General features: G+C 48.6%; 50 protein-coding genes (2 of these 50 cut by a window edge). 17 read left to right on the top strand and 33 right to left on the bottom strand.

What is annotated here, in order from left to right:
- The 16 genes from AC3WQT_RS12765 to rpsB form a co-directional block, all read right to left on the bottom strand.
- Window positions 1-215 carry the 5' portion of an ankyrin repeat domain-containing protein gene (locus AC3WQT_RS12765; RefSeq protein WP_492704332.1) on the bottom strand. The gene continues 460 nt to the left of window position 1, outside the view, so 215 of the gene's 675 nt are visible here — the first part of the coding sequence; its start codon is at window positions 213-215; its stop codon lies off the left edge, out of view.
- Window positions 216-235: 20 nt separating this feature from the next.
- A complete protein-coding gene (locus AC3WQT_RS12760) occupies window positions 236-1,015 on the bottom strand; it encodes a TatD family hydrolase (RefSeq protein WP_492704331.1) in 780 nt (259 codons plus the stop codon).
- Window positions 1,016-1,073: 58 nt separating this feature from the next.
- The gene (lpxB, locus tag AC3WQT_RS12755; RefSeq protein WP_492704330.1) at window positions 1,074-2,234 is read right to left on the bottom strand and encodes a lipid-A-disaccharide synthase; all 1,161 of its coding nucleotides are present in this window, start codon (window positions 2,232-2,234) and stop codon (window positions 1,074-1,076) included.
- 6 nt (window positions 2,235-2,240) lie between these two features.
- Entirely contained in the window at window positions 2,241-3,029 is a 789-nt protein-coding gene (gene lpxA / locus AC3WQT_RS12750; RefSeq protein WP_492704329.1) for an acyl-ACP--UDP-N-acetylglucosamine O-acyltransferase, read from the bottom strand.
- 3 nt (window positions 3,030-3,032) lie between these two features.
- A complete protein-coding gene (gene fabZ / locus AC3WQT_RS12745) occupies window positions 3,033-3,494 on the bottom strand; it encodes a 3-hydroxyacyl-ACP dehydratase FabZ (RefSeq protein ID WP_422949882.1) in 462 nt (153 codons plus the stop codon).
- Window positions 3,487-4,548, bottom strand: a complete 1,062-nt coding sequence (lpxD, locus tag AC3WQT_RS12740) for a UDP-3-O-(3-hydroxymyristoyl)glucosamine N-acyltransferase (RefSeq protein WP_492704328.1) — start codon at window positions 4,546-4,548, stop codon at window positions 3,487-3,489. Before lpxD ends, fabZ begins: the two co-directional genes overlap by 8 nt.
- A gap of 5 nt (window positions 4,549-4,553) precedes the next feature.
- Window positions 4,554-5,072, bottom strand: coding sequence for an OmpH/Skp family outer membrane protein (locus tag AC3WQT_RS12735; RefSeq protein ID WP_492704327.1), 519 nt, complete (start codon window positions 5,070-5,072; stop codon window positions 4,554-4,556).
- A gap of 50 nt (window positions 5,073-5,122) precedes the next feature.
- Window positions 5,123-7,471: an outer membrane protein assembly factor BamA gene (gene bamA, locus AC3WQT_RS12730; RefSeq protein WP_492704326.1), complete on the bottom strand. Its 2,349-nt coding sequence runs from the start codon at window positions 7,469-7,471 to the stop codon at window positions 5,123-5,125.
- Between the two features lie 69 nt (window positions 7,472-7,540).
- Complete coding sequence (gene rseP / locus AC3WQT_RS12725) at window positions 7,541-8,914, bottom strand: RIP metalloprotease RseP (RefSeq protein ID WP_492704325.1); 1,374 nt, start codon at window positions 8,912-8,914, stop codon at window positions 7,541-7,543.
- Window positions 8,911-10,095, bottom strand: coding sequence for a 1-deoxy-D-xylulose-5-phosphate reductoisomerase (gene ispC, locus AC3WQT_RS12720; protein ID WP_492704324.1), 1,185 nt, complete (start codon window positions 10,093-10,095; stop codon window positions 8,911-8,913). Before ispC ends, rseP begins: the two co-directional genes overlap by 4 nt.
- Before the next feature lie 5 nt (window positions 10,096-10,100).
- Window positions 10,101-10,919, bottom strand: a complete 819-nt coding sequence (locus tag AC3WQT_RS12715) for a phosphatidate cytidylyltransferase (RefSeq protein WP_492704323.1) — start codon at window positions 10,917-10,919, stop codon at window positions 10,101-10,103.
- Window positions 10,919-11,698 carry an undecaprenyl pyrophosphate synthase gene (gene uppS, locus AC3WQT_RS12710; RefSeq protein ID WP_492704322.1) on the bottom strand — a complete coding sequence of 260 codons (780 nt, stop codon included), beginning with the start codon at window positions 11,696-11,698 and terminating at the stop codon, window positions 10,919-10,921. The genes AC3WQT_RS12715 and uppS overlap by 1 nt, the downstream gene beginning before the upstream one ends.
- 35 nt (window positions 11,699-11,733) lie before the next feature.
- Window positions 11,734-12,294: a ribosome recycling factor gene (gene frr, locus AC3WQT_RS12705; RefSeq protein ID WP_110253515.1), complete on the bottom strand. Its 561-nt coding sequence runs from the start codon at window positions 12,292-12,294 to the stop codon at window positions 11,734-11,736.
- Window positions 12,295-12,379: 85 nt separating this feature from the next.
- Entirely contained in the window at window positions 12,380-13,096 is a 717-nt protein-coding gene (gene pyrH / locus AC3WQT_RS12700) for a UMP kinase (protein ID WP_162041352.1), read from the bottom strand.
- 245 nt (window positions 13,097-13,341) lie between these two features.
- Complete coding sequence (gene tsf / locus AC3WQT_RS12695; protein WP_492704321.1) at window positions 13,342-14,223, bottom strand: translation elongation factor Ts; 882 nt, start codon at window positions 14,221-14,223, stop codon at window positions 13,342-13,344.
- A gap of 136 nt (window positions 14,224-14,359) precedes the next feature.
- Window positions 14,360-15,106 (bottom strand): 30S ribosomal protein S2, encoded by a 747-nt coding sequence (gene rpsB, locus AC3WQT_RS12690; protein WP_110253518.1) that lies wholly within the window; start codon window positions 15,104-15,106, stop codon window positions 14,360-14,362.
- 414 nt (window positions 15,107-15,520) lie between these two features.
- On the opposite strand from rpsB, the gene map reads away from it, so the two are divergent.
- The 3 genes from map to AC3WQT_RS12675 all read left to right on the top strand — a co-directional run bounded on the left by map (window position 15,521) and on the right by AC3WQT_RS12675 (window position 19,730).
- Complete coding sequence (gene map / locus AC3WQT_RS12685; protein WP_492704320.1) at window positions 15,521-16,330, top strand: type I methionyl aminopeptidase; 810 nt, start codon at window positions 15,521-15,523, stop codon at window positions 16,328-16,330.
- A 12-nt stretch (window positions 16,331-16,342) separates the two neighbouring features.
- A complete protein-coding gene (locus tag AC3WQT_RS12680) occupies window positions 16,343-18,895 on the top strand; it encodes a [protein-PII] uridylyltransferase (protein WP_492704319.1) in 2,553 nt (850 codons plus the stop codon).
- Window positions 18,896-18,983: 88 nt separating this feature from the next.
- Window positions 18,984-19,730 (top strand): pseudouridine synthase, encoded by a 747-nt coding sequence (locus tag AC3WQT_RS12675; protein ID WP_492704318.1) that lies wholly within the window; start codon window positions 18,984-18,986, stop codon window positions 19,728-19,730.
- A 69-nt stretch (window positions 19,731-19,799) separates the two neighbouring features.
- Here AC3WQT_RS12675 and def read toward each other — a convergent pair whose 3' ends face one another.
- From def to smc, 5 genes are all read right to left on the bottom strand, one after another.
- Window positions 19,800-20,333 (bottom strand): peptide deformylase, encoded by a 534-nt coding sequence (gene def / locus AC3WQT_RS12670; protein ID WP_423017501.1) that lies wholly within the window; start codon window positions 20,331-20,333, stop codon window positions 19,800-19,802.
- A gap of 83 nt (window positions 20,334-20,416) precedes the next feature.
- Window positions 20,417-21,292, bottom strand: coding sequence for a UTP--glucose-1-phosphate uridylyltransferase GalU (gene galU, locus AC3WQT_RS12665; protein WP_492704317.1), 876 nt, complete (start codon window positions 21,290-21,292; stop codon window positions 20,417-20,419).
- A gap of 1 nt (window position 21,293) precedes the next feature.
- Window positions 21,294-23,351, bottom strand: coding sequence for an NAD-dependent DNA ligase LigA (ligA, locus tag AC3WQT_RS12660; RefSeq protein WP_492704316.1), 2,058 nt, complete (start codon window positions 23,349-23,351; stop codon window positions 21,294-21,296).
- An 11-nt stretch (window positions 23,352-23,362) separates the two neighbouring features.
- Window positions 23,363-24,445, bottom strand: a complete 1,083-nt coding sequence (locus AC3WQT_RS12655; protein ID WP_492704315.1) for a cell division protein ZipA C-terminal FtsZ-binding domain-containing protein — start codon at window positions 24,443-24,445, stop codon at window positions 23,363-23,365.
- A complete protein-coding gene (gene smc, locus AC3WQT_RS12650) occupies window positions 24,442-27,966 on the bottom strand; it encodes a chromosome segregation protein SMC (protein ID WP_492704314.1) in 3,525 nt (1,174 codons plus the stop codon). Before smc ends, AC3WQT_RS12655 begins: the two co-directional genes overlap by 4 nt.
- A 334-nt stretch (window positions 27,967-28,300) precedes the next feature.
- Between smc and dapC the strand changes: the two genes are divergently transcribed.
- From dapC to AC3WQT_RS12615, 7 genes are all read left to right on the top strand, one after another.
- Window positions 28,301-29,533 (top strand): succinyldiaminopimelate transaminase, encoded by a 1,233-nt coding sequence (gene dapC, locus AC3WQT_RS12645; protein WP_492704313.1) that lies wholly within the window; start codon window positions 28,301-28,303, stop codon window positions 29,531-29,533.
- Window positions 29,534-29,606: 73 nt separating this feature from the next.
- Window positions 29,607-30,434: a 2,3,4,5-tetrahydropyridine-2,6-dicarboxylate N-succinyltransferase gene (gene dapD, locus AC3WQT_RS12640; RefSeq protein ID WP_492704312.1), complete on the top strand. Its 828-nt coding sequence runs from the start codon at window positions 29,607-29,609 to the stop codon at window positions 30,432-30,434.
- A 65-nt stretch (window positions 30,435-30,499) separates the two neighbouring features.
- The gene (locus tag AC3WQT_RS12635) at window positions 30,500-31,642 is read left to right on the top strand and encodes a PilT/PilU family type 4a pilus ATPase (protein WP_492704311.1); all 1,143 of its coding nucleotides are present in this window, start codon (window positions 30,500-30,502) and stop codon (window positions 31,640-31,642) included.
- 4 nt (window positions 31,643-31,646) lie between these two features.
- Entirely contained in the window at window positions 31,647-32,018 is a 372-nt protein-coding gene (locus tag AC3WQT_RS12630) for an ArsC family reductase (RefSeq protein ID WP_492704310.1), read from the top strand.
- 2 nt (window positions 32,019-32,020) lie between these two features.
- Window positions 32,021-33,148, top strand: a complete 1,128-nt coding sequence (gene dapE / locus AC3WQT_RS12625; RefSeq protein WP_492704309.1) for a succinyl-diaminopimelate desuccinylase — start codon at window positions 32,021-32,023, stop codon at window positions 33,146-33,148.
- A 31-nt stretch (window positions 33,149-33,179) separates the two neighbouring features.
- A complete protein-coding gene (gene prmB, locus AC3WQT_RS12620; protein WP_492704308.1) occupies window positions 33,180-34,082 on the top strand; it encodes a 50S ribosomal protein L3 N(5)-glutamine methyltransferase in 903 nt (300 codons plus the stop codon).
- Between the two features lie 117 nt (window positions 34,083-34,199).
- On the top strand, window positions 34,200-36,185 hold the full coding sequence (locus AC3WQT_RS12615) for an ATP-binding cassette domain-containing protein (protein WP_492704307.1): 1,986 nt from the start codon (window positions 34,200-34,202) through the stop codon (window positions 36,183-36,185).
- 44 nt (window positions 36,186-36,229) lie between these two features.
- Here the strand turns inward: AC3WQT_RS12615 and AC3WQT_RS12610 are convergent, their stop codons facing one another.
- On the bottom strand, window positions 36,230-37,036 hold the full coding sequence (locus AC3WQT_RS12610; RefSeq protein ID WP_492704306.1) for a M90 family metallopeptidase: 807 nt from the start codon (window positions 37,034-37,036) through the stop codon (window positions 36,230-36,232).
- Between the two features lie 171 nt (window positions 37,037-37,207).
- Here AC3WQT_RS12610 and AC3WQT_RS12605 point away from each other — a divergent pair, with 171 nt between their 5' ends.
- The 3 genes from AC3WQT_RS12605 to AC3WQT_RS12595 all read left to right on the top strand — a co-directional run bounded on the left by AC3WQT_RS12605 (window position 37,208) and on the right by AC3WQT_RS12595 (window position 39,238).
- Window positions 37,208-37,810 (top strand): NUDIX hydrolase, encoded by a 603-nt coding sequence (locus tag AC3WQT_RS12605; protein ID WP_492704305.1) that lies wholly within the window; start codon window positions 37,208-37,210, stop codon window positions 37,808-37,810.
- Window positions 37,807-38,034 carry a DUF6500 family protein gene (locus tag AC3WQT_RS12600; RefSeq protein WP_492704304.1) on the top strand — a complete coding sequence of 76 codons (228 nt, stop codon included), beginning with the start codon at window positions 37,807-37,809 and terminating at the stop codon, window positions 38,032-38,034. The genes AC3WQT_RS12605 and AC3WQT_RS12600 overlap by 4 nt, the downstream gene beginning before the upstream one ends.
- Window positions 38,035-38,122: 88 nt before the next feature.
- The gene (locus tag AC3WQT_RS12595) at window positions 38,123-39,238 is read left to right on the top strand and encodes an NADH:flavin oxidoreductase/NADH oxidase (protein WP_492704303.1); all 1,116 of its coding nucleotides are present in this window, start codon (window positions 38,123-38,125) and stop codon (window positions 39,236-39,238) included.
- A gap of 53 nt (window positions 39,239-39,291) precedes the next feature.
- On the opposite strand, the gene AC3WQT_RS12590 is transcribed toward AC3WQT_RS12595, so the two are convergent.
- From AC3WQT_RS12590 to AC3WQT_RS12580, 3 genes are all read right to left on the bottom strand, one after another.
- Window positions 39,292-39,762 carry an Aca2/YdiL-like domain-containing protein gene (locus AC3WQT_RS12590; protein WP_492704302.1) on the bottom strand — a complete coding sequence of 157 codons (471 nt, stop codon included), beginning with the start codon at window positions 39,760-39,762 and terminating at the stop codon, window positions 39,292-39,294.
- A gap of 49 nt (window positions 39,763-39,811) precedes the next feature.
- Window positions 39,812-42,481, bottom strand: a complete 2,670-nt coding sequence (locus AC3WQT_RS12585) for a polysaccharide deacetylase family protein (RefSeq protein ID WP_492704301.1) — start codon at window positions 42,479-42,481, stop codon at window positions 39,812-39,814.
- Between the two features lie 111 nt (window positions 42,482-42,592).
- A complete protein-coding gene (locus AC3WQT_RS12580) occupies window positions 42,593-43,285 on the bottom strand; it encodes a DNA alkylation repair protein (protein ID WP_492704300.1) in 693 nt (230 codons plus the stop codon).
- Between the two features lie 184 nt (window positions 43,286-43,469).
- Here AC3WQT_RS12580 and AC3WQT_RS12575 point away from each other — a divergent pair, with 184 nt between their 5' ends.
- From AC3WQT_RS12575 to AC3WQT_RS12565, 3 genes are read left to right on the top strand one after another with little or no spacing between them, the layout of a single operon-like run.
- Window positions 43,470-45,536 (top strand): ferritin-like domain-containing protein, encoded by a 2,067-nt coding sequence (locus tag AC3WQT_RS12575; RefSeq protein WP_492704299.1) that lies wholly within the window; start codon window positions 43,470-43,472, stop codon window positions 45,534-45,536.
- Window positions 45,537-45,563: 27 nt separating this feature from the next.
- Window positions 45,564-46,484, top strand: a complete 921-nt coding sequence (gene bufB / locus AC3WQT_RS12570; RefSeq protein WP_492704298.1) for an MNIO family bufferin maturase — start codon at window positions 45,564-45,566, stop codon at window positions 46,482-46,484.
- Complete coding sequence (locus AC3WQT_RS12565) at window positions 46,481-47,371, top strand: HvfC/BufC family peptide modification chaperone (protein WP_492704297.1); 891 nt, start codon at window positions 46,481-46,483, stop codon at window positions 47,369-47,371. Before bufB ends, AC3WQT_RS12565 begins: the two co-directional genes overlap by 4 nt.
- Before the next feature lie 25 nt (window positions 47,372-47,396).
- Here AC3WQT_RS12565 and AC3WQT_RS12560 read toward each other — a convergent pair whose 3' ends face one another.
- The 4 genes from AC3WQT_RS12560 to ppsA all read right to left on the bottom strand — a co-directional run bounded on the left by AC3WQT_RS12560 (window position 47,397) and on the right by ppsA (window position 53,675).
- Window positions 47,397-49,340 (bottom strand): SPFH domain-containing protein, encoded by a 1,944-nt coding sequence (locus AC3WQT_RS12560; RefSeq protein WP_492704296.1) that lies wholly within the window; start codon window positions 49,338-49,340, stop codon window positions 47,397-47,399.
- A gap of 150 nt (window positions 49,341-49,490) precedes the next feature.
- Entirely contained in the window at window positions 49,491-50,441 is a 951-nt protein-coding gene (locus AC3WQT_RS12555; protein ID WP_492704295.1) for an SPFH domain-containing protein, read from the bottom strand.
- A 59-nt stretch (window positions 50,442-50,500) separates the two neighbouring features.
- A complete protein-coding gene (locus tag AC3WQT_RS12550; protein ID WP_492704294.1) occupies window positions 50,501-51,028 on the bottom strand; it encodes an NfeD family protein in 528 nt (175 codons plus the stop codon).
- Between the two features lie 229 nt (window positions 51,029-51,257).
- Window positions 51,258-53,675, bottom strand: a complete 2,418-nt coding sequence (gene ppsA, locus AC3WQT_RS12545; RefSeq protein WP_492704293.1) for a phosphoenolpyruvate synthase — start codon at window positions 53,673-53,675, stop codon at window positions 51,258-51,260.
- Between the two features lie 232 nt (window positions 53,676-53,907).
- On the opposite strand from ppsA, the gene ppsR reads away from it, so the two are divergent.
- Window positions 53,908-54,756 (top strand): posphoenolpyruvate synthetase regulatory kinase/phosphorylase PpsR, encoded by an 849-nt coding sequence (ppsR, locus tag AC3WQT_RS12540; RefSeq protein ID WP_492704292.1) that lies wholly within the window; start codon window positions 53,908-53,910, stop codon window positions 54,754-54,756.
- Between the two features lie 107 nt (window positions 54,757-54,863).
- On the opposite strand, the gene AC3WQT_RS12535 is transcribed toward ppsR, so the two are convergent.
- From AC3WQT_RS12535 to AC3WQT_RS12520, 4 genes are all read right to left on the bottom strand, one after another.
- Complete coding sequence (locus AC3WQT_RS12535; protein WP_492704291.1) at window positions 54,864-55,676, bottom strand: TrmH family RNA methyltransferase; 813 nt, start codon at window positions 55,674-55,676, stop codon at window positions 54,864-54,866.
- Entirely contained in the window at window positions 55,677-56,282 is a 606-nt protein-coding gene (gene rnhB / locus AC3WQT_RS12530; RefSeq protein WP_492704290.1) for a ribonuclease HII, read from the bottom strand.
- Entirely contained in the window at window positions 56,275-56,526 is a 252-nt protein-coding gene (locus tag AC3WQT_RS12525; protein WP_162041320.1) for a glutaredoxin family protein, read from the bottom strand. Before AC3WQT_RS12525 ends, rnhB begins: the two co-directional genes overlap by 8 nt.
- A 136-nt stretch (window positions 56,527-56,662) precedes the next feature.
- Window positions 56,663-57,671: the 3' portion of a DegQ family serine endoprotease gene (locus AC3WQT_RS12520; RefSeq protein ID WP_492704289.1), read on the bottom strand. 473 nt of this gene lie beyond the right edge of the window; the window shows 1,009 of its 1,482 coding nt (coding positions 474-1,482); the start codon falls outside the window, past its right edge; its stop codon occupies window positions 56,663-56,665.

Here is a 57,671-nt window from a genome sequence, read left to right as displayed (position 1 = left end):
ATCATCAACAAGGTTTCGCCACGAATTGCTTCAGTGATATTCACGCTCACACCACGTTGCAATAACTCTTTGACCTTATCGACCTGATCAAAGCGTACAGCAAAAATCAAATCTTCCCGGTCGTCAGCAAATGCACAGGCAGAAGATAGCCACAATAATAAACAAGCCAGGCAACGCAGATGAAATTTTCTTGATGAGAAGAATGCAGATGACAAGGCTGTTTGCATATCAGACCTTAATGGGCAAATTGAAACAATTGGAAGAAATTTCTGGTCGTAGTCTCTTGCACTTCTTTGACAGAGATACCTTTTAAATCTGCCAAAAATTCACCCACATGTCGCACAAAACCAGGTTCGTTCATCTTGCCACGATGTGGCGCTGGTGCCAGATAAGGTGAATCAGTTTCTATCAAAATACGGTCCAGCGGCAAGGCTTTTGCCACTGCCTGCAAATCTTTGGCACTTTTGAAGGTGAGGATGCCAGAGAAGGAAATATAAAACCCCAGATCCACTGCCGCTTGCGCAACTTCCAGCGACTCGGTAAAGCAATGCATGACACCGGCCACACCACCCTGCGCTGTACCTGCGCCCTCTTCTTTCATGATGCGTATGGTATCTTCCGCTGCTGCCCGGGTATGTATGATCAATGGTTTGCGGCAAATGCGAGATGCACGGATATGCTGCCTGAAACGCTCACGCTGCCACTCCAGATCGCCCTTCAATCTGAAATAATCGAGACCGGTTTCACCGATGGCAATGATTTTGTCGTGATCCGACAGCTTGACCAATTGCTCTGCTGTCGGTTCTTCTGTTTCTTCATAGTCAGGATGTACGCCTACGGATGCATAGATGTGCGGATACTGTTCCGCCAATGCCAGTACTTGTGGAAAATCGGGCAAATCAACCGAGACGCATAGCGCATGGGTCACCCCATTTTCCTGCATCTTGCTCAATATCTCAGGTAAACGCTCAGCCAGTTCGGGGAAATTGATATGACAATGGGAGTCAACGTACATGCTTGCTACTCTTAAGGAAATTTGATGCCATGATCAGTCAGCAAACTGAGGTCAAACCTCATTTTGCTGAAATCAATTGTAATACGGCTTGCGCCGAGACGTTGGCAGTGTCGCGCAAGAGGGAGTGATGCATATCGATGAAACGCTGTTTAAGGCGTTCCTGCAAGGCTTCGTCACTTAACTGCTGCCACAGGGCATCTGCCATCACATCTGGCCTGGCGGCAGATTGCAAAAATTCTGGCACCAGGAATTCACGCGCCAGTATATTCGGCAAACCTATCCAGGGCTGGTAACCCATATGGCGCAATATTTGCCATGAGGCTTCCATCATCTTGTAGGCAATCACCATAGGCTTTTTGAATAAAGCCACTTCCAGTGACGCAGTCCCTGATGCGACCAGTACTGCATCTGCGGCTGCAATGGCAGTATGCGAACGGCCATCAATCAGTAGCACAGGCACATTATCGAGTTTAGCCTCGACCACCAGCTTGATGTAATAACTGCGCTGTTTTTCGCCAGCCATAGGCACAACGATTTGCAAATGTGGGTCACGCTGGCACAGTATTTTGGCCGTCTGGATAAAGGCTTCCGTATTGTATTTGATCTCGGACATACGGCTGCCCGGCAAGATCGTGACAACTCTGGCATTCTTGTCGAGGCCCAGTTCGTCCCTGGCTGCAGCCATGTCCGTTTCCATGGGAATGACTTGTGCCAGCGGATGACCCACATAAGTCACAGGTATACCAGCATTGCGGTATATCTCTTCTTCAAAGGGAAACACCACCAACATATGGGATACAGCTTCAGCTATCTTTTTGATGCGGCCACCACGCCAGGCCCAGATCGATGGACTGATATAGTGCATGGTGGGAATGCCGGCACGCTTCAACTGGATTTCCAGATCCAGATTAAAGTCTGGTGCATCGACACCGATGAAAACATCCGGTTTTTCCAGCAATAACTGTTCGCGCAATTGCTTGCGTATGCCGCTGATTTCACGATAATGCGCCAGCACTTCAAACAAACCGCGCACGGACAGTTTTTCCATGGGCCAGTCGTTAATAAAGCCATGTTCAGCCATGCGTGGGCCACCTATGCCGTGCATATGGGCATCAGGCAAGGCCGGGCGCAAGCCGGACAAGAGACGGTTGGCCAGCATGTCGCCTGAGGTTTCTCCGGCAACCATGGCAATGATGGGGCGATTAGCTTGAGTTGTCACAGCAGCTTAACGGACAATGCCGCGTGTTGCAGCATCCAGGAAATGACGCATGGATTGCACGTGAAGTGCCGCATCTGCTTCCAGTTCAGCAATCTGTTCATCTATCGCTGCTTTGGCTTCTTCCAGGGTCAAACCGGATTTATAGATCAGCTTATAAGTTTGACGTATGGCTGAGATTTGTTCGCGGCTAAAGCCTCGACGCTTCAAACCTTCAACATTAATGCCATGCGCTGCTGCCGGATTGCCATTCAACATGACGAACGGCGGCACGTCCTGCAGCAAGGAGGTACCCATGCCGCACATCGCGTGTGCACCTATCTTGCAAAACTGGTGCACATTGGTAAAACCACCCAGTATCACCCAGTCACCTACGTGTACATGACCCGCCAAAGCGGCATTATTGGCGAATATGACGTTATTACCAACCTGGCAGTCATGTGCCAGATGCACATAAGCCATAATCCAGTTGTCGTTACCCAGGCGGGTTACGCCATTATCCTGAACCGTACCCAGATTGAAGGTGCAAAATTCACGAATGACGTTATTGTCACCAATTTCAAGGCGCGTAGGTTCACCCGCATATTTTTTGTCTTGCGGTGCGGCGCCTATGGATGAGAACTGGTAAAAAGTATTATTACGACCTATCGTCGTATGTCCTTCAATGACGACATGCGGGCCTATCCTGGTACCTGCCGCTATCGTCACATTGGGGCCGATAATGGAATATGCACCCACTTCAACCGTGCTATCCAGCTTGGCTTTGGGGTCAATCAGCGCGCTTGGGTGGATATGCATTATCTAGCCCTCCTTGGCTTCATCTTTCGTACGCATGGTGCACATCAATTCGCCTTCTACCGCCAATTGACCATCGACTGTTGCCCTGGCCTTGTATTTCCAGATACCGCGTGCGACCTTGATGATTTCAACTTCCATCTTCAACTGGTCACCAGGCTCAACTGGACGCTTGAAACGTGCGCCATCAATGCCGAGGAAATACACGATGGTGTTTTCATCAGGTTTTTGGCCCATGGTCAGGAATGAGAGGATGGCAGCAGTCTGCGCCATCGCTTCTATCATCAATACGCCAGGCATGACAGGTTTGTTCGGGAAGTGTCCATTAAAGAACTCTTCGTTTGCCGTGACATTCTTGATGGCGGTAATGGTTTTCCCATTTTCCCAGCTCAGTACGCGATCTACCAGCAACATAGGATAACGGTGGGGCAGGTATTCTTTGATTTGATTAATGTCCAGGCTATTCATGATCTTTTTCAGTCAGTGTTTTCATTGTTTTTTCGAGATAACGCATTTTTTCACGCATACCCGACAAATTGCGTACGATGGCAGCAGTTTTTTCCCAGTCGGCATTCTTTGCCAAGGGATAGAAGCCAGTATATTGGCCTGGTTCCAGGATGGAGCGCGATACCATGCTGGCAGAAGAAATATGCACATTGTCGACGATGGTGAGGTGTCCCAGCACCATGGCCGCACCACCAAATGTGCAATATTTACCTATCCTGGCACTACCTGCCACGCCCACGCAGCCAGCCATGGCAGTATGCGCGCCTATGTGGCAGTTATGGCCTATCTGTATCTGGTTATCCAGCTTTACGCCTTCTTCTATGATGGTGTCGGCCAAGGCGCCACGGTCTATGCTGGTGTTTGCGCCGATTTCTACATCGTCACCAATCAGCACCCTGCCCGTTTGCGGGATTTTTATCCATTGGCCTTTTTCATTGGCAAAGCCAAAACCGTCTGCACCTATCACTGCGCCAGAATGGATGATGCAACGCTGCCCCAGAACACAATAGTCATAAATACTGACATTCGCATGGATCAGACTGTTGTCACCTATCACCACACCACGACCTATGACAGCACCCGGCTTGATGACGACATGCTCGCCAATTACGGCTTCAGCATCGATACTGACATTGGCACCTATGCTGGCAGTTGCTGCCACGATTGCCAGCGGACTGACCCAGGCAGCGGGATGCACACCTACTGTTGCAGGTATCGCATTAAGCGAAGCAAAATATTGCGCCGCACGGGCAAAGTACACATAGGGCTGCGGGACTATCAGGCAAATGCCGGCATAGTCTTTGCCAATTTGCTCAAAATCAGCCTGCGTCAATATCAATGCTGCGGCTTGTGTAGCGGCGGCTTGATGACGTAATTTGGGATTGGATAAAAAGGTAATATGCTGTTCACTGGCTTCACTCAGAGGAGCAATGCCAGTAACAGTAATATCAGGTGAACCAGTCAATTGACCACCGAAGCGATCGACCAATTCACCCAGCCGAATGCTTGCGGTCATAGGAATTATTTGGAGAGTGCTTTGAGAACTTTGTCAGTGATGTCGATACGGGCGCTGTGATAGACAGAATCTTGCAAGACCAGATCAATTTTTTCAACTTCTGCAATTTGCTTGATCACTTTTTGCGCACGTTCTACCAAAGACGCGATCTCTTCGTTCTGACGCTGATTCACATCTTCATTGTAAGAACGCTGCTTGCGTTTGAAAGTCTGGTCCAGTTCGGTAATTTCACGCTGGCGAACCACACGGTCAGCCTCTGACAATAAAGGCGCATCTTTTTCATACTTTTCAGCAGTCGCCTTCAATTTTTTTGCCAGGCTTTCCAGTTCCTCGCCACGTTTTTGAAATTCGACTTTCAGCTTGGCTTCTGCCGCTTTTGCAGGCACGGATTCACGCATCACCCTTTGAGAATCAAAGATGGCTATTTTGGTGTCCTGCGCCTGAGCTTGAGCAACGCTGAAAACGCAAGCCGCACAAACCATCAAGCGTTGCAACAATTTGGTCGGGGTAGTATGTTGACTCAAAATAATCTCCGTAACACGTACTAAAACAAAACACAGCCAAACATAAGAAATTAGAACCCTGTTCCCATCTGGAACTGGAAGGTTTGTTTCTTATCGTCTGCCTTGGCATTCAAGGCTTTACCAAAGCTGAGCTTCAATGGGCCAACTGGTGATATCCAGCTTATACCGATACCGGCAGAAAAGCGTAAGTCTTTCGCCCGGATTTTTTGACCTTCATCAAATACATTGCCGCCATCCACAAAAGTGAACCAGCGCAAAGACTTATCAGCCCCTGGGAAAGGAATCTGCAATTCTACATTAGCCAGCAAGCGGGTTGCACCACCCAAAGCATCGCCATTTGGATCTTTGGTTCCCAAAGAAGATGGCTCATAGCCACGTACCGAGCCTATACCGCCAGCATAAAAGTTCTTAAACAGTGGATAAGGCTTGCCACCAAGGCCATGACCGTAGTCAATTTCACCGTTCAAAGCCAGAACGATGGAGCGATAAACGGGCTGGAATAATTGTGCATTATAAATCGCACGATAATATTTAAAGCTGCCTACAGCCGCCAATTCGAGGTTGGCACGTTGATAACGACCTATCGTCGGCGTCAATACGCTATCACGGCTATCCCTTTGCCAGGCCGCGGTCAATGGGAAAGAATTGGTTACTGCCTCACCAATACCATAGTCTATCGCCGTCGTATCTTTGGAGCCAGTGCCATAATCAGCAACATATTTCAGGTAACGATATGGACTGCCGTAGTAAGTTTCAACCTTGGTGCGCTCAAAGCCAAGACCAAAGAACACGGTATCAACTTCAGAGAATGGCACACCAAAACGCAATGCACCACCAGTAGTCTGGATTTTATAGTCACCAATACTACCAATAATCGGACGCGTGGTACGAATATACGCTTCCACATTGCGGCTCACGCCATCATCCGTGAAGTATGGATCAGTATGGGAAAGCGCAATCGTACGATTCTGGCGACTAGTGTTGATATCCAAACCTATCGTGTCACCACTGCCAAAGGCATTGGCTTGCTGGATCGAACCGGTAAGTGTTAATCTTTCTGCACTGGAATAGCCAGCACCAAACATCAGGTTACCGGTAGGTTTTTCAGTCACAGTCAGGTTGACGTCAACTTGATCAACACTGGTAGGTACTTCAGGCGTTTCTATCGTGACATCTTTAAAGTAGCCAAGACGCTCCACACGGTCACGTGAGGTTTTGATTTTTTCACCGTCATACCAGGAACTTTCAAACTGACGGAATTCACGGCGGATAACTTCATCACGGGTGCGGGTATTACCGGCCAGGTTGATACGGCGCACATAAACACGTTTACCTGGGTCAACAAAGATGGTGAATGCAACTTCTTTCTTTTCTTTATTCAGGGTAGGATTTGCATTCACGTTAGCAAAGGCATAACCGAAATTACCCATGCGCTCAGAAATGCGCTTGGTGCTTTCCGTCAGACGGGCTGCATTATAGACATTGCCTTTTTTGAGCAACAGCAAAGAGGCTAGCTCCTCTTCCCTGCCCATGGTGTCACCTTCAAGCTTGATATCGGAGACAGTATATTTATCGCCCTCATCAATATTGATGGTGATGTAGATATCCTTTTTATCTGGTGTAATGGAAATCTGGGTGGACAAAATCTGCATTTCCAGATAACCACGGTTTTGATAGAACGAACGCAAAGTCTCGATATCGCCAGACAGTTTTTGCTTGGAATATTGATCCGCCTTGGTGTACCAGGTAAACCAGCCAGGTGTCGTCAAGGTCAGCAAATCACGGATTTCACCGTCAGAAAAATCTTTATTGCCAATAATATTGATTTGAGCAATCTTTGCCACATCACCTTCATCGACGGCAAAAGTGACGTTCACACGATTACGTTCAATCGGCGTGATGGTGGTTGTGATTTGCATGCCATACAAGCCCTTGGACAGGTATTGGCGTTTGAGTTCTTGTTCGGCGCGGTCAACTGTTGCCTTATCGAAAATACGTGATTCACCGACGCCTATGTCTTTCAAGGCTTTGACGAGTGCATCTTTTTCAAATTCTTTAGTACCGGTGAATTCTACACCGGCAATAGTAGGACGTTCTTCCAGCAAGACGATCAAGACACCGTCTTGTACTTCTATCTGAACATCCTTGAAGAAACCCGTTGCATACAGGGATTTGATCGCAGTGGTACTTTTTGCGTCATCAAATTGTTCGCCGACTTTTACTGGCAAATAACTAAATACAGTACCAGCTTCTGTCCGTTGCAAGCCTTCTACACGTATATCCTTGACGGTGAAGGGCTCAATCGCGAGTGCGTTTCCGGTGCAAAGTGCCAGTGCAGCCAAAGATAAAGCATGACGACGAAAATGGGCTAAAGTGAACTGCTCTATATGTAATTTCATTGGGTATAAATTTCTTTCAATACTCTCAATATTGCTATCTGAAATGAGTTTCTGCCATCAAGCCAGCTATTATGGCACTAGTCGGGCAATGTCATTAAAAAAAGCTATTGCCATCATCGTCAATAGCAAAAAAACTCCGGCGCGCTGCCCCATTTCGACGTAACGGTCTTGCAAAGGTTTCCCCGTTAAAACTTCCAGCGAATAATACAACAAATGCCCCCCATCTAAAACCGGTATTGGTAGTAAATTCATCACGCCAAGACTAATACTGATTACCGCAATGAAACTGAGGTAGGTAATCAAGCCAGTTCTGGATGTTTGCCCGGCATAGTCAGCGATAGTCAAAGGTCCGGTTATATGCTTCAAAGAAACACTGCCCGTTAACATTTTCCCCATCATTTTCAGGCTGAAGATGCTGGTGTCCCAGGTTTTTTCAACTGACTTAATGAGTGCTTGCAGCGGGTTTGCCTGCACTATCGTCATTTCATATGTGACAGGCTGCAGTTTTACTTTCATCAGCCCTACTGTTTGCCCATTAGTTTCCTGGCTTACAGGGGTGACTTCCACCTCAAATTTCTTCCCCTTCCGTTGAGCCAATAGCTTCAACGGTTTATCGGGATTGGCGTTGACGATTTGCCGGAAATCTATGACATCAAGCAAAGGTTTTTGTCCAATTTCCAGGATGCGGTCACCAACCTGCAAGCCTGCCCGCATTGCAGGGCTATCCGGCAAAAAATCCTCCAGCACAACCTCAGCACTACCAGCAAGATTCAAGCCAAGATGCAGCAAAATATCTGCATCGGCTTCTCTGGAGGATAGTTGCTGAAGAGGAATTTCTATGGAAAGTGGCGTATTGTCACTGCCTTGCCCGGAATGAGCACGCTGCACTTCCAATACCGGATTACGATTATTGACACCAGCCTGCATCATTTTCCAGCGAAATTCAGACCAGCTTTGTATCTGCTCACCATTAAAGGCCGTAATCAAGTCGCCGTGACGCAGACCCGCCTTGTAGGCAATAGAAGACTCGGAGCCAACACGCGCTTTGGCAACAGGCTCAGGCACGCCATGTACAAACAAAACCGTATAAAGAAAGATGGCCAATAAAAAATTGGCTATCGGGCCCGCAGCAACGATGGCGATACGCTTCCAGACCGATTGATGACAAAATTCACGGGACAACTCGGCAGGATCAATATTGTCAGCGCCCATTTCACGGGCATCCAGCATTTTGACATAACCACCCAGCGGCAATATGGAGATTGCCCATTCCGTTTGATCTTTACCCAGGCGTTTTGAGTAAATGATTTTCCCCATACCCAGAGAAAAGCGCAAAACCTTGACGCCACACCAGCGTGCGACGATATAGTGCCCAAATTCATGGATAGTGACCAGTATGCCCAAGGTCACAAGGAAGGCCAGTGCGTTTTGCAGCCAGGTCATAAGGCGATCATAGCCTCAGCAACACGACGCGCCTCTGCATCACAGGCAAGTATACTTTCCAGGTCTGGCGCCTCTGTTGCCACCACCTTGCTCAGTGTATGCTCTATGACCTGATTGATCATGCGGAAGCCTATTTTCTTATCCAAAAACGCTTGGACAGCGATTTCATTACTTGCGTTCAATATAGTTGCAGCAGACTTGCCTTCTTTCAAGGCATCATAAGCTAATTGCAGACAAGGGAAGCGCTGGAAATCTGGTTTGATGAAATTCAGACTGGCGACTTTCAGCAGGTCTAGCGGTGCAACTCCAGAAGCTATGCGTTCTGGATAAGCCATGCCATAGGCGATAGGTATGCGCATGTCCGGGTTACCCATTTGTGCGATCACAGAGCCATCAGTATAAGACACCATGGAATGAATCACGCTTTGCGGATGGATGACTACTTCTATCTGCTCTGCTGGCGTTGCAAACAACCAGTGTGCCTCGATGACCTCCAAGCCCTTATTCATCATCGTTGCTGAATCGACAGAGATTTTCCGCCCCATGACCCAGTTAGGGTGCGCTACGGCTTGTTCAGGCGTCACATCGTCCAGGGTATTCACGTCTCTGTTCAAGAATGGCCCACCAGAGGCGGTCAGCAATATCTTGTGTATGCCATGCTGCCCTGGCTGACGATTGTAATTGCCAGGCAGACACTGGAAAATGGCATTGTGTTCACTATCAATGGGCAACAGGGCAGCACCGCTGTCTTTAATGGCATCGATGAATAACTGGCCAGACATGACGAGTGCTTCTTTATTCGCCAGCAATACCTTCTTGCCCGCTTTTGCTGCAGCCAGAGAAGCGGGCAAGCCAGCCGCACCTACAATAGCGGCCATCACGCTGTCACACTCGCTGGCGCTGGCAACGGCACACAAGGCTTCAGGGCCAAACAGTATCTGGATTTGAGGTAAATGTTTTTCTTTTAATAGAATCGCCAGTTCGTCAGCAGCCTGCGCTGTACCAACTACTGCAACCTGAGGCAAAAACTGTGCACATTGCTCAGCCAGTTTTGCTACCTGGGTATGTGCAGTCAGTGCAAAAACACTGTAGCGATCAGGATGACGCGCGACGACATCCAGTGTCGATACGCCTACTGAGCCCGTAGACCCCAATATGCATAATTGCTGTTTTTTTTGCATTTATTTTATCGCCACAAGTCCACTAAGGCTGCCAGAGGAAGCACAGGTATCAATGCATCTATCCTGTCAAGTACACCGCCATGGCCAGGCAACAAATTGCTACTGTCTTTCATGCCAACGCGACGCTTTAATGAAGATTCAAACAAATCACCCACTACGCTGGCGGCAGTAATCAAAGTCATGGCACAGACAAAGATGAGCCAGCCTTTTCTGGCAAGCAATTGCGCAGTAAAAGTATTTTCCAGTGCGGGAATAAAGCTGGTCGCCGCGGCCAGTATCAATACGCATATCCAGCCACCGATAGCGCCCTCCCACGATTTACCGGGAGAAATTGTCGGGGCCAGTTTGCGCTTGCCAAAAGCTTTACCAGAAAAATAGGCGCCGATATCGGCAATCCAGACGATTGCCATGACAGAGAACAAATACATCGGTGAACGCTGGAAGAAAACAGCAATCGCGACGAAGCAGGCAAAAATACTGATACCATATAAAGTGCTCAGCATGCCGCTGGAAAAATTATGAGTCTCTGGCAAACCTCTGGCCAGCGTGGGAACCAGTCTGAAAGCCCAGAATGCCGTACTTAACGCAAACAGTAAAGGATGCGAGAAATCTGCCAGATGGAATAAGCAATACACCAGCAAGCCTACCCACAACGCAGCCATGATGATGGGACCGGGTTTTTTGAATAATCGCTGACATTCCCACATCGCAGCAGCAAAAAAAGCGACAGCCATTACAGAAAATGCATAGAAATTGGCCGAATACAGTACTGGTAGCAAAATGGCCAACAGAACCAGAGCAGTCAGAACACGGGTTTTAAGCATTACTTGCTTTCTTGCTGTGCAGATTGTTCGGTTACTTGCGCACTGGTCCGTCCAAAGCGACGTTCGCGGTTTTGATAAGATGAAATGGACAAGTCCAGAGCAGCCGCGTCAAAATCAGGCCAGAACGTATCTGTAAAATACAACTCACTATACGCCAGTTGCCAGAGCAGGAAATTGGAAATGCGTGTCTCGCCGCCGGTACGGATAAACAAATCCGGTTCAGGTGCATAGGCCATAGACAGATAAGCGGCAAGCTGGTCTTCTGTTATTTCCTGATCAGCCTGCCCTGCTGCCACACGCTCTTTTTGCAAACGGTTCATGGCCTGCATGATGTCCCAGCGCCCGCCGTAATTGGCGCAAATGGTCACGGTCAAGCCTTGATTACTGGCAGTTTTTTGCTCTGCAGCAGCTATCATGCTTTGCAGTTGCGGGTCAAAGCGCGTGAGGTCGCCAACCACTTTCAGACGTATATTATTAGCGTGCATTTTCGCCACTTCTTTTTCAAGAGCGGTCACAAACAAACGCATTAATAATGACACCTCTTCGGCAGGGCGACGCCAGTTTTCTGAGCTGAATGCGAAAAAGGTCAGGTAAGAAACACCGCGGCGGGCACAGGCTTCAACGATGCCCCTGACCGCCTCAACGCCCTTTACATGCCCGGCGACACGCGGCAAAAAACGCTTAGTTGCCCAGCGCCCGTTGCCGTCCATGATAATTGCGATATGTTTAGGAATTGCGCCAACTGCCGGAATTTCCTTGGTGGAACTTGTATGGGTCATGTAAATCCAGAATGTGTTGATACGCGGGCGACGACTTATACTGTCAACACTTCTTTTTCTTTGTCAGCCAGGAGCTTGTCCACTTCGGCAACAAACTTGTCTGTCAATTTCTGGATGTCATCTTGGGCACGACGCTCATCATCTTCCGAGCATTCTTTTTCTTTCAGTAACTTTTTCAGCGACTCATTAGAATCACGACGGATGTTGCGTATCGCGATCTTGGCGCTCTCGCCTTCAGTCTTGACCAGTTTGACCATTTCCTTGCGGCGCTCTTCTGTCAGCGGCGGAGTTGGCACACGAATCAACTCACCCTGAGATGACGGGTTCAAACCCAGATCAGCATCACGGATGGCTTTTTCAATAGCGTTCAACATCTTCTTTTCCCAAGGCTGCACGCCAATCGTGCGGGCATCGATCAAAGTAACGTTGGCAACCTGGGTGATGTGGGTAGGTGTACCGTAATAATCAACCTGGACATGATCCAGAATGCCGGTGTGGGCACGGCCAGTACGTACTTTAGACAAATCTGCCTTTAAAGTCTCGATAGACTTTTGCATACGCTGGTCAGAACTTTTTTTAATATCTGCTACGCTCATAGCGCTCTCCTGTACATCTGGGCACAAGCGACGGGTCTTGCCGCGCTCCTTGCCGAATTAATATGAAACAATCCAAAGTGCAGGATTATACGTGCACTAAGGTGCCTTCGTCTGCCCCCAGGATGACATTCTTCAATGCACCTGGTTTAATTATGGAAAATACCTTGATAGGCAGTTTCTGGTCGCGGCAAAGAGCAAAGGCAGTTGCATCCATGACTTGCAGGTGACGAGCAATGGCTTCATCAAAAGAAATCGTTGTATAACGTGTCGCTGTGGCATCTTTTTTAGGATCAGCAGTATAAACGCCATCAACCTTGGTCGCTTTCAGGACGATTTCAGCGCCAATTTCAGAACCGCGCAAAGCAGCGGCTGTGTCGGTAGTAAAGAAGGGATTACCGGTACCTGCAGCAAACACAATGACTTTACCCTCTTCCAGATATTGCAAGGCTTTAGGGCGCACATAAGGCTCAACGACCTGGTCAATGGCGATTGCTGACATGACGCGCGAAGTCAAACCGACCTGACGCATCGCATCCGATAATGCCAAAGCATTCATGACCGTGGCCAGCATACCCATATAGTCAGCAGTAGCCCTGTCCATACCTTGCGCTCCAGGTGCCACGCCACGGAAGATGTTACCGCCACCGATAACGATGGCCAGCTCTACACCCATTCTTGATACTTCGGCCACATCGGCCACCATGCGCTCTATCGTCGCACGGTTAATGCCAAACGGATCATCGCCCATCAGGGCTTCGCCAGAGAGCTTCAAGAGCACACGCTTGTAAGCAGGTTTTGTCATGATAGGACTCCTTCTGGTAGTTTAAATAGTTTTAAAAAATGCATACTGGATGAAGCAGCCTGGATAAGGCACCTCAATGACCATTTGATTTGTAAACTAGCCCGGTCAGGCAATACACAAAGCAAATGGAGCACCATCCGCTCATATTTACACCTGAATACACAAATTTGATGCTCAGACACAAATACTTACAATCGCTGGATTTAAAAAAACGGGCCTTTCGGCCCGTTTTTTTATTTCGCCAATTACGCTTGTTTTGCTGCGGCCACTTGCGCGGCCACTTCTGCGGCGAAGTCATCTTGCTTCTTCTCAATGCCTTCACCAACGACGAACATGGTGAATGCCTTGACAGTTGTATTAACAGATTTCAACATCTGCTCAACTGTTTGCTTGTCGTTCTTAACGAATGTTTGATTCAGCAAGGAAACTTCTTTCAGGAATTTCTGTACGGAACCTTCAACCATTTTTTCAGCGATATCTGCTGGCTTGCCAGATTCTGCTGCTTTCAAAGCTGCTACAGAGCGCTCTTTTTCGATCAACTCAGCAGGAACCTGATCAGAAGACAGGGATACTGGTTTCATCGCAGCGATATGCATCGCTACGTCTTTACCAACTTGCTCATCCGCACCGTCAAATTCAACAACCACACCGATACGTGTACCGTGCAGGTAAGAAACCAGTTTAGCCGTTGTATCAAAACGGACAAAGCGACGGAAAGACATGTTTTCGCCGATTTTACCAACCAGTGCTGCGCGCACTTCTTCAACTGTTTTGCCGTCCAGTGGCAACGCACCCAAAGCTGCGATGTCAGCAGGGTTATGCTCAGCGATCAATTTTGCACAAGTATTTGCCAGCGCCAGGAAATCATCATTCTTGGTCACGAAGTCTGTTTCGCAGTTAACTTCAATCAGGGAACCAACATTGCCAGCGATGTGAGATGCGACAACACCTTCTGCAGTAATACGGGAAGATGCTTTGGAAGCTTTGCTACCCAGTTTTACACGCAGAATTTCTTCCGCACGGTCCATATCGCCTTCTGCTTCTGTCAGCGCTTTTTTGCATTCCATCATTGGCGCATCTGTTTTTGCGCGCAGTGCACCTACCAAAGCTGCTGTAATCGCCGCCATGTCATTCTCCTAGTTCAATGGTGTTTAAAGAAACACCGATATCAAATTTTGTTTAAAAAAAAGGGCGAACGACTGTTGCCCCATTTTTTGTTTCAAGCCGCCACAGCAGCTTGAAACCATGTGCCAGAACAGGCTATTAAGCTTGCTCTACTTCTACAAACTCATCAGAACCTGGCTTAACAGCTTCCAAAACTTCGTTCACTGCGTTTGCACGGCCTTCCAGGATGGAGTCGGCAACACCGCGAGCATACAAAGCGATTGCTTTGGAGGAGTCATCATTACCAGGGATGATGTATGCAACACCTTCTGGGGAGTGGTTAGTATCAACCACGCCGATAACCGGGATGCCCAGTTTCGCTGCTTCAGTGATTGCACCTTTGTGGTAACCAACGTCAACCACGAAAATTGCATCAGGAACGCCGCCCATATCCTTGATACCACCGATGGATTTTTGCAGCTTGATCATTTCGCGCTGGAACATCAGAGCTTCTTTTTTGGACAGTTTCTCAACGGAGCCGTCTTCGATGGAAGCTTCCATGTCTTTCAGGCGCTTGATAGATGTTTTGACTGTTTTGAAGTTAGTCAACATACCACCCAACCAGCGCTGATCAACGAAAGGCATGCCAGCACGTTGTGCTTCTGCTGCGATGATGTCACGGGATTGACGCTTAGTGCCAACCATCAACACTGTGCCGCGATTGGAAGACAATTGACGGATGTACTTCATCGCGTCCTGGTACATTGCCAGGGTTTTTTCCAAGTTGACGATATGAATCTTGTTGCGATGACCGAAGATGTACGGTGCCATTTTTGGATTCCAAAAACGGGTTTGGTGACCAAAGTGCACACCAGCTTCCAGCATTTCACGCATTGTTACAGACATAATAACTCCAGGGTTAGGTCTTGAATCCAGCCAGTGATCTGAGCGGCTTAATAGTTGCAATAGCTACCTTAATAACTATCAAAACCAAGCGCTGCAAGACACCCTTTTCGACCGGATTCGATTGATAAAATATAAATTAGCAAGTACCGCATTTCTATACATCTACAAGCTAACCATCTATTCTACTATGAAAACAGTATTTTCCTCAAGTGCTGAGATTAAGAAGTCAGTGCAGGAGCGCTGTCAGGGCAATACGGCACGGCCTTTCATAGACTATAATTCCGGTTCTGCAACACTTTCGCAATTTTACTCAGATCAAGACTTTAGCTGGTAAGCGAACCTGGCCGCCAGGCAAAAATGTCGGGCCATGTCATGTATTCGCTATGCAAGTCTTGGCAAACGACAAGAAAACGTATGGAAGCTATCACTATAAAGACGCCGGAAGATATCGCCGGCATGCGCATTGCCGGTAAATTGGCTTCGGAAGTCCTCGATTACATCACGCCTTTTGTCAAAATTGGTATAACGACTGGTGAACTTGACCGTTTGTGTCATGAATTCATGACTAATGTGCAAGGCACCATCCCAGCTCCATTGAATTATTGCCCTCCGGGTTACACGCCTTATCCAAAAGCCATTTGCACATCAGTGAATGATGTTATTTGCCACGGCATACCTGGAGACAAGGTCTTGAAAGATGGCGACTCAGTCAATCTGGATATTACCGTCATCAAAAATGGTTACCATGGCGACACCAGCCGTATGTTCTTGCTGGGTGAACCGTCCATACTATCCAAACGCCTGAATGCGATTACTTATGAATGCATGTGGTTGGGTATCGATAAAATCAAACCTGGCGCGCATCTTGGCGACATAGGCCATGTTATTCAGCAGCACGCTGAACGTGCAGGCTACAGCATCGTTCGTGAATTTTGCGGCCATGGCATAGGCAAAATTTTCCATGAAGCACCACAAGTTATGCATTACGGTAAACCTGGCACTATGGAGAAGCTGTTGCCTGGAATGATTTTCACGGTAGAACCCATGGTTAACGCTGGCCGCCGTGATATCAAGGAAATGCCTGACGGCTGGACCATCAAAACCAAGGACCGCAGCCTGTCGGCCCAGTGGGAGCATACTGTCCTGGTAACGGAAACCGGTTATGAAGTGCTGACATTGTCGGCAGGCTACCCGCCTATCCCGGATTTCATCAAACTCGCTTAAGACCCTGGTCACATGCAGACACCGGCACTCTCTTTCAAGGAAGAATTGAAATCAGCGCAACTGATCGTCATTAATGCGTTCAAGGAAAATCATAAGGCAGAACAATTGCTACATGATTTGTGCCGCAATGTCGATCAGCAACTCAGCAAAATCTGGCGTCATTTTGAATTTCCGAAAGAAGCGGCACTGGTCGCTGTTGGCGGCTATGGTCGTGGCGAATTATTCCCCTATTCCGACGTTGATGTGCTGATTTTGTTACAGCAAAGGCCGGATGCTGTCTTGCGTGAAAAATTGGAAAAACTGGTGCAACTCTTCTGGGACATCGGTCTGGATATTGGTCACAGCATACGCACAATAGATGAATGCCTGCAAGAATCCGCTGCCGACATCACCGTACAAACCAGCCTGCTGGAAGCACGTCTGGTAACAGGTAGCCGCAAATTGTTCAAGGAAATGCAGCAGCACTATGCGGAAGCCATGCAGCCGCAAAAATTTTTCCAGGAAAAACTCCTGGAGCTGCAACAGCGCCACGTCAAATATGAAGACACGCCCTATAGTCTGGAACCTAATTGCAAAGAAAGCCCGGGCGGGCTCAGGGATTTGCAAGTCATACTCTGGGTGGCTAAAGCTGCTAATCTGGGTAACTCATGGCGTGAACTGGCTGAGCGTGGCCTGATAACAGATGTCGAAGCCCGTCAGTTAAAACGCAATGAGCGTGCTTTTAAAGACATACGCATACGACTGCATATCCATGCAGGCCGCCGTGAAGATCGCCTCATTTTTGATGTACAGACACCGATAGCAGAAACCTTTGGATTCAAGACTACAGAATCCAGACGTGCCAGCGAATACCTGATGCAACGCTATTACTGGGCTGCCAAGGCTGTTACGCAACTCAATACTATATTGCTACAAAATATTGAAGCAGTATTATTTCCACAGCCCTCGGTACCACGGCCCATCAATGAGCATTTCAATGAGGTGAACGGCTTCATCGATATCGCCAGAGATGATACCTTTGAAGCAAATCCATCGACCATACTGGAAGTTTTTCTAGTCATGGCCAGACACACCGAACTCAAAGGCATGACGGCCAGGACGTTGCGTGCCCTCTGGCATGCGCGGCTGTTGATTGATGCTGAATTTCGCCATGACATCTTCAATCGCTCTCTATTTCTGCAAATTCTGCAATCGCCGCAAGGGATCACCCATGCGTTGCGCCGCATGAATCAAATGAGCATACTGGGTCGCTACCTGCCGAATTTCCGTCGCATCATAGGACAGATGCAACATGATCTGTTTCATGCCTACACAGTAGATCAGCACATCCTCATGGTCGTGCGCAACCTGCGCCGCTTCACCATGCCCGAGCATGCGCATGAATACTCATTTTGCAGCCAGTTGATGGCGAATTTTAATCAACCCTGGGTTTTGTATATCGCAGCTTTATTTCACGATATCGCCAAGGGGCGCGGTGGCGACCATTCACTGCTGGGCATGGCAGATGCCAAGAAATTCTGCTACGACCATGGCCTGAGCAAGGCCAATACCGAATTGATTATCTTTTTGGTAGAAAAACACCTGACCATGTCGCATGTGGCACAAAAACAGGATTTATCTGATCCTGATGTAGTGCAAAATTTCGCCAATCTGGTCAAGGACGAACGTCATTTGACGGCCCTGTATTTGCTGACAGTATCTGATATTCGTGGCACCAGCCCCAAAGTCTGGAATGCCTGGAAAGGCAAGCTGCTGGAAGACTTATATCGCATGACCTTACGCGTACTGGGTGGCGAAACACCAAGCAAGGACAGGGAGTTAAAGAATCGTCAGGAAGAAGCGCTGAAAGCCTTGCGCCTGTATGGTCTGGCACCTGATGCGCATGAAAAATTCTGGCAGCAACTTGATGTCGCATACTTTCTGCGCCATGACGCATCTGATATCGCCTGGCAAACACGTGCTTTGCATGACCGCATAGATAGCCAGATACCAGTGGTGAAATGCCGGCTATCGCCCATAGGTGAAGGTTTGCAGATTACAGTCTACGTCAAAGATCAGCCCGACTTGTTTGCACGCATCTGTAATTATTTTGACGGCAAGAATTTTGGCATTCTCGATGCAAAAATTCACACCAGCAAAAATGGTTACGCTCTCGATACTTTCCTGGTGATAGAACCTGCTTTTGCCAATAATTACCGTGACATCATTAATTTGATAGAGCACGAACTGACAGAAATTCTGACTCGTCAGACACCATTGTCACCACCAAACCGTGGACGTTTGTCACGGATGTCGCGCACCTTCCCTATCGTGCCTACGGTGGATTTACGGCCGGATGATCGTGGTCAGTATTATTTACTGTCCATCTCTGCCAATGACAGAAATGGCTTGTTGTATGCGGTGGCAAATATACTGACCAAGTATAAAATCAATTTACATACAGCCAAAATCATGACTCTGGGGGAAAGAGTGGAAGACGTTTTCATTGTTGATGGCCAGGCCCTGCAAGGTGCCCGCAGCCAGATACAGTTTGAAACTGACTTGCTGGATGCCCTAAGAATTTAAGCTCTATCGAACGCAGTACCGCAACCGAATAATCAAAACCCTTGCCTGATTCGCAACAAGCCCCAGGCAAGCCTACTCTAAAAGCATCATGACTGAACTTGTACGACTCTCCAAACGCATGTCCGAACTTGGCCTTTGCTCCCGCCGTGAGGCCGATGAATGGATAGCGCGCGGCTGGGTCAGAGTTGACGGCAAAGTCATCTCGGAACTGGGTAGCAAAGTACTACCCCATCAAAAAGTAACAGTGGAAAGGCAGGCTGCCGCCGAGCAATCGAAACGCGTCACTGTCCTTATCAACAAACCGGTAGGCTATGTCAGCGGTCAGGCTGAAGATGGCTACACGCCAGCAATCGCCCTGATCAAGCCAGAAAACCGCTGGACAGAAGATGAAGTCGATACCCAGTTCCACCCTACTCAATTGCGTAGTCTGGTACCGGCTGGCCGCCTGGATATCGATTCAGTCGGTTTGCTGGTATTGACCCAGGATGGTCGTATCGCCAAGCATTTGATAGGCGAAACCACGGTGGTGGAAAAGGAATATCTGGTACGGGTGCAATACGGTAAACCTGGGCGTTTGCCAGATGCAGATCTGCGGCGCCTGAATCATGGCCTGTCACTGGACGGCAAGAAACTGCTACCCGCCAAAGTCACCTGGCAGAATGAAGACCAGTTGAATTTCATCCTGCGCGAAGGCAAGAAGCGCCAGATCAGGCGCATGTGTGAAATGGTAGGCTTGAAAGTCATAGGTCTGAAACGTGTACGCATAGGTAAGATCAAACTAGGTAAATTGCCAGAAGGTCAGTGGCGCTATCTGCGTGAAGACGAGCAGTTCTAATTTACATCTTAAAAAAACAAAAGGGGCAAGAACCAACATTCTTGCCCCTTTTGTTTTGAAATCAATAACTCAATCGTCGTCGTTAGGGTCAAGTTCCGGGAACAAGACTTCAGTAAAACCAAATTGTGTCAGATCACGTATGCGCATAGGATACAAAATGCCATTCAGATGATCACATTCATGCTGCACGACACGGGCGTGGAAGCCATCTACGTCGCGTGAGATGCGCGTACCGAACTGATCATAGCCTTCATAGCGCAGCGCACTCCAACGTGGCACCAGTCCACGCATGCCTGGAACGGACAAACACCCTTCCCAGGCATCATCTGTTTCTTCAGATAAAGGCGTCAATACAGGGTTGATGAGTACGGTTTCTGGCACGACAGGTGCATCAGGATAACGTGGATTATTTTTGAAACCAAAAATCACAAGTTGCAAATTCACGCCTATCTGTGGCGCTGCCAGGCCTGCGCCATTGGCGGCAATCATGGTCTCGAACATATCCTTGATGAGCTCATGCAATTCTGGCGTATCAAACGCAGTGACCTGTTCAGCAACTCTTAATAGTCGGGCATCGCCCATTTTCAGGATAGGATGAATCATGGTGCACCAGATGTTTAATGAATGTAATAAATGATTTACATATAAATACGGCCAGATTCTGTCTGGCCGTATTTTAGTATTACTTATTTCAGGGACTGCAGATATTCAGAGAATTCTGCGCTGGTTTCTTTATGCTTCAAACCCAGGGCAACACTGGCCTTCAGATAACCCAGTTTGGAGCCGCAGTCATAACGCGTTGCATTGGGACGGAAGGCGTAGACAGGAAAGTCCTTGAGCATGGCCGCAATGCCGTCAGTCAATTGAATCTCACCGCCAGAACCTTTGCCTAGGGTTTCCAGATAAGAGAAAATACGCCCAGACAAAATATAGCGACCAACTACCGCCAGAGTGGACGGGGCAACATCAGGCATAGGTTTTTCTACTATACCCTGCACTCTTTCCAGGCTATCAGTGTAAGGTGTACCACTGACGATACCGTATTGACGGGTAAATTCACGCGGCACGTTTTGTACAGCAACAATGCTGCCGCCTTCGGCTTCATACTGACGTGCCATCTGTGCCATGACGGAAGGTTGCCCAACATCCGCATCCATCAAGTCATCCGCCAGCAAGACTGCAAACGGATCATCGCCAATAACAGGGCGGGCACACAACACTGCATGCCCCAAACCGAGAGCCGCTGTCTGGCGGATATAGATGCAGTTGATGTTCTTTGGAATAACGTTTCTGACCAGGTCCAGCAAAGCTTCTTTACCTGCTGCTTCCAGTTCGCTTTCCAGTTCATAGGCTTTATCAAAATGGTCTTCAATCGCCCGTTTATTTCTGCCGGTGATGAATACCATTTCCGTAATGCCTGCTTCCACAGCCTCTTCAACCGCATATTGTATGAGCGGCTTATCAACGATAGGCAGCATCTCTTTTGGTTGCGCCTTGGTGGCTGGCAAGAAGCGGCTCCCCAAACCTGCCACTGGAAATACGGCTTTTTTAATTTTTCTCATTTCAGCTCCCGGAACAAAGTTGAAGCAATTCTGCTTCTGTCAAAATATTGATACCCAATTCTTGCGCTTTCACCAGCTTGCTGCCTGCATCGTCGCCAGCAACCAGATAACTGGTTTTCTTGGAGACTGATCCGGAGACTTTTCCACCGGCTTTTTCTATCACCTCTGTCGCCTGATCACGACTCAATGTAGGCAATGTGCCCGTCAATACCAGCGTCTTGCCTGCCAGGACTTGCTCAGCTTTTTCTCGCACTTCAATTTCTGGCCAATGTATGCCGGATGCCAGCAATTGCTCTACCAGTTCCACATTCAATGGATCTGAAAAGAAGCGCAAGATGGATTTCGCCACTACCGGGCCAACATCCGATACTTCCAGCAGTTGTTCTTCGGTCGCTTTCATCAAGGCATCCGTATTGCCAAAATGTGCAGCCAGATCTTTTGCTGTCGACTCACCTACATGGCGTATACCCAGCGCGTAGATAAAACGAGGGAAACTAGTCAGTTTGGATGTTTCCAGTGCACTCAATACATTCTGCGCAGACTTCTCTGCCATGCGATCCAGCTCAACCAGTGCACGCAAACCTAGCTTATACAAATCTGCAGCCGTTGTAACGACATTCTTGTCGACCAACTGATCAATGAGCTGCTCTCCTACACCATCAATATTCATGGCCTTACGTGAAGCAAAATGAGATAAGCCCCCTTTTCGCTGTGCTGTACATTTTATCCAGCCACCACTGCAACGGGCAATCGCTTCATCTTCCGGCTTTTGTATGGGTGAGCCACAAATCGGACATTCAACTGGCATAACGAACTGGCGCGAATCCACAGGGCGCTTTTCCAATATGCTGGCGACGACTTCAGGTATCACATCACCTGCGCGACGTACAGAAACCGTGTCACCTATGCGTATATCCTTGCGCTGAATTTCTTCTTCATTGTGGAGAGTGGCGTTGGTTACGGTCACACCGCCAACAAAAACCGGGGCGAGTCTGGCAACAGGTGTAATAGCGCCAGTCCTGCCGACCTGTACTTCTATATCCAGCACCGTCGTCAAAGCTTCTTGCGCCGGGAATTTGTGAGCAATTGCAAAACGTGGCGCACGTGATACAAATCCAAGAGACTGCTGGCTCGCGAAGTCGTTGACTTTATAGACAACGCCATCGATTTCATAATCGAGGCTGTCACGCTTCGTTTGAATCGCCTTGTAAAATTCCAGCAAACCAGATGCACCGCTCACCAGAGCATTTTCTTCACAGACAGGAATGCCTGCCTGTTTATACCAATCCAGCAAAGCGCGATGGGAAGGTGGCACGCTCATGCCTTCCAGCAGGCCTATGCCATAGGCAAAAAAACGCAAAGTGCGCTTAGCAGTAATTTTTGAATCCAACTGACGCAAACTACCGGCAGCAGCATTACGCGGGTTGGCAAACTCTTTAGCACCGGCATCTCGCTGACGCTGATTGAGTTTTTCAAAATCGCGTTTGAACATCAGTACTTCGCCACGTACATCCAGTATCTTTGGCGGATTTTCTACCTGCAAGCGCAAAGGAATACTGTGTATGGTGCGAATATTCTCAGTAACGTCTTCGCCGGTGAAGCCATCGCCCCGCGTTGCTGCCTGCGTGAAGACGCCGTCGACATAGCGCAAATTGATGGCAAGGCCATCAAACTTCAAATCTATCGCATAGACGATTTCACTTTGAATATCCAGTCCCTCGCGGGCACGGCGGTCAAAATTAATGACATCGTCATCTTCAAAACCATTGTTCAGCGACAGCATGGGCACTGCGTGCTGCACCTGACCAAATTCTGGCAAAGGTGCCCCACCTACCCTGTTGGTGGGCGAATCGACAGTTTTTAATTCGGGATGCGTTTCTTCCAGTCGCTGAAGTTCTGAAAACAATCTGTCATATTCAGCATCTGGCACGCTGGGGTTATCCAGTACATAATAGGCATGTGCATGCCTGTTCAACTCTGCGCGCAGGCTTTCTGCCTGTACTGCTAATGTTGAAGTGTCTGCCGCCTTGGCGGCAGCATCCAAAAGATCATTCTGCATGTCTACAATAATTAGCTAAATAGTCGTTGCGCTCGCAAAGAGCCAGCAGGAATCTGCGCCTCTGCCATTGCGGCATAAAATTCATGAACCTGGCCAGATATCTCATCGAGTGCCAGTTTGGAGATGGGTTGATTGCCATCATCCACAACCGTACCACTCAAGCGAGTTGCCAGCGAGCGGGCGCAAGCCGCCATGGCACCAAAGCCATCGCGCGCTGGGGCAACACAAGGTACGTCCAGCAACAGGGTCAGGCGCGAAGTCATGGTTTCACTGACGCTGACATTGGTGGACAAGGTAAACAGACTGCCGCCGTCGCCATCGGGCATCATCAGGCGACCGTCTGGACGCTGATCAAAACCCATTTTTTCCAATGCTGCGAGCAAAGTATTTAAGGCCCATGGCGCGCCATTAGCAGCGATATTCACACTCAATTGCGCATCATGCTCAGCGACGAATTGATGCAACTCGCGGGCGTTGACCATGACTTTATTCATGTCAGGAATATCAGGGTGCGCACTCAGATTATCGGCAATCGCCCGCAATTTCATGATGAACTCGGAATATTCCAGCTCATTCAAAGGGCCGTTACGGCTGACCATTTGCACACCGGCAAACAGGCAGGTGTAAGCGCCGCCAACTGCAATAACATCGCGCTCGCCGCTATGGCTTTGGCCTATGAAATGCACAGGTTTTTTGCCTACATACTTAAGATCAGCAATTTCTGCCAATATTTTTTCGCCACGTACAGGTGTTTCAAATTCCAATGGAATTACGCAATCGATTAATTCATCAACTGGCAATTCTTTATCCTGAACAGCTACCGGGGCTTCCATTTCAGTGGCAACATCTGCGTGCATGGGTGCATGGTGTTGTGGCACATCGTCGACTGGCTGCACATCACCATCCAGGCTAGGCTCATGCCGGACTATGGACTCCACGGGCGCATCAGGATTCATCAGGACATCATCATGTCCATCGCCAAACGCATTTTCAACGGTTTTCTTGGCTTTGTATTCTTGCCATTTATTAAAAATAAGGACGCCTACCACCAGCGTTCCACCTATCGCTAACAAACTTATTTGTAGATCTGTCATGCTGCTTGAACCTCAGTAGCAAAATTGACGGCAGATTCCATATCTACCGCCACGATTCGTGAAACCCCCTGTTCTTGCATGGTGACACCAATCAATTGTTGTGCCATTTCCATCGCAATCTTGTTATGGGAGATAAATAAAAATTGTGTGTTTGACGACATGCGTTTCACCATATTACAGAAACGCTCGGTATTTGAATCATCCAGCGGTGCATCAACCTCATCAAGCAAGCAGAAAGGTGCAGGATTCAGCTGGAACATCGAGAATACCAGCGCAGTTGCTGTCAGGGCTTTTTCACCACCAGACAGCAAATGAATGGTCGCATTCTTTTTGCCAGGTGGCTGCGCCATGACTTGCACGCCAGAATCGAGGATTTCGTCGCCGGTCATGATCAGTTTTGCCTGACCACCGCCGAATAAAATTGGGAAAAGCTCAGCGAAATGATGGTTCACCTTGTCAAAGGTATCCTGCAACAAGTCGCGTGTTTCAATATCAATCTTGTGGATGGCATCTTGCAAGGTTGTGATCGCCTCAGTCAAGTCAGCATGCTGGGCATCCAGGAAAGTCTTGCGTTCAGTTGCTTGCGCCAGCTCATCTAGAGCAGCCATATTCACCGCACCTAGCGCTGCAATCGCATTGGTCAGACGGGTAACTTCACCCTGCAAATAAGATGGTTTGAGATCATCATGCAGTTTTTGCGCCAGGGCTTCCTCATCAACTTCAAAATTACGCAATTGCTCCGAGAACTGTTCCTGGCTCAGACGCGCAGCCTGTTCTTTCAATTGCAACTCAACGATACGGTCACGTTGCGGTTGCAGGCTGCGTTCCACCTGCATTTTGGATTCTTCGTGATGGCGTAATTGTTGCGTCAGTTGATCCAGTTCATGACGGGCATTTGCCAGCGCCACTTCCTGAGAACTACGTCTGTCCAGCAAATCTTGCAAACCGGCTTGCGCAGTCTGGTCATCCATGGATTCCAGCTCAAGCTGTCCCTGCTGCATGCTGGCGAATAATTGCGCTGATTGCTCCAGCGCAGTCGCAATGCTGCGGCGCAATTCTTCCATCTTGCTGCGATGGGATTTTTCTGCAAAAGCTGCTTCCTGAGCGGCCAGTTCCAGATCGCGCAGACGCTGTCTGGCTTCATTCAATTGCTGTTCTTTTTCCAGATAAGCGGTCTGGCCTTCTTCATGGGTTTCCTGCAGTTCCGCCAGGTCCATGTCCAGTTGCTCAAATTTTTGCTCGGACTCTGCCCTGATTTGCTGTTGCTCACTCTCTTGCGAAGCAATTTCTGCCAGATCACTGCCTATCTGCGTGCTGCGCTGATTAAAGCGCTCCTGCACTTCAGACAATTTCATGAATTCAATTTGCAGGCTGTGTGTAGTCTGTGTCAGGCTGCCCACGCGCTGGCGCAAGTCTTGTAATTGCTGCGTGGCCTGAGAGTAAGCAGATTCTGAGCGTACAGCGCGGGTCTTGGATTCGTCCGCCAGCATATGCTTGGCGCGGCATTGCTTGGTGATATTTTCTATCTCTTGCTGGCGGCCAAGTACACCATCCTGCTCTGAATCGGAGGCATAAAAACGCACACTTGAGCGGGCAATCACATGGCCTTGCTTGGTGATAAAACAGGCACCGGCTGGCAATTTAACCCTGTCCATGAAGGCAGAAGTAATATCGTCAGCGATATAAACCTGATGCAACCAGTCCTGCATCAAACCACGCAAACCTGCATCATTGAGTTGCAGTAAATCGATGAAAGGTTTGAAGCCAGCCAGAGGTGTGACAGCTTCTGCTACGATAGTGGGTGCACAAACAGCCAACTTGGCAGGTGGCGCATCACCAAAAAAAGCCTTAGCCCAGTCCAGGTTCGACATTTCCAGCGCTGCGGTACGTTCACGCAAGATAGATTCCAGCGCGGTTTCCCAACCAGCTTCGATATGCAGTTTTTGCCAGATTTTTGGCAAACCACTCAATTCGTGCTTTTCCAGCCAGGGCTGTACTTTGCCCTGGCTTTGTACTTTTTCCTGTAATTGCTTCAGGGCCAGCAGACGTGCTTCCAGTTGCGCATATTCAGCGCTATCCTGGTTCACTTGCTGCTGCGCCTGTTTGCGCTCATCTTCCAGCAAAGGCAAGCGCTCTTGCGCTTCCTCCAGTTGCATGGTGAGTTCTTCCAGCACCTGCTTTTTCTCTTCCAACTGCGTGGACAAATTATCCAGATGCGTCGTATCCGGCAATACCAGACCCTGCTTCTCCTGCATCAGGCGTTCACGTCTGGATGCCAGAGTGTTCAGGATATTCGAGGCATTGCGCTGATGGGCAGATTCCAGCTCTATCTGCTGCTGCATCTGCATGATTTTGGCGCGTGATTCTGTCGTCTTCAGTTGCGACTCACGCCATATTTGCTCCATCGCAGGTAGTTTGTCTTGCTGTTGCTGGCTGACTTCCAGTGCCTGCTCGGCGCGCATGGCCAGTTCCTCGACATGGATTTCGCCTTCAGACAAATCATCCTGGAATTGCCGACTCTGATTTTGCCATTGATCGCGCTGTGCAGTCAGTGACTGCAATTGCGATTGCAAACGGCTGCGTGATTCGATGACAAATTTGATTTGTGCTTCCAGGCTGCCAATCTCAGCGTTGGTCTGGTACAAATGACCTTGCGCCTGATGCATGCGGTCGCCGACTGCATAGTGGGCCTGACGCATTTGCTCCAGCTCCAGCTCGACATGGCGCAGCTTGGCTGTTTGCTCTTCGAGGTCGGTTTGGGTCTTTTCTATTTCGGCAAAATGCTTTTTTTGTTCGTTTTCCGCTTCTTTTTTACGCAGCAACCACAACAGTTTTTGCTTTTCTTCCTGGTCAGTCTGCAATTCGCGGAATTTATTGGCAACTACGGCTTGTGCACCCAGCCTGTCAAGGTTGTTATTCAGCTCGCGCAGGATGTCTTCAACACGTACCAGGTTTTCATGGGTGTCGTGGATGCGGTTTTCTGTCTCGCGGCGGCGCTCCTTGTAGCGGGAAACACCGGCAGCTTCTTCGAGAAAAATCCTTAATTCTTCCGGACGGGCTTCAATGATGCGTGAAATCATGCCCTGACCGATAATCGCGTAAGCACGCGGACCCAGGCCTGTACCGAGGAAGATGTCCTGAATATCACGGCGGCGCACTGGCTGACCGTTGATGTAGTACGTAGACGTGCCATCACGCGTCAAGGTACGCTTGACGGCGATTTCACCGTATTGGCTCCATTGACCGGCAGCTTTACCCATGCTGTTATCAAAAACCAGCTCGACTGATGAACGACCAGCGGGTTTGCGGTGGGTAGAACCGTTAAAGATAACGTCCTGCATGGATTCGCCACGCAGCTCAGAGGCTTTGGATTCACCCAAAACCCAGCGCACAGCGTCAATAATATTGGACTTGCCGCAACCATTAGGGCCGACAACACCAACCAGTTGACCAGGAACCTGAAAATGGGTGGGATCTACAAAAGATTTAAATCCCGCTAATTTAATAGAAGTTAATCGCACTTTATATAATTTTATTATCTTTTGCAGTCAAATCTACCGCGTATCGTATATATGCCAAGGCCATCAATGCCAGCCGCGTTCCTGTATCGCTGCATCATACCATCGTAAGAGCAAAATTTTCAGTTTTCAAACTTATGACACAATTTACATATTAATCAGTATTTCACGCAAGTACAGGTGAAAGCCTTTCTCTATAGAATCCTCAGGACGCTATAATACGGATTGCAAATAAGAAGTAACAAGCACAAGCAGACCAAATAAAATGCCGGAATACGGCCAGCAGGCCAGAGAAATTGGCTAAAAATCTGTTTGGCATCGACAACAATTCGAAAAAATGACATTTAATCCTTATCTCAGTAAGTTGCAGCCGTATCCGTTCGAGAAACTGAAACGCCTGTTCGCCGATGTTGTACCGAATGCCAAGTTTCCAGCCATTAGTCTGGGCATAGGCGAACCCAAGCACCCTACTCCCGCTTTGATCAAGGATGCCATCGTCGACAATATGGCAGGCTTGGCCAGTTACCCATCCACCGCTGGCTCGGATGCCTTGCGTAACTCCATTTCTGCCTGGCTGGGAAGCCGTTACAGCATACCTCCATTGGATGCTGCGACTCAGGTTTTGCCTGTCATCGGTTCACGCGAAGCCTTGTTCGCCCTGGCGCAAACCGTCATCGACCCCAGCGCCTGCAAGAATGGGCTGCCATTAGTGGTATGCCCCAACCCGTTCTATCAGATTTACGAAGGTGCAGCGTATCTGGCCGGAGCTGAGCCCTATTTTGCCAATGCTGACCCTGAACGCAATTTTGCACCTGACTATAAGAGCATCCCTGAATCCACCTGGCAACGCGTACAGCTGCTGTATATCTGCTCTCCCGGCAACCCCACTGGCGCAGTATTGAATCTGGATGACTGGAAAGAGTTATTTGCCTTGTCAGACCGTTATGGTTTTGTTATTGCTGCAGATGAATGCTATTCCGAGATCTATTTCAAAGCCGAAGCACCGCTGGGCAGTCTGCAAGCCGCACGTGAACTGGGCAGGAATGATTATCAACGCCTGATTACCTTGTCCAGCCTGTCAAAACGCTCGAATGTACCTGGCATGCGCTCCGGCTTCGTAGCCGGCGATGCGGAAATCATCAAGAAATTCCTGCTGTACCGGACTTATCATGGCAGTGCCATGAGCCCGAATATACAGGCTGCCTCAGTTGTGGCATGGAATGACGAAGTGCATGTGCAAGAAAATCGCGACAAGTACATACGCAAATTTGCCCAGATCACACCGATTTTGCAGGAAGTGCTGGACGTAAAACTGCCTGACGCTGCCTTTTACCTGTGGGCAAAAATTCCTGATGCCATGGGCTTATCAGATACGGAGTTCGCCCGCCGCCTGTACGAGGAATATAATGTAACAGTTCTGCCCGGTAGTTATCTGGCGCGTGAGGCTCATGGTATCAACCCTGGGCAAAACCGCATACGCATGGCCTTGGTGGCTGAGCCTGAAGAATGCCTGGAAGCGGCACAAAGGATAGTCAGCTTTTGCAAGAATTTTAATTCGGCAACAGTCTGATATTGTAGCCAAACAGTAGACACAAGATTATTTCGGTTTTTATTTTTTACATTTTCATTTGAAGACACTCAACATGACTCAACAATTACAGCAAATCATTGATCAAGCCTGGGAAGACCGCACAAATTTCTCACCAAAATCTGCGCCTGCAGAAATCCGCGAGGCAGTTGCCCATGTACTGAGTGAACTTGATGCCGGCACTCTGCGCGTTGCGCAAAAAATTGAGGGTAGCTGGCAAGTCAATCAATGGATCAAAAAAGCTGTATTGCTGTCTTTCCGTCTGGAAGACAACATCTGCATGCCTTCTGGTGATCATATGCAGTTCTTCGACAAAGTGCCAACCAAGTTCGCCAATTACACGGCAGAAGACTTCGTCAAAGGCGGCTTCCGCGTGGTGCCACCTGCAGTTGCACGCCGTGGCAGCTTTATCGCAAAAAACGTGGTGTTAATGCCTTCTTATGTCAATATCGGCGCTTATGTCGATGAAGGCGCGATGGTTGATACCTGGGCGACTGTCGGGTCTTGCGCACAAATTGGTAAAAACGTGCATTTGTCTGGTGGCGTTGGCATCGGTGGCGTACTGGAGCCTATGCAAGCCAACCCGACCATCATTGAAGACAATTGCTTTATCGGTGCACGTTCAGAAATCGTTGAAGGTGTGATCGTTGAAGAAAATTCCGTCATTTCCATGGGCGTCTACATCGGTCAGTCCACCAAGATTTATGACCGCGCCACTGGCGAAGTTAGTTATGGCCGGGTACCCTCAGGTTCTGTTGTTGTTTCCGGTAATTTGCCATCTGCTGATGGCAAATACAGCCTGTATTGCGCAGTGATTGTGAAGCGCGTCGATGCACAGACACGCTCGAAAACCAGCATCAATGAATTGTTGCGTGGCGCTTGATTTAGTACTTTTTGCGTCGTTCTTGCATTATTCTTTTAATAATTAGCTCAGCTTAGGGAAACATCATGGCAGCGATGGAGAGGTTATTTCAACTGATGAAGGAAAAACAGGCTTCTGACATGTTTTTCGCGATGAATTCGCCCATACATTTGAAAATCAATGGCAATCTGCTCCCTATCAATCAGCAGAAGATGGACCAGGCAAACATTCTGTCGCTGCTCAGTGAGGTAGTAGAGTCTGAGCATATGGAGGAACTGGAAGAAAAAAACGAACTGAATATCGGTATCGGCGCACCAGGCATAGGTCGTTTCCGTCTTTCGGCCTTCCGTCAGCGTGGTTCCATATCTGCTGTCTTCCGTTATGTGCCTGGTGATATTCCCAAGCTTGACACCCTGCATTTGCCACCGGTACTGGCTGAGCTGATTATGGAAAAACGTGGTTTGATCTTGCTGGTCGGCTCGACCGGCTCAGGCAAGTCAACTACGATAGCATCCATGCTGGATCACAGGAATGAAGTCAAGACCGGCCATATCCTGACGCTGGAAGACCCGATAGAATTTTTGTTCCGCAGTAAAAAATCCATCGTTAACCAGCGTGAAATTGGCAGCGATTCTGAAAGTCTGAAAACGGCGCTGAAAAACTCCTTGCGTCAGGCACCAGACTGCATCCTGATTGGTGAGATTCGCGATCTGGAAACCATGATGGCAGCGATTGCCTATGCGCAATCCGGCCATCTGGTATTGGCGACCCTGCATGCGAATAATAGTTATCAGGCATTGAATCGCATCATCAGTTTCTTTCCTATGGAAACGCGTAGTGCATTGCTGCTGGATTTGTCGTCATCCATACGCGCGATTATCTCGCAGCGCTTGATACGCGCTAAAGACGGTGGTCGTGCCCCTGCAGTCGAGATCATGCTCAACACCCGCTATGTGGCTGAGTTGATAGAGCAAGGCGATATCTTCCAGATCAAGGAAGCTATCGAGAAAAGCTTGTCACCTGGTTCGCAAACCTTTGAGCGCGCCCTCATGCATTTGATCAGGGAAGGTTTGATCACGCAGGAGGAAGGCTTGGCCAATTCTGATTCTGCCAATAACTTGTTATGGCTGCTGAACAATGAAGCCGCAAGCGTTACAGCGCCTCAACCAGAGCCAGAGCCAGAAACCAAAGAAGAAGCTTCTTTCACAGAATTTACCCTGAACGTATAAAAGTATGACGCGAAGCATTACCCTGTTTGGCATTCCAAACTGTGACACCGTTAAAAAAGCCCGTACCTGGTTGCAAGAGCAGGAACTGGCTTTTGAATTTCATGATTTCAAAAAACAAGGCTTGAACCGCGCCGCCATAGAAACATGGCTGGAGCATCAAGGCCTGGATGTGTTGATCAACCGCAAAGGCACCACCTGGCGGGCGCTTAGTGACGAAGAAAAATCCTCTGCCACAGATACTGAGCAAGCCATTGCACTCATGCTGGATAAACCATCTGTCATCAAACGCCCGGTATTGCTGATCAATAATGATGGCAAATCGCAAGTGAATGTCGGTTTTTCTGTGCCGCAATACCAGTCCATTTTCCATAAGTAAACATGAGCAAAACACTTGCCCTGACTGAACAGCTGATTGCGCTGGATTCGGTCACACCTGAAGACAAGGGTTGTCAAAACACCCTGATTGCCCTGCTGGAACCTCTCGGCTTCCAATGCGAGACCATACAATCTGGTGACGTAACCAATCTATGGGCCAGACGTGGTCAGACCCAGCCTTTGCTTGTGTTTGCCGGTCATACTGATGTTGTACCTACTGGCCCCGTAGCGCAATGGCAGTCTGCGCCATTTACACCTACTCACAGAGATGGCAAGCTGTATGGCCGTGGTGCAGCCGATATGAAAACTTCGATTGCCGCTTTTGTGGTGGCGACAGAAGAATTCGTGGCTGCCCATCCAGGTCATAAAGGGTCCATTGGCTTCCTCATCACCAGTGATGAAGAAGGTCCTGCTACGGACGGCACAGTTGTCGTCTGCGAAAAGCTCAAGGCACGTGGCGAGCAGCTTGACTATTGCATTGTCGGCGAACCAACTTCTGTCGATAAACTGGGTGACACCATCAAGAATGGCCGTCGCGGCACCATGTCAGGCAAGCTGATAATCAAAGGTGTACAAGGCCATATCGCCTATCCGCAACTGGCAAAAAACCCTATCCATCTGGCCGCCCCTGCTATGGCAGAACTGGTGGCTGAAGTCTGGGATGAAGGCAATGAGTATTACCTGCCAACATCCTGGCAAATGTCGAATATCCATGCCGGCACTGGTGCTTCCAACGTTATCCCTGGCGAAGCGGTTATCGATTTCAATTTCCGTTTTTCCACTGCCAGCACAGCTGAGGGCTTGCAACAGCGGGTGCATGCCATACTCGACAAACATGGCCTGGAATATGATCTGAAATGGACAGTCGGTGGCCATCCTTTCCTGACCCCCAAAGGCAGCCTCAGCGATGCACTGGGTGATGCAATCCGTGCTGAAACTGGCATAGAAACCGAACTCTCCACTACCGGTGGCACATCTGATGGCCGTTTCATCGCCAAGATCTGCCCACAAGTGGTTGAATTTGGCCCGCCAAATGCCAGCATCCATAAAATTGACGAACACATAGAGCTGCAATACATAGACCCGCTCAAGAATATTTATCGCCGCACTCTGGAAAACCTGCTGACCTGATCAGCTCACCACTGGCCGATACGGAAACAATATGACTACACCCGCTACTACCTTTCTGACTCTGCGCGATCTGTTGCGCTATGCCGTCACCCGCTTCAATAAAGAAAAACTGTTCTTTGGCCATGGCAGTGCCAATGCGCTGGATGAGGCCGCTTATTTGCTGCTGCATACTCTGCATCTGCCACTGGACAAGATAGAACCATTCCTTGATGCGCATTTATTACCGTCAGAAATAGATGCCGTATTGCGCGTAATTGACAGACGTGCAGTCGACCGCGTGCCTGCATCCTACATTACAAATGAAGCCTGGCTCGGCACTTATAATTTCTACGTGGATGAACGTGTCATCGTGCCGCGCTCTTTCGTCGCTGAACTGATACCCGAACATTTTTCACCATGGGTGACAGATCCAGAAGCTATCACTAACATCCTTGAACTGTGCACCGGCTCTGGCTGTCTGCCCATTATGCTGGCCGATATGTTCTCAGAGGCGCATGTGGATGCCGTTGATATTTCAAAAGATGCACTGGAAGTGGCCAGGCGGAATGTAGCAACCTATGAATTGCAGGACCGCATTACCCTGATCGAGTCTGACCTGTACAGCAATGTGCCGGACAAGAAATATGACCTGATCATCACCAACCCACCGTATGTGAACTCCGGTTCCATGGCCAAACTGCCTAAGGAATACATGCACGAACCACAAATCGCCCTGGCTGGCGGTGATGATGGCATGGACCTGGTGCGCAAGATAGTCGCAGGTGCTGCACAACGCCTGACCGAAAATGGTTTGCTGATGGTGGAAATTGGCAATGAACGTGCCTTCGCCGAAGCTGCCTTCCCAGAACTGAACCTGACCTGGTTGAGTACCAGTGCCGGTGATGACATGGTATTTTTGGTAGAGGCTGACCAACTGAGCAATTTCGCTGCATAAATCTGTGTAGCGCAGTGTAATCAGTGTAATAAGTACATTGAAGACGGGCAAAACCAGTTTTGCCCGTTTTTCCATTTTTTTGCATCAATAATTGCATTACCCATTAATTAAGTTTATATGATACGTCTTCAACAAGTCGTCCTGGCGCGCGGCATCAAACCATTATTTGACAGCGTCGATGTGACGCTCAATCCCGGCGACAAGATAGGCTTGATCGGCTCCAACGGTGCTGGCAAATCGAGCCTGTTTGCCATGTTGCGCGGTGAATTGCATCCTGATCAGGGCAGTATTGATTTCCCGGCCAAATGGCAGCTTGCCCACGTCGCGCAAGAAACACCACCACTGGAACGCAGCGCCATTGATTACGCAATAGACGGTGACGTCGCCTTGCGCAAACTCGAAGCACAACTGGCCGAACTGGAAGCCCAGCCAGAAAGCCATGAAAACGGTATTGCCATCGGCAATATGTATGGTGCATTGGCCGATGCCGATGCCTACACCGTGCGCCCACGTGCAGAACAATTACTGCTGGGCCTGGGCTTCAAGATTAATGAGCTGGAGCAATCAGTCGCCAGTTTTTCTGGTGGCTGGCGCATGCGCCTGAATTTGGCGCAGGCGCTGATGTGCAAATCCGATTTGCTGCTGCTTGATGAACCAACCAATCACTTGGATCTGGATGCCATCATCTGGCTGGAAGACTGGCTCAAGCGCTATGAAGGTACACTGATCATCATTTCCCATGACCGCGATTTTCTCGATGGCGTGGTGAATGTCATCGTGCATATTGATGAACGCAAACTCAAGCGCTATGGTGGCAATTATTCTGGCTTTGAACGCCAGCGTGCAGCGCAATTGGAACTCGCGCAAGGCATGCTGGAGAAACAGACCCGCAAACGCGCCCATCTGCAATCCTTTATTGACCGTTTCAAGGCCAAGGCATCCAAAGCCAAACAGGCACAAAGCCGTATCAAGGCCTTGGCGCGCATGGAAGAAATGGCACCTTTGCGGGCTGCTGCCGAGTTCTCTTTTGAATTCCGCGAGCCACTGAGCGCGCCGAATCCTATGCTGGTAATGGAGGATGTGGATTGCGGCTACCGTACAGAATCAGAAACTGATCACAGCTTCACCGAGAAAAAAATCGTGGGCGATGTCAAGTTCACGCTGCAAATCGGTCAGCGCATAGGCCTCTTGGGTGTCAATGGTGCAGGTAAATCCACACTGATCAAAACCATCGTTGGCGATATCGCACCATTGAACGGTGTCATGCAAACTGGCAAGGGTTTGTCCATCGGTTACTTTGCCCAGCATCAGGTAGAGATGTTGCGTCATGACGAATCACCGCTGTGGCACTTGGCCCATATTGCCCCTGATGTACGTGAGCAGGAATTACGCAACTTCCTTGGCGGCTTCAACTTCCCTGGCACCATGGTAAGCAGCCCCATCAAACCATTCTCTGGCGGTGAGAAAGCCCGTCTGGCATTGGCAATGATAGTCTGGCAGCGCCCCAACCTTTTGCTGCTCGATGAACCAACTAACCATCTGGATCTGGAAACCCGCGAAGCCCTGACCGATGCCCTGGCGCAGTTTGAAGGCACACTGGTAGTCGTCTCCCATGACAGGCATTTGCTGCGTGCCACAACGGACCAGTTTATCATCGTTGCTGATGGCAAGCTGCAACCATTTGACGGCGATCTGGACGATTACAAAGACTGGCTGTTCAAAAACAAACTGGAAAAAGCCAACCCTGCCCTGCCAGAAAAAACCAAAGCGCAGGAAGCTGCTTTACCACAGGCAAAACCTGTTCCCGCTGCCAAGGTTGATGACAAGGAGCAGCGCAAACGCGACGCCGACGAACGCACACGCCTTGCTAATCTGCGTAAACCAATAGAAACACGCATCAAACGTCTTGAAGAGCAGATGGCCAAGTTGAACATCAAAAAGAAAGACATCGATGCACAGTTGGAAGATGGCGACATCTATAACGATGCCAATAAGGAAAAGTTGAAGACACTGTTACTCGACCAGGCTTACGTCGTCAAGGAACTGGGGCAGATAGAAGCTGACTGGCTGGAGCAGCAGGAATTTCTGGAAGCAGTAGAATAAAGCAAAGGGGCGCATACAGCGCCCCTTTGCTTTTTGACCAAAAGTCAAACCCAGTCACATGGATCAACCTGATAATACGCCCTCAACTGTTCATACAAGGCTGGATGATAGTGAGCAAGATCACGGCTTTTCTTAAAGAAGGCCTCTGTCACGACAGCAAAAAATTCTGCCGGATTGGTCGCGCCATAAGGATCAATGACCGTTGGAATATCATTGGCTATCGCCTGATGTAATTGAGCATATTCTCTTTCCATCAGCGTCGACCATGCCATATAAGCTGCTGCTGACTTCAAGGCTGGCGCGCCATTGGTCGTTCCCGTTTCACTATCAAGCTGATGGGCAAATTCATGAATAACCACATCCTGCCCCCGTGCTTCATTGTCGGGATTATGTGCGACCTGATCCCAGGCCAGAATGACACGGCCATCACTCCATGATTCTCCGCTCAATCCCTGATTGGTATGCGTGACGATACCATCAGCATTCATTTGGGTCCGGGGTGCCACAAATGCTGATGGATATACCAGCACATGCGTAAGCTGCGGATACACATCTGATTCACGGTTCAACAACAACAGGCAAGCCCTGCCCGCTATCGTTACCCTGATTTCATCAGTGATTACTAAACCACTACAACCAACAAAAGTTTTTTGATAGAGAAACTGGCGTATGCGTTTCTTCAACTGCATTTGCAGATCAGTCGGCATGCGCGTATAGCCCGGCAGGTTTTTGCGTAAAATTTTTGAGTAATTCAAGGGAAAAGCCTGGGATAACACACGACGCAAGCGCAGCCTGGGCAGGACAACGATGCCAAGTACCAGTAAAACAATAATAAGAATTAACCATTCCATGTCGACAACCTAATCAGGATTGCGAATGTGATTTGCATCTGACATTCGTTGATCAGATGCAAATGGGCGCGACAAAGTCAAACTCAATAGCAATTAATATATAAGGTCATGGCCCTTGAAAATCAGCTTATCAGATCACATGGCATTAAATAATATGAATTAGATAATTTCATGAGAAAATATCATGGATTGATTTTTTCCTTCGCAAGTCTGGGCCTTACTATGAAACCCTGGGAAACCTTAAGCTCAAAGATACTAATCAGCGATAACTGGTTAAAGCTGACCGCAGACACATGCAAGCTCCCCAATAAACAAATAATCGAACCCTATTATGTACTCCATGAAGCAGACTGGGTGCATGTGTTTGCCCAGGCAGATGATGGCCGTATATTGACGGTAAAGCAGTTTCGCTATGGCGTAAAAAAGGTTTGCCTGGAATTACCTGGTGGTGTCATTGAAGAAGGTGAGGCACCGCTCCTTGCCGCACAAAGAGAATTATTGGAAGAAACAGGTCACACCGCTACTCACTGGCAATTTTTAGGAATCATGCATGCCAACCCTGCTCGTCAAACCAATACCATTCATTTGTTTTTTGCTACCGGGATTGATTTAAAGGGTGAGCAGCAGCTCGATGTATCTGAAGATATAGAATTCGACTTTCTGGCAATTTCTGAAATACAGAAAAAGATAGAAACCAACGAGTTTTCACAAGCGCTGCACATAGCCTCGTTTTACCGAGGCTTGCACGCATTAACATTGAATACGAATAAATGATGAGAAGCACTCTGAGAAAAAAGATCACCGAAGTATGCAATAACAAAATAGAACAAAAAGGCAGCAATGTTGGTCTATCCTTTTATGCGTTCTTTGCCAACAAAAACGATGACCCACAATTGCTGATGGAAGCTGCCACATGGTGGATCATGGAAAACAAGTTTGATCACTTTGAAAAGGCAGTCAAAATCAAGGCAATAGTTGAAGCTCTGAAAGCAAGCTGAAGAATTGGCGGCTCCCTGCAGTAAAAGAAAAGCGCAGGCATAATGAAGAAATCAGAATACTTTCTTCATTCATGCATTTCTCAAAGATATGAGCGCTCTTTTCTCCCCCATCACGCTTGGTTCACTCAGTTTAAAAAACCGCATCATCATTGCCCCCATGTGCCAGTACTCTGCAGAAGATGGCAAGGCGACTGACTGGCATCTTATTCATTTGGGTGGGCTTGCCTTGTCTGGTGCAGGATTATTGATACTGGAAGCCACCGCCGTAGAAGCGATAGGCCGCATTTCTCCAGGTGATCTGGGTTTATGGTCAGATGAAACAGAAGCTGCGCTGGCGAAAGTATTGACTTCGATACGCAAGCATTCTGCCATGCCGATTGCGATACAGCTGGGTCATGCCGGACGCAAAGCTTCTAGCCAGGCGCCATGGCATGGTGGTCAATTGATTGCACTGGAAGATGGTGGCTGGCAAATGGTCGCGCCCTCAGCTGTGCCGCATGCGCAAGCTGAGCGCGTACCATTGGCATTGGATGACGCCGGCCTGCAACGTGTGAAACAGGCTTTTGTTGATGCTGCGGTACGCGCGCACCGCTTGGGTATTGATGCAATCGAGATACATGCAGCACATGGTTATTTGCTACATCAATTTTTATCTCTCATTGCAAATCAGCGTACAGATCAATACGGTGGTTCAAAGGAAAACCGTTTACGTTTTCCTCTGGAAGTATTTGATGCCGTGCGGGCCGCAGTTCCTAAAGACAGCATGGCAGTTGGCTTGCGACTTTCAGCGACCGACTGGGTGGAAGGTGGCCTGGATATCTCGCAAAGCAAACTCTTTGTCCAAGAATTACAGAAGCGCGGCTGTGACTTTATCCACGTTTCCAGCGGCGGGGTTTCACCTGATCAAAAAATCCCACTGGGACCTGGTTATCAGGTTCATCTGGCGGAAGAGATCAAACTGCATTGCAGCATACCTGTCATCGCGGTGGGCCTGATTACGGATGCCCATCAGGCAGAAGAAATTATTACGACAGGCAAAGCTGATGCCATCGCCATCGCCCGTGGCATTTTGTACGACCCTCATTGGCCCTGGCATGCAGCCGCGCAATTGGGGGCAACAGTGGATGCACCAAAGCAGTATTGGCGCTCTCAACCACGTGATCAGAAAAACCTGTTTGGCGACACCCGCATAGGGCAAAGATAATCAATACATGTACGATCTGGCAAAACGGCATACTGCAGCTTTGCCAGACGTCATCAGGCCAGTACCTGTTCATCCGCCCACTGATTGCGCATGGAATCATTATCTGGACGCCTGCCCAGCCATTTTTCATATACGGCAGCCTCAAATTGTACAACGCTGCAGTTCTCTACCGAGATCAGATGCGCCACTACAGATTGCTGTGGCCTCCACATGATTGACTCACGATACGGCAAAGTACACCAGTCTTCAAAACTGTCGTACCAGACTAGCGTTACTGGTTTTTTGCTCACACCGGGAGGCATTTGCTGGTAGTAGGTTTTTATCGCAGCTTGCGTATCTGTAATAGCCTTCTTGCGACACGTCATGAGGTAATTAATCATGGATATCACATCTTGCGGTATCTTTTGTGCACCAGCTTCCCAGTTACTCCAGGTCCGTACCGGGACACCACCAATCAGCTCTGCAGCTTCATGTTGGCTGAAATGCAGCAAGCTGCGCATAGCCTTCAAACTCACACCATTCATTTTTATCCCTTACTCAATTCTCATTATCTCTGAACGCTCTTGAAAAGCATCAATTCAATTTTTTCAAAGCCTCTTTGACATAATTGGCATTCGAGCTATTTGGTGATAATTCCAGGAAGCTGGTGTAGGCTTTTTTGGCTTTCTCATTTTCATTCAAAAGCGCCCTGGCATCTCCCAGATTCAGGTAGGCAATCGATCTCGATGGGTCAATCTGTAAAGTATTTTCAAACCAGCGCGCTGCTTCTGCATATTTTTGCTGTTTGAAATAGACAAAACCCAGGTTGTTTGCCGCCAGACCAAAGTCAGGCCTGTACTTCAGCGCCTCTGTAAATGCGGCTTCTGCCTGTGCATATTGCTTCTCTTTATACAATTGCAGTCCATGGTCATTGGCTCTTTGTGCCAGTTGTCGTGATGAGCCATCCACCATTTTGGGTGCCGCGATTTTTTGCTCACCGCCAGTCAGGTTTTTGATGACTATCGGTGTATCAGCACCTGCTTTGACTGCGCCATCAAGTTTGTTATTGAGGGCGATGGCGTCAGCAGACAATTGATTGGTTTTTGCATTCAGGAACTCACCTTCTCCCCGTGTTTCAAATACAAATTCACCACCTTCTGAACCTGGCAAACTGCCAAATGCAGGGGTTTGTTGCGATACGCTTGATACTGCGGGTGCAATATAGGCTGCCAGTTCTGTTGCGGTAATCATGCCATCGCCATTCATGTCTGCCTTGCCACTCAGGGCTTGCAGCAAAGTCCAGGTAAAGACAGAATGACCATTAGGTCCGCCATCAGCAACCAGTTGATCAGCGCCACCTGCCGTCAGCATTTGACGGCCCAGTCGCTTTCCATTTTCGCGTAGAAATGCGCTGGTGCCGCCGCCACGCGTCAACCCCAATCCGCTATAACAGGCGTCCATGACAAACAAAATGTGCTTGGCATTGAGGCTCTCGGCGATATTCTGCAAATCTGTCATGGGAATGGCATCGACAGATAATTGCTCAGGGTCAGAATCAACGGGAATGATATAGCCCAGGTTACGACCAGAACTCAGCTTCCTGGTTGCGCCATGGCCAGCAAAGAAGACGAAGACCCTGTCATCTTTTTTCAATTGCCCATGTCCCAGTTTTTCATGGAATAAGGCGAGGATATTATTGCGGGTCGCATCTGCATTGGTGAGTGTCAATACCTTGTCGCCGGCAAAGCCCATACGATTGATCAGAGTGTCGCGGATAGCATTGGCATCCTGCACCGCATATTGCAACTTGGGCCATTTTGCATACTCGTTGATACCAATGACGATAGCCCAGCTATTTTGATAGTCGGTACTGATGCTGACTTTTTCTGGCGTAGGCTTGCCACCTTTGGCAATCTTGAAGTCAGTGCCATCCCATGAGGCAAAGCTATAGCCATCGGCAATCAGTTTATCCAGTACCAGCGGCAAAGCTTTTACTGTGCGTTCATGGATATCGTGGAAAAGTATGATGCCGCGCTGCTCTTTCTCCAAAGTGCCAAGTACACGACCGGCAATCGAATTAGGTACAGGGTCAGCCCAGTCGAGGGAATCGATATTCCACATGACCGAGCGCAAGCCCAGCTTGTGAAGGATTTGCATGCCCTCTTTGTTCTTTGCACCGTAGGGAAAACGGAACAAGGAAGAACGAGCCGGGTCTATGGCCTTCAGCAATTTATCTGTCTGCTCAATTTCTGCATTCAGATTATTGCCGCTTTGCTTGGACAGCAAGGCGTGGCTGAAACTATGATTAGCCAGCACATGGCCTGCGCTCAACAGTTTTTTGCTGGTTGCAGCGTTTTTATTCAGCGATTCCTTGCCCTGCGCATCAACACTGCCTACATTCTTGCCAACCTGGAAAAACACCCCTGGCACATTGTATTGCTTGAGTATCGCTGCAATTTCATCGGTATAGGTAGCATGTGGGCCGTCGTCGAAAGTCAACACTACGGTTTTTGGTGGTAAGCCCTGACCGAAAATCTCCTTGTCTTTCTCATCGGCTGCTTCCGGCTTTTCGGGGTAAGGCAGGATGATGCCATAATCCTTTAGGATTTGTTCTCGGTTATACAGCTTGCGTAGCTTGGCGATGTAATCATCCCAACGTTCACGCTTCAGTTCTATGGAACGAGATTCAAAGCGCGAGAAAATTTCTTTGAGTTCTTTGTCGTATTCTTTTTCGATTTCACTGAGTGCATTCAAATCGTCAGTGACACGCTTGTGCAGCTTGATCGATGGCAGGGTCTGTTCTGTCGCTATCAATGTTTGCATCTTAAGCAAAACTTCGCGGAACGCGAGGCGGTCTGCATCGTATAAATCTTCACCAGATTCTATATAGGTCAGGATAGTGTCAAAGCTGGCTTCGCGTTTGGCATTGCTGAGTGACTTCAATTTACTGAAAAAAGCGTCCAGATTATTGAGCCTGACCAGATTTTCATGGAACAAAGCCTGCCCTACCCGATTTGCCTCATTACGTTCTTTCGCATTGAGTTTTTTCTCATCTGCCAGCAAGATGATAATTTTGCGATACGCGACCAATAAACCGTTCAAATCTTCTGGCAATTTGGCAGGATCAAATGCATCCTTTTGCTCAGACTGAGAAGCTACCGCCTTGCTCTCAGGAGTGGTGCTAGTCTTTTGTACGAGGAAATAAGAGGCGATAGCCACGCTGACTACAGCGATGGCAGACAAGATAAGTTTTTGAGGTTTCATCAGGAAAAATACAGGCCGGCAATTAACAAACAAGCGATATCATATTGCAAATGCCATACGGTATGGTTGCTTAATGTGCTGCTGCGGAAGGAACTGCAAAGTTTTTTGTAACTATTTCCCCAGTTTCCCCAGATTTTTAGCGGCTTCGCGATAGGTCAGGCCAGAGAATCGGCCCTGGTTTTTTTGCAAAAAGTCTCGTATGGCAACAGGATCATGCCAGGCATAATCACGCAAAGCCCAGCCTATCGCTTTACGGATGAAAAACTCTTTTTCATCTGCCAGCGCCAGGGCATAGGTAAATAATCTGGTCACGTCGGTCTGCTCGCGCCAGCCTAACTGATGCAATAAGGCGATGCGTCTTATCCAAAAATCGGGATGTTCAAGTGCTTTATCCATGCCAGCTTGCATATCCCGTCTCGCTGTTAAATTTTGCCGCAATAAGTCGCCAACCACACTAGCCAGGCCATCAACAGTGTCCCACCACGATTTTTGCTGCACTAAAGCGAGCAAGGCTGGCACATCCTCCAATCGCAAGCACCGGTAATGTTTGGCCAGAATATCCACTGCCAGATACTGGTATTCGCGCTGCTCACAGACCCACAAGCTATTTGCGATCTGTAAAAGTTCGTCCGCGTCAGCCGTTTTCAATTGCCGGATAATGTCCATACACGCCCTGCGCCGGTCTGGCGCGGGAATGCCCAGAAATTCAAAACGGTTTTTCATATAGGCTTGCATCCCTTGCGCCCGTACCGGGTCAGCAAGCGGCAATAAACCAAGTTGACATTGACTGATAATTTCTTTCATATCGATTACTCCAGAATTGTAAAGATGCGGAGAAAAACAAACGGTATTAAAAGAATCGGGTGCACTCAAATACTTTCAAGCACATATTCTTTTATGTTAAAGTCATTACGTTTTGCTCATTTGTCACTACCGCATTTCATCTGCACATCCCCCAATCATACCAAGCCAGCGCAGGAGTAGCCTCATGTTCGCAGCCATACCTGAAGCACCGCAGCACGTCATCAAGAATCGTCCCTTATCAGAATTCGACACCGATGCCGCTGCTGTAAGGGCAATTGCCCAGGCCACGGTCAGTGTCGAGTTATTTACGATCCCGTTGTACATGAATTCCATGTATTCGATCTATGGCACACATCAGATCAATTCCAAGGGTAATAATTATTATAAAGGCCGCCAATGGCCAGGAATGGCGACCACTGCAAAAGCCAGCACGGCCAATGAGCGTGCCTTCAACGTCATCTTCAGCGTGTTCATACAGGAAATGCTGCATTTACAGATGGCTGCCAATATTGCTACGGCGATTGGTGTCAACCCCAGCTTTACTGAAAATTCTGGTCTGCAAAACAGTGAGCGTGGCTGGATTTGCTACGGGCCAAACAAGCACGCCATACCCTGCATTGTTGATCTGAGGGATACCAATAGCTATAAGGATGTCAGGGTCAATCTTGAGTCGCTGAATAACAACCAGATAGAACTGTTTTTGGCAATTGAGCAGCCGGAAAAGCAGGCGCGCGAAGAATTACGCCACAACGCTGATAAATATTTCCCCGACGTGCCACTAGCTAACTGGAACCCCGATAAGGGCTTTGCTGACCTGCCGCTGTTCGGCACTATTGGTTATATGTATGAATGCTATGCCAAATACATCAGTATGGAATATACGGATGGTCAGACACTGTGGCAAAAACTGTTTGATAACAATGCAGTGCAAAAAGACATGTTCAATGTCCACAGTACACCTAAGCAGCCGAACGACAGTCACCCCCAAAAAGAATACCCGCAATTTGATACTTTGTTTGGCCCTGAAGATCTTGATGGCGGCATGGCAGGTTCACAAAACAAAGCCATCGACATGATGTGTGCCATTACCGATCAGGGCGAAGGTAATTCCGCTGGAATCAAACACTACCGCCGCACCCAATTACTGCGTGCAGTACAGCCGGATTATCGTGAGTCTGACGAAGCTCTGAAAGCCGATTATCCTGCGTATGACGGTGATGGCAAGGATGTGCCATCCAGAGATGCTGCCGCACGCTTTCACAGTGCGGCATTTGATCACTATGAACGCTTTCAGGATATCCGCAAAGAGATGGAACATCCTGGGGAGACAGCTGCTGATCATTTGCTGACTTGGGAACAATGGCATGCTGTTGCAAGTAATCAGTGGACTGCCTCCATGTTGACCAATAAGGACTACGATGCTGCGTCAGCGCCACAAAATATCCCTACACCTGATGACGTTGCCGGTGCACTGAATCGCTTGAAAAGCGAAGGGGCAAAAACTGTGCAGATGTTAAGCAGCGTATCTGCAGGTGCCATTTATGGCATAACCTCTGTACTGGACAAATACTGGACAAACAAGGAAACGAATTTCCCTTATCCATCCATGGTTGGCTCAGGTGACCGTATGTCGATTTGCTGGGCGATTACAGGTTGTTCACCAGATTTGTCAGTCAGTGTTCCGCTACCAGACAAGAATACTTTGTACCACTCTTGCCAGGGTCTGGATTTCAACGCCAGCAAGGAATCGGAAACCGGACAGGGAGAGAATCAATGTGCGGCCATTGCGGTTTATCATAGCTGCCGTGGTTCAAACGGTTGCAAGGCCCAGGGTGGTTGTGGTTTTGCTCAAATAGATATGGTTGTTAAACCGGAAAAAGAAGCGCTTGTCGCCGCAACTGCAGACCGCGGCTCACACAATCTGTGCGGCAAACCACCGGAGCCTACACCTCCAGGCACTCTATATAGCTCGCCAAGTGATAACCGCTGCAAGACCTATGGCGGCTGTGCCGTGCCCATCTCTGCATCGCAACTGTTCCCCGCCAGCGGGACAATGACTTTGTATACTTTTGATGATGCACCACCACATGCAGAGCATCTATTGAACAAGAACATCAAATTCAAGCAAGGTGACAGTGTGTTTGACACGGCCTGGGCGGCCTATAGCACGGTGATGACGACGCGCCACAAAAACCCGGGGGAAATGCCAAAACCAAATGATTTGCGCCTGGCCTTGCCACCATCAACCTGATGATTAAGCATGCCTGAGCAGTACACCATGCATACTTCGCAGCCACGTCTGGGCCTGCCCAACCTGGGTCTGGGCGTTGGTCTGCGTAATACCCACTTTGAGCACATACTCGAACATGGTGCGGGAGTAGCCTGGTTTGAAGTGATTACAGAAAATTTCATTGATAACCATGGTTATGCGCGCCATGTTCTGGAGCGTATAGCGCAAACCTGTCCTATCGTCATGCATGGTGTTTCGCTGTCGATAGGCAGTACAGATGCGCTGAATTTCGACTATCTGAAGAAACTCAGGCAATTGGCAAAGGAATTGCAGCCTGCCTGGGTATCAGATCATTTGTGCTGGACAGGTGCAGCAGCGATAAATACCCATGATTTGCTACCGTTACCCTTGAATGAAGCCACGCTAGCGCATGTGGCAGAACGTGTACGGATAGTGCAGGATTTTCTGGAGCGCCCACTCATCATAGAGAATCCAAGTACCTACGTTGAATTTGAACAATCAAGCATGGCTGAGGATGAATTTTTAAGCCGTTTAACTGAAAAAACCGGTTGTGGCCTGCTGCTGGACGTTAATAATGTTTATGTATCTGCGTACAATCATGCCTTTGATGCTGAACGCTATATACGCAACCTGCCTGCAGACCGTATCGTGCAAATTCATCTGGCGGGGCCGAGTCATCATGGCGACTATATGATAGATACGCACGATCAGCCTGTGCCGACACCAGTCTGGCATTTGTATGCGTTGGCGCAAGCCTTGACTGGTGGTGTTTCTACACTGCTGGAATGGGATGCCAATATTCCTGCCTATCCTGACTTGCTGGCAGAACTGGACAAAGCTCAGTTGGTCATGACTGGTCATTTTCCAGAGGTGAAAATCAATACAGCATTGGGTACAAGCATTTCTACGCCTCTGCATTTTCAACTGGAAGAACTCAGCACTTTATGAGCCAGTCTGTACCTGATCCATCGCTATCACAATTACAGCACTGGTTTTTAACGGTAATGACTGCGCCCGGTGGGCTGGTGAGAGGTTTATCGCTGGCACAGGAGCATCTGGGACTGGAAGAATCGAACGTAATAAAAATCACGCCAGGTAAACAATCGCGCATGCATGTTTATGCCTATGGCTACATCCTGCGTTTACAGGAATGCCTGCAAGCTGACTTCCCGGTTCTACGCCGACTGATGGGCGATGAATTGTTTAATTTTTTTGCCCATAACTATATCTGGCGACATCCCTCCCGCGCACCGTCACTCTATGATTTAGGTGCTGGCTTTGCCAACTTCCTGCTCCAAAGTCAGCCCCAAAATACAGATGGATTAAAGGCTGGAAAAGCAGACCTGCTATTGCAGTTTCCGGTAGAGATAGCACGAATGGAACGGGCATTTACTGAAGTAATACGGGCACCTGGACTAGAGAATAACTTCGACATCAAAAACCACAATGTGTTTGACTTGCTGATGGGTTCACATGCAGACATCCATGTCCCGGCTTGCGTACGGCTGCTCAAAACCAGCTTTCCTTTACTGACATACTGGGGACAGGCAAAACATGCGCCTGCGGATCAGGATTTACCCGCCCCGCCAGAACCAGAAACCAGTTACCTCGCATTTACCCGCCTGAATTACCGTGTGCAACTGATCCCCCTGTTTCCATGGCAATATCATTTTTTACAGGCTGCTTACAACAATCCAGATATGCATCAATGCGCAGTAAAGTCATCACAAGAAACCGGGCTGGATATTCACGCACTACTGGCAGATATTTGCCTGTGGCAGCCGCAAGCTCAAGCGCTTGGTCTGCTGACTATAAAAGAAGTGACTTTGACCTGATCAAAGCCACCTCTCAGATATAAGATTAACCGGCATTAATCATTGCTGCCTTGCCCTCCCCTTTATTCATCAAATCTTTTGCAGCGAGTGCCAGAAAAGCATCTACGGCAGAACTGCTACCACTTCCACCAGTCTGTATGCTTGGCACCATGGCGATATGGCCTTTTTCTATTGCTTCAGCAAAACGCAACAAGACAGTTTGCTGGAATTGCAGTTCAGGGCCGCCATAAGCCTCCACATTCAATTCAGTCGCTTTCGCCTGCGCCTCACCTATTTGCTGGATTTGATAAGCCTCTGCATTGGCCAGGGTGCGTTTGGCATCTGCCGCGCCAGAAGCAACCTGGCGCGCTTCTTCTGCTGCCTTGATCGCTTTTTGTACGGCTGCACTACCTTGGTTTTCTGCGATCTTAACGGCCAGCTCCGACTCGGTGATGGAAGTCTGTTGTTTTGCCCTAGCCTCTGCCTCACGCAGGATGCGCTCTTGTACGGCAGCGGTTTCCTTGGTTTTATAAGTCTCCAGTTGCTCCCTGGAGACCTGGCGTTCACGCAATTGCTTCAGAATCACTTCAATCTGCGTGTCGCCAGTCTTGGCACGCGGCGTGCCTATCAATACTTCATTCAGGGTCAGGTTATAACCTTCAAAATTTTTGCGCATTTCTGCTTTGGCGCGCTCCTGTATGTCTGAACGTTCTTGCAGTAACTCGATGAGTGTTTTGCCCTGGCCTATGTTCTTGAAATACGCGGCAACCATGGGGTCCAGGGTTTGCTCCACCAGTTTCTGGATATCGCCAAATCTTTGTATGACCAGCGGTGCCATTTTATAGTCGATGTTGACGACGACGGATAAAGGCAAGTCAGGTTCGAATGCATCTTTGGTAATTAGTGAAACTTCGCTCAGGTGTTTGTCCAGTTCATGCGAGCCCACCTGTCCTGACTGCCATTTCAAAATGAAGTTGGTTGTTGGCACATCGATGACACGCTTCGCATATGGATTCAACGCATACTTGCCTGGTAACAGCGGCGATACCTGCACACCTTTTTCATCGCTACTGACCAGTTCGCCATGACGGTATGCATCCCCTGTCACATCATTACCAGCCTTACCGGTATAAGACACGACCACGCCGACATAGCCGACGGGCACTACACGCTTCTCAACTATTTCATAACTGGCGAAACGTGCGTTCAGATAATAAGTACCTTCAACCAGGACTTGTAGTTGACGGCCTTTATAACCACCGGCATCGATGAATACTTCTGGATTCTGGAAATCATGATGATAACTACGCTCTTGATGCGGATCTGCGCCAACGACCGGCGCAACGATCGTGCCCTCAGGTAGTGATTGCCCCTCATGCGTGGTAATCACTGCCAGTTTATCGTCCCGTATGACCAAGGGAAGAAAACCATTACGCAAGCGCAGTTCATCCAGCATTTCTGCCAACTGTCCGACGACAATGCCGTCATTACTGATATTGCCATCACCAGGCAGAGGCAAGGCATACACGCGTTCGGCAGTCAACACCACGAATTGCGCAAGGTTGATCGCATAGGTACCTTCGCGCAGGATTTTGCGCTGCAAACCTTTTTGGCCAGCATTGGTGAGGAAGCTGCGGACATCGGTAAAGTCATTTGCCTCCTTATTACAAGCCAGGTTTTGTGTGGGTGCCATAGCCTGTCCATCGCGTGCAAAAACATAAGCCAGAGTACCTTGCTGTATCGTCACCAGATCATGTCTGTGGATGGAATATTGAAACGGGAAAAACACATGAAAGCCACCACGCAAAACTTCAGGCTGGAAACCGGCTTCGCCATTCAGTGCAATAAATCCATGCTGGACTGAGCCACTGGCCGACCATTTTTTTTCGACAATACCGATTTTCTCATTCGAGATATACACGAGCACATTACTGCTATACAACAACAAAATAAGGATGACAACAATAGCCGCCAAAATAATTTCAAACATACTTAGCCTCTTCTTTTTAAAAAATTCCGATCTTTTTCGGAAATGCAGCAGCGCTACTGGCATCTGGTAGATGCCAGCAGTACAACGGGATAACGGAATTTGTGTGGGTAGTGTTACGACAATGAGGAGCCTGTCACGCCCCTCATTTGATTAGACGGGTCGTCGTGGCGACTCGATGACAGCAGGTTTTTGAGACTTGACAACTTGCATGGCTGTAGCGATCAGACCACTCATATCGCCCAGATTGGCTGGTACAATAATCGAATTATTGGTTTTAGCCAGGTTGCCGAATGCACTAACATATTGTTCGGCGACTTTCAAATTAACCGCATCGGCACCACCTGGTGACTGTATCGCTGCAGCTGTTTTACGTATTGCTTCTGCACTGGCTTCAGCAATCGCCAATATGGCTGCGGCCTGACCTTGTGCGCGGTTGATTGATGCCTGTTTTTCACCTTCGGATTTGGCAATAGAAGCTTCACGCTCACCCGTTGCGATATTGATCTGCTCTTGCTTGCGACCTTCTGATGCGGCGATCAAAGCACGTTTTTCACGCTCTGCAGTGATTTGTGCCTGCATTGCATGCAAGATTTCTTTAGGCGGTGTCAAATCCTTGATCTCGTAACGCAAGACCTTGACGCCCCAGTTGGCTGCCGATTCATCAATCGCGTTGACGATCGTGGTATTGATGTGATCACGTTCTTCAAAAGTCTTGTCAAGCTCCATCTTACCGATGACAGAACGCAAGGTGGTTTGCGCCAGTTGCGTAATGGCAGAGATATAGTTGGACGAGCCATATGATGCGCGCATGGCATCAGTAATCTGAAAGTACAAAATACCATCTACCTGCAATTGCGTATTGTCCCTGGTGATACAAACCTGCGGCGGTACATCCAGCGGGATTTCTTTCAGTATGTGTTTATAAGCGATGCGATCAACAAAAGGCACCACGATATTCAGACCTGGCCCCAGCGTGGCATGATATTTACCAAGTCGCTCCACAACCCAGGCATGCTGTTGTGGTACGACATTGATGGTTTTGAAAACAAATACCATGGCCAACACCAATAAAACCAGAGCGACGCTACCTATATTTTCCATATCCTTACCTTTATTGTTATTCAGTTTGTCTTATATGATTTCAATTATTCTTTGTACTGCTACGACGGTTTTACTATCAAACGGCTACCTTGTATTTCTTCAATAATATAAGCACCGGGATAGCCTGCCGAGTGCTGCAATTCAACATCCCACATGGCACCGCGATACATGGTTCTTGCGGCAAACTTGCCATTACCTAAATCCTTCCATTCATTGACTTGCAAGGTTTGCCCTATATCCATATTCACATTCGGGTCACGGGCAGCATTTGCATTTTCTTTCCAGCCATATTTACTCTTGTGCAGGGCCGCAGTTGCAAGTGCGCCAACAACAGCCGCAACAATCATCTGACTCTCTGAACCCAGTTGAAATACAGCCGCCAAAGCACCTGCCACCAGGCCAATTGAAATCATCAGTAAGTAAAACGTACCCGTGAACAATTCAAATATCACGACTATGCCCGCCAATATCATCCACATCATCCATCCGTTCATATTCTTATTCTCCTTATCAACTTTTGTATTTATAAATTCTGCTACTTTTGTATTCTCTATGACTGGCTTATATTTTTCATCGGTAATCGCCATAGGAATTTACTCACAAAAAAGCCCCCGTTACCTGACGTGGTAACGAGGGCTCTTCCAGGAATTTTGTTGAAGTATTGATTTTCTTTTTCTTAAGTTTCGACACCGGTAGTCTAGTCCTAATTTTAAAAAATACAAGGGGTCACATTCGATTTATGTTGCGGCGCACCAACAAGAAAAAACGGGAACCCTTTTGCAAGGAGTTCCCGTTTTTTACATTAATTCAGACTACTTATTTTCCGACCGCTGCAAGTTTCTGCCAGGTATCAATCACTGAATCAGGGTTCAGGGAAATCGATTCTATTCCTTCTTTCATCAACCATTCAGCAAAGTCCGGATGATCGGATGGCCCCTGGCCGCAGATGCCGACATACTTGTCGAGTTTGCGACAGGCGGCGATCGCACGTGACAACAAGGCGCGTACAGCAGGGTCACGTTCATCAAAATCCGCTGCCAGCAATTCCATGCCGGAATCGCGATCCAGACCCAGCGTCAACTGTGTCAGGTCATTGGAGCCAATAGAGAAACCATCAAAGAATTGCAGGAACTCTTCCGCCAGAATTGCATTCGATGGGACTTCGCACATCATGATCAAACGCAAGCCATTTTCCCCGCGCTTGAGTCCATTTTTTGCCAGCAGATTCACGACTTTTTCAGCCTGACCCAGGGTACGTACGAAAGGCACCATGATTTCTACATTGGTCAGGCCCATCTCATTACGCACACGTTTCATGGCCTGGCATTCCATTTCGAATGACTCGGCAAAATCCGGCGCCAGATAACGTGCTGCACCGCGGAAACCCAACATAGGATTTTCTTCATCCGGCTCATAGCGTGATCCGCCTATGAGTTTCTTGTATTCATTCGACTTGAAGTCAGACAAGCGAACGATGACTTTCTTCGGCCAGAATGCTGCGGCAATAGTCGCAATACCTTCTGCCAGTTTGTCGACATAAAAGGCTCTTGGAGACGCATGTCCACGGGCAACAGATTCCACCGCTTTTTTGAGGTCAGCATCAATATTCGGGTATTCCAGAATCGCTTTTGGATGTACGCCGATATTGTTATTGATGATGAACTCCAGACGTGCCAGACCAACGCCTTCATTCGGCACAGACTGGAAGTCAAATGCCAGTTGAGGATTACCGACATTGAGCATGATTTTCAAAGGCAGCTTGGGCAATTCACCCCGCAGCTCTTCAGTCACTTCGGTTTCCAGCAAACCATCGTAAATCTTGCCTTCATCACCCTCAGCACAAGATACGGTAACCAGAGTGCCGTCTTTCAGCACATCGGTCGCATCTTCGCAGCCCACTACGGCTGGTACACCCAGTTCACGCGCGATGATCGCTGCATGGCAGGTACGGCCACCACGGTTGGTGACAATCGCGGCAGCGCGCTTCATGACGGGTTCCCAGTTGGGATCTGTCATGTCGGCAACCAGTACGTCGCCAGGTTGCACTCTTTCCATTTCGGATGGATCATGAATAACGCGTACACGGCCTGCACCTATCTTCTGGCCAATCGCACGGCCAGAGGCTAATACCGTGCCACTGCCTTTGAGTTTGAAGCGCTGTTGTGCATCAGTAGGCTTTTGCTGGGATTTGACGGTCTCTGGACGTGCTTGCAGGATGTACAGTTTGCCGTCACGGCCATCCTTGCCCCATTCGATATCCATAGGGCGGCCATAATGTTTTTCGATGATAGTAGCGTACTTGGCCAGCTCCACCACTTCGGTATCATTCAGTGAATAGCGGTTACGCAATTCAACTGGCACATCCACGGTTTTTACAGAGCGGCCTGCCTTGGCTTCACCAGTGAATTCCATTTTAATGAGCTTGGAACCGATATTGCGGCGTATGACAGGCAATTTACCCTGCTCCAGCATAGGCTTATGGACATAGAATTCGTCAGGATTAACCGCGCCCTGCACCACGGTTTCCCCCAGGCCATAGCTGGACGTAATGAAGACCACGTCCTTAAAACCGGACTCTGTATCTATCGTGAACATGACGCCAGCTGCGCCCAGATCAGAACGCACCATACGCTGCACACCGGCAGACAAGGCAACTTCAGCGTGGGTAAATCCTTTATGGACGCGGTAAGAAATCGCCCTGTCGTTATACAACGAAGCAAATACGTGCTTCATCGCCTCCAGGATATTGTCAATTCCAACAACATTCAAGAAGGTTTCTTGCTGACCGGCGAAAGACGCATCTGGCAAATCTTCTGCAGTAGCAGAAGAACGCACAGCAAATGACATTTCAGCAGTAGAGTCAGACACCAGCTTGTTGTAAAACTCTTCTATCTCTTTCAGCAGGCGTGGTTGAAAAGGCGTATCTATGATCCATTGACGGATATCAGCACCGGCTTTTGCCAGTTCCTTGACATCGTCGATATTGAGATGTTCAAGACGGTCGGCAATACGTTTTTCCAGCGGCAAGCCGCCATCGATACTATGCGTCAGGAAATCGCGAAAAGCCTGTGCAGTGGTGGCAAAGCCACCAGGAACACGTACACCCGCTGTTGCCAGCTGGCTAATCATTTCGCCTAATGAAGCATTTTTCCCGCCGACGGATTCAACATCCGTCATGCGTAAATGCTCAAACGAGGCAACATAAGTTGCTTCAGTAATTGCTGCGTTGGACATAACAACCTCTTTTTGATGGTAAGAAATCTTTGCTGTTTAATGCCGTGCTGCTTCGTATCCCGCTGTTTTTTTGTTATTCTTGAGGCGAACTACGCTTGACATGCTGTTGCAGCATTTTACATTGTGTCCTGCAAGATTTATCTAAACGGAATAAGAATTTGCAGTCTTTTTTGTTTCTAAGAGTACAAATATATTTCGTCCAGTCTATTGCTATTATTTATATAAAACTATCATGTCAGATACTCCCCAGCAAGTCCGGCCTGCAGCAAACCGTACCGTCTTTTTTGTCTCGGATGGCACTGGCATCACTGCAGAAACCTTTGGTCACTCGGTATTGACGCAATTTGACTTAAAATTCAAACAAGTTCGTTTGCCCTTTATCGATACGCTGGAAAAAGCCCACGATGCCGTGCGCAAGATCAATGATGCTTATACGGCTGAAGGAAATCGCCCCATCGTATTTTCCACACTGGTCAAAACTGACCTGGCTGGTGTTGTTTTCAAATCCAAGGGTTTGCACATGGATTTGATACAAACCTTTGTCTCTCCACTAGAACAAGAACTGGGCGTCAAGTCCACCCACACCATAGGGCGTAGTCACAATATTACGGACTCTGAAGAATATAAAAACAGGATAGAAGCCATCAATTTCTCGCTGGCGCATGACGATGGCCAGTCCAACAAAAATTTATCGACGGCAGATGTGATACTGGTTGGCGTGTCGCGCTCTGGCAAAACCCCAACCACGCTATATCTGGCGATGCAATATGGCATTAAGGCAGCAAACTATCCTTTGATTCCTGATGATTTTGAACGAGGCAAGCTACCTTCGGCATTACCTGAATTTAAAGGCAAGATTTTTGGCTTGAGTATTGCGCCTGAACGCCTGTCAGAAATTCGTAATGAACGTCGCCCAGGCAGCAAATATGCCTCATTGGAAAACTGCCGCTACGAAGTCAACGAGGCAGAGCTGATGATGAAGCGTGAAGGCATACGCTGGCTGTCATCAACCGCAAAATCGATAGAAGAGATCTCAACCACGATTTTGCAGGAAATTAAATCTGACGTGCGGATTTACTAAGAGGCTGTTGCAAAATTAAGGTGGCTTGGCGCCCCCGGCTAGGCGTCGCCGGCGCAGACAGCACTTTAGTACCCAGTTTAACATTCGGACGGGGCGACAACGCCAGGTTAATTTTGCGGCAGCCTCTCCGTTTGTGTATCCAGTTGCTGCCGTACTTGCTCAAAAAAGCAGATGGCAGCGCTGGCCGCCACATTCAGAGACTCTATCGCAGCTTGCTGGGGTATAGTCACTGTACTGGTGGCCATAGACATCAATTCAGGCGAAACACCCTGTCCCTCGTGACCAAATAGCCAGACTACGTCCTGATTCAAATTGCTTTGATAAATAGTCTGCCTGGTGTGAGAGCTGGTAGCCAGCACCGGAATCGTAGCGCTGTTTAATAATGCAGGCAAATCGACATTTTCAAAAATATTCAGCAAAAAATGTGCGCCCATGCCTGCGCGCATGACTTTGGGTGACCATGCAAACGCAGTGCCGGGGCTGCAAAATACGTTTTTTATACCCGCTGCGGCAGCGCTGCGCAGGATAGAGCCAAGATTGCCAGGGTCTTGCAAATTGTCCAGCACCACTGAAGATGAAGCCAAAGCAGCTGGAAATTCAGGAGCAGGCGTAGCGATGACAAACATCACACCTACCCCATGCTCAACCTGGCTTAGTGCCTTGTACAGGGCATCTGGCAGGCAAATACTCTGCGTTTTCTGTTGTTCACTTTGCGCCAGCACAGCGGCTACTTCAGCATTATCCAGGCTACTTTCTGCAACGATGCAATACTCTGGTGCACCCAGGTGCTGAAAATAAGCCTCGCACAGATGCACACCATCAAGCAAGGTGCGACCAGCCTTACGCCTTGCCTGCGAACTGGTGGCAAGCTGTTTGAATTCCTTGTAGAGAGGATTGTCGCGGGAAGTAATCGATTTCATTTATTTGAGTAAAGCTTTCACTGGCGCATAAGATTTTCTGTGTATCGGCGATACACCATGTTCGCGCAAACGCTCCAGATGCAAGGCTGTCGGATAGCCCTTATGCTGATCAAGCGCATATTGAGGATAAGTTTCATGTAACTGCATTAACACATGGTCGCGCGCAGTTTTTGCTAATATGGATGCTGCCGATATTGCAGGCACCTTGTCATCACCCTTGATGATAGCCTCCGACGCTATGGACATGACCGGGCAACGATTGCCATCTATCAGTGCCAGTGTAGGCTGGACCGATAAACCCTCGACCGCACGTCGCATGGCCAACATGGTGGCTTGCAGGATATTGAGCTCATCAATCTCTTGCTCAGAACACTCTGCGATACACCAGGCCAGGGCATGTTCTTTGATCTCCAATGCCAGTTGATCACGTTTTGCTTCGCTGAGTTTCTTTGAATCCCGCAGTCCGGCGATAGGACGACTCGGATCCAGAATCACGGCTGCAGCCATGACGGGCCCTGCCAATGGTCCCCTGCCCGCTTCATCCACGCCACAAATCACTTCATTGTCATAATCAAACAAAGATAAACCAGGTGTCAGATCATGCATGGAAAAAAGCTTTCAACGCGGCGGGATCAAGATAGTAATGGCAAATCCTTTGCTGACTCTGGCCTTCTTTCTGACCTACCAGGACGGGCACCAGTTCATCGTACAAAGCCAGAACTTCATCATCCTGATCAACATCGACTACCTTGACGGTAAAGCCATATTCAGGGCTATAGGCTTGCAGTTGTTCCAGCATGTCATCACAGAGATGACAATAACTGCGTGAATAGAGTGTAAATTGAATCATCGTTTTTGCCTAAAGTGGTGGGTATGCTGACATCATGCGCTCAGTCTCCATGCCAGCATTATAAGTCGCCCCTATCAGACCTACAAAATAAAAAAGGCCACCCAAAAACGGGTGGCCCTGGCATTACTTAAAAAGCTTATTGATTTGTTGGACGTACTGCCACGAATTTGGACACATCACCACGTTTGACCAATAACAAAACTGGTTTCTTTTGATCAACTTTTGCCATTACAGCAGCAAACTCCTTGGCATCCTTGATGTCTGTGTTGAAAATACGCGTAATGATGTCACCCGCTTGCAGGCCAGCACGGGCTGCACCACCTTCTGCATTTTCGAGTATCACGCCACCACTGACATGCGCATCACGTTTCTGTGCTTCTGTCAGATCGGTAATAGACAAGCCAAATACATTGGCGGCTGGCTCAGCTTTTTGTTTCCCTGTTTTTGCTGGTGTTTTTTCTACATCAGCCTCAGCAACCGTAATCACGATATCTCTGGCGCCACCTTTGCGCCAAACTGTCACTGTCGCCTTGCCGCCAGGCTTGATATCGCCAACGACACGGTTCAGATCAACAGCTCTATCAATCACGGTGCCGTTAACTTTTTGAATTACGTCGCCAACCTCTACCCCCGCCTTTTCTGCGGGTGAACCTGGCATGACTCGCTGTATCAATGCACCTTGGGCTTTTGCCAATCCCAGACCCTCGGCAATATCCTTAGGCACGTCTATACGCTCAACACCCAGATAACCTCGCACAACCTTACCTGCGGACTTCAGTTGATCAACGACACGCATGGCTTCGTCAATCGGAATAGCAAATGAAATGCCCATATAGCCACCAGAACGGCTATAAATTTGCGAGTTCACACCAATCACTTCGCCACGCATATTAATCAGCGGACCACCGGAGTTGCCAGGATTGACCGCCACATCCGTTTGTATCAGCGGCAGATAATCACCCGTGTCACGTGCCTTCGCAGAAATAATACCTGCAGTCACTGTATTGTCGAGATCGAATGGAGAACCGATGGCAATCACCCATTCACCCGCCTTGATTTTGTCAGAATCACCAATAGTAACGCGGGGCAATTTGCTACCGTCAATTTTCAAGACTGCCACATCAGTACGGCGATCTGCGCCAATG

This window comes from Undibacterium sp. FW305-107, assembly GCF_058788535.1.
This window is presented reverse-complemented; position numbering and strand designations above follow the sequence as displayed.

What these genes read in the sequence shown, in the direction of transcription:
- AC3WQT_RS12760 (WP_492704331.1), bottom strand. Translation starts at nt 1,015, where the DNA reads ATGTACGTTGACTCCCATTGTCATATCAATTTCCCCGAACTGGCTGAG.
- lpxA (WP_492704329.1), bottom strand. Translation starts at nt 3,029, where the DNA reads ATGCATATCCACCCAAGCGCGCTGATTGACCCCAAAGCCAAGCTGGAT.
- fabZ (WP_422949882.1), bottom strand. Translation starts at nt 3,494, where the DNA reads ATGAATAGCCTGGACATTAATCAAATCAAAGAATACCTGCCCCACCGT.
- lpxD (WP_492704328.1), bottom strand. Translation starts at nt 4,548, where the DNA reads ATGACCGCAAGCATTCGGCTGGGTGAATTGGTCGATCGCTTCGGTGGT.
- bamA (WP_492704326.1), bottom strand. Translation starts at nt 7,471, where the DNA reads ATGAAATTACATATAGAGCAGTTCACTTTAGCCCATTTTCGTCGTCAT.
- rseP (WP_492704325.1), bottom strand. Translation starts at nt 8,914, where the DNA reads ATGACCTGGCTGCAAAACGCACTGGCCTTCCTTGTGACCTTGGGCATA.
- ispC (WP_492704324.1), bottom strand. Translation starts at nt 10,095, where the DNA reads ATGCAAAAAAAACAGCAATTATGCATATTGGGGTCTACGGGCTCAGTA.
- AC3WQT_RS12715 (WP_492704323.1), bottom strand. Translation starts at nt 10,919, where the DNA reads ATGCTTAAAACCCGTGTTCTGACTGCTCTGGTTCTGTTGGCCATTTTG.
- uppS (WP_492704322.1), bottom strand. Translation starts at nt 11,698, where the DNA reads ATGACCCATACAAGTTCCACCAAGGAAATTCCGGCAGTTGGCGCAATT.
- frr (WP_110253515.1), bottom strand. Translation starts at nt 12,294, where the DNA reads ATGAGCGTAGCAGATATTAAAAAAAGTTCTGACCAGCGTATGCAAAAG.
- pyrH (WP_162041352.1), bottom strand. Translation starts at nt 13,096, where the DNA reads ATGACAAAACCTGCTTACAAGCGTGTGCTCTTGAAGCTCTCTGGCGAA.
- tsf (WP_492704321.1), bottom strand. Translation starts at nt 14,223, where the DNA reads ATGGCGGCGATTACAGCAGCTTTGGTAGGTGCACTGCGCGCAAAAACA.
- rpsB (WP_110253518.1), bottom strand. Translation starts at nt 15,106, where the DNA reads ATGTCTGTAACAATGCGTGAAATGCTGGAAGCTGGTGTGCACTTTGGT.
- map (WP_492704320.1), top strand. Translation starts at nt 15,521, where the DNA reads ATGGAAGCTATCACTATAAAGACGCCGGAAGATATCGCCGGCATGCGC.
- AC3WQT_RS12680 (WP_492704319.1), top strand. Translation starts at nt 16,343, where the DNA reads ATGCAGACACCGGCACTCTCTTTCAAGGAAGAATTGAAATCAGCGCAA.
- AC3WQT_RS12675 (WP_492704318.1), top strand. Translation starts at nt 18,984, where the DNA reads ATGACTGAACTTGTACGACTCTCCAAACGCATGTCCGAACTTGGCCTT.
- def (WP_423017501.1), bottom strand. Translation starts at nt 20,333, where the DNA reads ATGATTCATCCTATCCTGAAAATGGGCGATGCCCGACTATTAAGAGTT.
- galU (WP_492704317.1), bottom strand. Translation starts at nt 21,292, where the DNA reads ATGAGAAAAATTAAAAAAGCCGTATTTCCAGTGGCAGGTTTGGGGAGC.
- ligA (WP_492704316.1), bottom strand. Translation starts at nt 23,351, where the DNA reads ATGCAGAATGATCTTTTGGATGCTGCCGCCAAGGCGGCAGACACTTCA.
- AC3WQT_RS12655 (WP_492704315.1), bottom strand. Translation starts at nt 24,445, where the DNA reads ATGACAGATCTACAAATAAGTTTGTTAGCGATAGGTGGAACGCTGGTG.
- dapC (WP_492704313.1), top strand. Translation starts at nt 28,301, where the DNA reads ATGACATTTAATCCTTATCTCAGTAAGTTGCAGCCGTATCCGTTCGAG.
- dapD (WP_492704312.1), top strand. Translation starts at nt 29,607, where the DNA reads ATGACTCAACAATTACAGCAAATCATTGATCAAGCCTGGGAAGACCGC.
- AC3WQT_RS12635 (WP_492704311.1), top strand. Translation starts at nt 30,500, where the DNA reads ATGGCAGCGATGGAGAGGTTATTTCAACTGATGAAGGAAAAACAGGCT.
- AC3WQT_RS12630 (WP_492704310.1), top strand. Translation starts at nt 31,647, where the DNA reads ATGACGCGAAGCATTACCCTGTTTGGCATTCCAAACTGTGACACCGTT.
- dapE (WP_492704309.1), top strand. Translation starts at nt 32,021, where the DNA reads ATGAGCAAAACACTTGCCCTGACTGAACAGCTGATTGCGCTGGATTCG.
- prmB (WP_492704308.1), top strand. Translation starts at nt 33,180, where the DNA reads ATGACTACACCCGCTACTACCTTTCTGACTCTGCGCGATCTGTTGCGC.
- AC3WQT_RS12615 (WP_492704307.1), top strand. Translation starts at nt 34,200, where the DNA reads ATGATACGTCTTCAACAAGTCGTCCTGGCGCGCGGCATCAAACCATTA.
- AC3WQT_RS12610 (WP_492704306.1), bottom strand. Translation starts at nt 37,036, where the DNA reads ATGGAATGGTTAATTCTTATTATTGTTTTACTGGTACTTGGCATCGTT.
- AC3WQT_RS12605 (WP_492704305.1), top strand. Translation starts at nt 37,208, where the DNA reads ATGAGAAAATATCATGGATTGATTTTTTCCTTCGCAAGTCTGGGCCTT.
- AC3WQT_RS12600 (WP_492704304.1), top strand. Translation starts at nt 37,807, where the DNA reads ATGATGAGAAGCACTCTGAGAAAAAAGATCACCGAAGTATGCAATAAC.
- AC3WQT_RS12595 (WP_492704303.1), top strand. Translation starts at nt 38,123, where the DNA reads ATGAGCGCTCTTTTCTCCCCCATCACGCTTGGTTCACTCAGTTTAAAA.
- AC3WQT_RS12590 (WP_492704302.1), bottom strand. Translation starts at nt 39,762, where the DNA reads ATGAATGGTGTGAGTTTGAAGGCTATGCGCAGCTTGCTGCATTTCAGC.
- AC3WQT_RS12585 (WP_492704301.1), bottom strand. Translation starts at nt 42,481, where the DNA reads ATGAAACCTCAAAAACTTATCTTGTCTGCCATCGCTGTAGTCAGCGTG.
- AC3WQT_RS12580 (WP_492704300.1), bottom strand. Translation starts at nt 43,285, where the DNA reads ATGAAAGAAATTATCAGTCAATGTCAACTTGGTTTATTGCCGCTTGCT.
- AC3WQT_RS12575 (WP_492704299.1), top strand. Translation starts at nt 43,470, where the DNA reads ATGTTCGCAGCCATACCTGAAGCACCGCAGCACGTCATCAAGAATCGT.
- bufB (WP_492704298.1), top strand. Translation starts at nt 45,564, where the DNA reads ATGCATACTTCGCAGCCACGTCTGGGCCTGCCCAACCTGGGTCTGGGC.
- AC3WQT_RS12565 (WP_492704297.1), top strand. Translation starts at nt 46,481, where the DNA reads ATGAGCCAGTCTGTACCTGATCCATCGCTATCACAATTACAGCACTGG.
- AC3WQT_RS12560 (WP_492704296.1), bottom strand. Translation starts at nt 49,340, where the DNA reads ATGTTTGAAATTATTTTGGCGGCTATTGTTGTCATCCTTATTTTGTTG.
- AC3WQT_RS12555 (WP_492704295.1), bottom strand. Translation starts at nt 50,441, where the DNA reads ATGGAAAATATAGGTAGCGTCGCTCTGGTTTTATTGGTGTTGGCCATG.
- AC3WQT_RS12550 (WP_492704294.1), bottom strand. Translation starts at nt 51,028, where the DNA reads ATGGCGATTACCGATGAAAAATATAAGCCAGTCATAGAGAATACAAAA.
- ppsA (WP_492704293.1), bottom strand. Translation starts at nt 53,675, where the DNA reads ATGTCCAACGCAGCAATTACTGAAGCAACTTATGTTGCCTCGTTTGAG.
- ppsR (WP_492704292.1), top strand. Translation starts at nt 53,908, where the DNA reads ATGTCAGATACTCCCCAGCAAGTCCGGCCTGCAGCAAACCGTACCGTC.
- AC3WQT_RS12535 (WP_492704291.1), bottom strand. Translation starts at nt 55,676, where the DNA reads ATGAAATCGATTACTTCCCGCGACAATCCTCTCTACAAGGAATTCAAA.
- rnhB (WP_492704290.1), bottom strand. Translation starts at nt 56,282, where the DNA reads ATGCATGATCTGACACCTGGTTTATCTTTGTTTGATTATGACAATGAA.
- AC3WQT_RS12525 (WP_162041320.1), bottom strand. Translation starts at nt 56,526, where the DNA reads ATGATTCAATTTACACTCTATTCACGCAGTTATTGTCATCTCTGTGAT.